Origin of the sequence: Halorussus sp. MSC15.2 (genome assembly GCF_010747475.1) — an archaeon.
GTDB lineage: Archaea > Halobacteriota > Halobacteria > Halobacteriales > Haladaptataceae > Halorussus.
Window position 1 is genome coordinate 993836 of sequence record NZ_VSLZ01000001.1, and the last position, 55211, is coordinate 1049046.

The 55211-nt window shown below is 66.6% G+C and carries 58 protein-coding genes, 1 tRNA gene and 1 pseudogene (2 of these 60 running past the window's edge); 38 read left to right on the forward strand and 22 right to left on the reverse strand.

Going from position 1 to position 55211, the window contains the following annotated elements; genetic code table 11:
* The 4 genes from FXF75_RS05215 to FXF75_RS05230 form a co-directional block, all read left to right on the forward strand.
* A protein-coding gene (locus FXF75_RS05215; RefSeq protein WP_309221771.1) for a PAS domain-containing protein crosses the window boundary here: on the forward strand, window positions 1-1440 show its 3' portion. The gene continues 1380 nt to the left of window position 1, outside the view; 1440 of the gene's 2820 nt are visible here — the last part of the coding sequence; its start codon lies off the left edge, out of view; it ends in the stop codon at window positions 1438-1440.
* 61 nt (window positions 1441-1501) lie between these two features.
* Window positions 1502-2650, forward strand: coding sequence for an acyl-CoA dehydrogenase family protein (locus FXF75_RS05220; protein WP_163520446.1), 1149 nt, complete (start codon window positions 1502-1504; stop codon window positions 2648-2650).
* 71 nt (window positions 2651-2721) lie between these two features.
* Window positions 2722-3129: a hypothetical protein gene (locus FXF75_RS05225; RefSeq protein ID WP_163520447.1), complete on the forward strand. Its 408-nt coding sequence runs from the start codon at window positions 2722-2724 to the stop codon at window positions 3127-3129.
* A 91-nt stretch (window positions 3130-3220) separates the two neighbouring features.
* Window positions 3221-3790: an HAD family hydrolase gene (locus tag FXF75_RS05230; RefSeq protein ID WP_309221754.1), complete on the forward strand. Its 570-nt coding sequence runs from the start codon at window positions 3221-3223 to the stop codon at window positions 3788-3790.
* On the opposite strand, the gene FXF75_RS05235 is transcribed toward FXF75_RS05230, so the two are convergent.
* Window positions 3787-4047, reverse strand: a complete 261-nt coding sequence (locus FXF75_RS05235) for a DUF5822 domain-containing protein (RefSeq protein WP_163520449.1) — start codon at window positions 4045-4047, stop codon at window positions 3787-3789. The genes FXF75_RS05230 and FXF75_RS05235 overlap by 4 nt on opposite strands.
* Window positions 4048-4098: 51 nt before the next feature.
* Window positions 4099-4425 (reverse strand): hypothetical protein, encoded by a 327-nt coding sequence (locus tag FXF75_RS05240; protein WP_163520450.1) that lies wholly within the window; start codon window positions 4423-4425, stop codon window positions 4099-4101.
* 125 nt (window positions 4426-4550) lie between these two features.
* Here FXF75_RS05240 and FXF75_RS05245 point away from each other — a divergent pair, with 125 nt between their 5' ends.
* Complete coding sequence (locus FXF75_RS05245) at window positions 4551-5570, forward strand: hypothetical protein (RefSeq protein WP_163520451.1); 1020 nt, start codon at window positions 4551-4553, stop codon at window positions 5568-5570.
* 42 nt (window positions 5571-5612) lie between these two features.
* On the opposite strand, the gene FXF75_RS05250 is transcribed toward FXF75_RS05245, so the two are convergent.
* Complete coding sequence (locus FXF75_RS05250) at window positions 5613-6962, reverse strand: hypothetical protein (RefSeq protein WP_163520452.1); 1350 nt, start codon at window positions 6960-6962, stop codon at window positions 5613-5615.
* A 192-nt stretch (window positions 6963-7154) separates the two neighbouring features.
* Here FXF75_RS05250 and panB point away from each other — a divergent pair, with 192 nt between their 5' ends.
* Window positions 7155-7967 (forward strand): 3-methyl-2-oxobutanoate hydroxymethyltransferase, encoded by an 813-nt coding sequence (panB, locus tag FXF75_RS05255; RefSeq protein ID WP_163520453.1) that lies wholly within the window; start codon window positions 7155-7157, stop codon window positions 7965-7967.
* Between the two features lie 144 nt (window positions 7968-8111).
* Entirely contained in the window at window positions 8112-8891 is a 780-nt protein-coding gene (locus FXF75_RS05260; protein WP_163520454.1) for a TFIIB-type zinc ribbon-containing protein, read from the forward strand.
* A 7-nt stretch (window positions 8892-8898) separates the two neighbouring features.
* Here FXF75_RS05260 and FXF75_RS05265 read toward each other — a convergent pair whose 3' ends face one another.
* The 3 genes from FXF75_RS05265 to glyA all read right to left on the reverse strand — a co-directional run bounded on the left by FXF75_RS05265 (window position 8899) and on the right by glyA (window position 12382).
* A complete protein-coding gene (locus FXF75_RS05265) occupies window positions 8899-9840 on the reverse strand; it encodes an alpha/beta hydrolase (RefSeq protein WP_163520455.1) in 942 nt (313 codons plus the stop codon).
* Between the two features lie 136 nt (window positions 9841-9976).
* On the reverse strand, window positions 9977-10870 hold the full coding sequence (folD, locus tag FXF75_RS05270; protein WP_163520456.1) for a bifunctional methylenetetrahydrofolate dehydrogenase/methenyltetrahydrofolate cyclohydrolase FolD: 894 nt from the start codon (window positions 10868-10870) through the stop codon (window positions 9977-9979).
* A 264-nt stretch (window positions 10871-11134) separates the two neighbouring features.
* Window positions 11135-12382 carry a serine hydroxymethyltransferase gene (glyA, locus tag FXF75_RS05275; protein ID WP_163520457.1) on the reverse strand — a complete coding sequence of 416 codons (1248 nt, stop codon included), beginning with the start codon at window positions 12380-12382 and terminating at the stop codon, window positions 11135-11137.
* A 104-nt stretch (window positions 12383-12486) separates the two neighbouring features.
* Here glyA and FXF75_RS05280 point away from each other — a divergent pair, with 104 nt between their 5' ends.
* Complete coding sequence (locus FXF75_RS05280) at window positions 12487-14589, forward strand: hypothetical protein (RefSeq protein ID WP_163520458.1); 2103 nt, start codon at window positions 12487-12489, stop codon at window positions 14587-14589.
* Here FXF75_RS05280 and FXF75_RS05285 read toward each other — a convergent pair.
* Complete coding sequence (locus tag FXF75_RS05285; protein ID WP_163520459.1) at window positions 14586-14723, reverse strand: hypothetical protein; 138 nt, start codon at window positions 14721-14723, stop codon at window positions 14586-14588. The genes FXF75_RS05280 and FXF75_RS05285 overlap by 4 nt on opposite strands.
* Window positions 14724-15043: 320 nt before the next feature.
* Between FXF75_RS05285 and tbsP the strand changes: the two genes are divergently transcribed.
* From tbsP to FXF75_RS05305, 4 genes are all read left to right on the forward strand, one after another.
* On the forward strand, window positions 15044-15868 hold the full coding sequence (gene tbsP, locus FXF75_RS05290; protein ID WP_163520460.1) for a transcriptional regulator TbsP: 825 nt from the start codon (window positions 15044-15046) through the stop codon (window positions 15866-15868).
* Between the two features lie 83 nt (window positions 15869-15951).
* Entirely contained in the window at window positions 15952-17721 is a 1770-nt protein-coding gene (locus FXF75_RS05295) for a YcaO-like family protein (RefSeq protein ID WP_163520461.1), read from the forward strand.
* 134 nt (window positions 17722-17855) lie between these two features.
* Complete coding sequence (locus FXF75_RS05300; RefSeq protein ID WP_163520462.1) at window positions 17856-18803, forward strand: hypothetical protein; 948 nt, start codon at window positions 17856-17858, stop codon at window positions 18801-18803.
* A gap of 107 nt (window positions 18804-18910) precedes the next feature.
* Complete coding sequence (locus FXF75_RS05305) at window positions 18911-19084, forward strand: zf-TFIIB domain-containing protein (RefSeq protein ID WP_163520463.1); 174 nt, start codon at window positions 18911-18913, stop codon at window positions 19082-19084.
* Window positions 19085-19136: 52 nt separating this feature from the next.
* On the opposite strand, the gene FXF75_RS05310 is transcribed toward FXF75_RS05305, so the two are convergent.
* From FXF75_RS05310 to FXF75_RS05325, 4 genes are all read right to left on the reverse strand, one after another.
* Window positions 19137-20264 carry a DUF63 family protein gene (locus tag FXF75_RS05310; protein WP_163520464.1) on the reverse strand — a complete coding sequence of 376 codons (1128 nt, stop codon included), beginning with the start codon at window positions 20262-20264 and terminating at the stop codon, window positions 19137-19139.
* Between the two features lie 84 nt (window positions 20265-20348).
* Window positions 20349-20813: an Lrp/AsnC family transcriptional regulator gene (locus tag FXF75_RS05315; protein ID WP_163520465.1), complete on the reverse strand. Its 465-nt coding sequence runs from the start codon at window positions 20811-20813 to the stop codon at window positions 20349-20351.
* A 92-nt stretch (window positions 20814-20905) separates the two neighbouring features.
* Window positions 20906-21700 (reverse strand): inositol monophosphatase, encoded by a 795-nt coding sequence (locus FXF75_RS05320; protein WP_163520466.1) that lies wholly within the window; start codon window positions 21698-21700, stop codon window positions 20906-20908.
* Between the two features lie 81 nt (window positions 21701-21781).
* Window positions 21782-23485, reverse strand: a complete 1704-nt coding sequence (locus FXF75_RS05325) for an MBL fold metallo-hydrolase (protein ID WP_163520467.1) — start codon at window positions 23483-23485, stop codon at window positions 21782-21784.
* A gap of 277 nt (window positions 23486-23762) precedes the next feature.
* Here FXF75_RS05325 and FXF75_RS05330 point away from each other — a divergent pair.
* Both FXF75_RS05330 and FXF75_RS05335 read left to right on the forward strand, forming a co-directional pair.
* Window positions 23763-23847, forward strand: a tRNA-Leu gene (locus FXF75_RS05330).
* Window positions 23848-24049: 202 nt separating this feature from the next.
* A complete protein-coding gene (locus FXF75_RS05335; protein WP_163520468.1) occupies window positions 24050-24301 on the forward strand; it encodes a hypothetical protein in 252 nt (83 codons plus the stop codon).
* 51 nt (window positions 24302-24352) lie between these two features.
* Here the strand turns inward: FXF75_RS05335 and FXF75_RS05340 are convergent, their stop codons facing one another.
* From FXF75_RS05340 to FXF75_RS05350, 3 genes are all read right to left on the reverse strand, one after another.
* Window positions 24353-25132 (reverse strand): PHP domain-containing protein, encoded by a 780-nt coding sequence (locus tag FXF75_RS05340; RefSeq protein WP_309221755.1) that lies wholly within the window; start codon window positions 25130-25132, stop codon window positions 24353-24355.
* A 91-nt stretch (window positions 25133-25223) separates the two neighbouring features.
* The gene (locus FXF75_RS05345; protein WP_163520469.1) at window positions 25224-25544 is read right to left on the reverse strand and encodes a HalOD1 output domain-containing protein; all 321 of its coding nucleotides are present in this window, start codon (window positions 25542-25544) and stop codon (window positions 25224-25226) included.
* Window positions 25545-25597: 53 nt separating this feature from the next.
* Complete coding sequence (locus FXF75_RS05350; RefSeq protein WP_163520470.1) at window positions 25598-26257, reverse strand: helix-turn-helix domain-containing protein; 660 nt, start codon at window positions 26255-26257, stop codon at window positions 25598-25600.
* 171 nt (window positions 26258-26428) lie between these two features.
* On the opposite strand from FXF75_RS05350, the gene FXF75_RS05355 reads away from it, so the two are divergent.
* The 3 genes from FXF75_RS05355 to FXF75_RS05365 all read left to right on the forward strand — a co-directional run bounded on the left by FXF75_RS05355 (window position 26429) and on the right by FXF75_RS05365 (window position 28655).
* The gene (locus FXF75_RS05355; protein WP_163520471.1) at window positions 26429-26914 is read left to right on the forward strand and encodes a DUF309 domain-containing protein; all 486 of its coding nucleotides are present in this window, start codon (window positions 26429-26431) and stop codon (window positions 26912-26914) included.
* Window positions 26915-27107: 193 nt separating this feature from the next.
* Complete coding sequence (locus FXF75_RS05360; protein ID WP_163520472.1) at window positions 27108-27815, forward strand: hypothetical protein; 708 nt, start codon at window positions 27108-27110, stop codon at window positions 27813-27815.
* 42 nt (window positions 27816-27857) lie between these two features.
* Window positions 27858-28655 (forward strand): succinylglutamate desuccinylase/aspartoacylase family protein, encoded by a 798-nt coding sequence (locus FXF75_RS05365; RefSeq protein WP_163520473.1) that lies wholly within the window; start codon window positions 27858-27860, stop codon window positions 28653-28655.
* A gap of 136 nt (window positions 28656-28791) precedes the next feature.
* Here the strand turns inward: FXF75_RS05365 and psmA are convergent, their stop codons facing one another.
* The 6 genes from psmA to FXF75_RS05395 all read right to left on the reverse strand — a co-directional run bounded on the left by psmA (window position 28792) and on the right by FXF75_RS05395 (window position 32628).
* Window positions 28792-29556, reverse strand: coding sequence for an archaeal proteasome endopeptidase complex subunit alpha (gene psmA / locus FXF75_RS05370; protein ID WP_163520474.1), 765 nt, complete (start codon window positions 29554-29556; stop codon window positions 28792-28794).
* Window positions 29557-29560: 4 nt separating this feature from the next.
* Window positions 29561-30040, reverse strand: coding sequence for an Rpp14/Pop5 family protein (locus tag FXF75_RS05375; RefSeq protein ID WP_163520475.1), 480 nt, complete (start codon window positions 30038-30040; stop codon window positions 29561-29563).
* Between the two features lie 160 nt (window positions 30041-30200).
* Complete coding sequence (locus FXF75_RS05380; protein ID WP_163520476.1) at window positions 30201-30704, reverse strand: hypothetical protein; 504 nt, start codon at window positions 30702-30704, stop codon at window positions 30201-30203.
* Window positions 30705-30863: 159 nt separating this feature from the next.
* Window positions 30864-31478, reverse strand: coding sequence for a class I SAM-dependent methyltransferase (locus tag FXF75_RS05385; protein WP_163520477.1), 615 nt, complete (start codon window positions 31476-31478; stop codon window positions 30864-30866).
* Complete coding sequence (locus FXF75_RS05390; RefSeq protein ID WP_163520478.1) at window positions 31462-32172, reverse strand: RNase P subunit p30 family protein; 711 nt, start codon at window positions 32170-32172, stop codon at window positions 31462-31464. The genes FXF75_RS05385 and FXF75_RS05390 overlap by 17 nt, the downstream gene beginning before the upstream one ends.
* A 126-nt stretch (window positions 32173-32298) precedes the next feature.
* The gene (locus FXF75_RS05395; RefSeq protein ID WP_163520479.1) at window positions 32299-32628 is read right to left on the reverse strand and encodes a hypothetical protein; all 330 of its coding nucleotides are present in this window, start codon (window positions 32626-32628) and stop codon (window positions 32299-32301) included.
* A 90-nt stretch (window positions 32629-32718) separates the two neighbouring features.
* On the opposite strand from FXF75_RS05395, the gene FXF75_RS05400 reads away from it, so the two are divergent.
* From FXF75_RS05400 to FXF75_RS05450, 11 genes are all read left to right on the forward strand, one after another.
* Complete coding sequence (locus tag FXF75_RS05400; RefSeq protein ID WP_163520480.1) at window positions 32719-32985, forward strand: DUF2892 domain-containing protein; 267 nt, start codon at window positions 32719-32721, stop codon at window positions 32983-32985.
* A gap of 56 nt (window positions 32986-33041) precedes the next feature.
* Entirely contained in the window at window positions 33042-33974 is a 933-nt protein-coding gene (locus FXF75_RS05405) for an A/G-specific adenine glycosylase (RefSeq protein WP_163520481.1), read from the forward strand.
* Between the two features lie 90 nt (window positions 33975-34064).
* On the forward strand, window positions 34065-35468 hold the full coding sequence (locus FXF75_RS05410; RefSeq protein WP_163520482.1) for a serpin family protein: 1404 nt from the start codon (window positions 34065-34067) through the stop codon (window positions 35466-35468).
* A gap of 106 nt (window positions 35469-35574) precedes the next feature.
* Window positions 35575-36159 (forward strand): NADPH-dependent FMN reductase, encoded by a 585-nt coding sequence (locus tag FXF75_RS05415; RefSeq protein WP_163520483.1) that lies wholly within the window; start codon window positions 35575-35577, stop codon window positions 36157-36159.
* A gap of 94 nt (window positions 36160-36253) precedes the next feature.
* Window positions 36254-37273, forward strand: a complete 1020-nt coding sequence (locus tag FXF75_RS05420; protein ID WP_163520484.1) for an NADP-dependent oxidoreductase — start codon at window positions 36254-36256, stop codon at window positions 37271-37273.
* A 142-nt stretch (window positions 37274-37415) separates the two neighbouring features.
* Entirely contained in the window at window positions 37416-37559 is a 144-nt protein-coding gene (locus tag FXF75_RS05425; protein WP_163520485.1) for a hypothetical protein, read from the forward strand.
* A gap of 97 nt (window positions 37560-37656) precedes the next feature.
* Entirely contained in the window at window positions 37657-38241 is a 585-nt protein-coding gene (locus FXF75_RS05430; RefSeq protein ID WP_163520486.1) for a thymidine kinase, read from the forward strand.
* 68 nt (window positions 38242-38309) lie between these two features.
* Window positions 38310-38963, forward strand: coding sequence for a YIP1 family protein (locus FXF75_RS05435; protein WP_163520487.1), 654 nt, complete (start codon window positions 38310-38312; stop codon window positions 38961-38963).
* Between the two features lie 124 nt (window positions 38964-39087).
* Window positions 39088-39978: an alpha/beta fold hydrolase gene (locus tag FXF75_RS05440; RefSeq protein WP_163520488.1), complete on the forward strand. Its 891-nt coding sequence runs from the start codon at window positions 39088-39090 to the stop codon at window positions 39976-39978.
* Window positions 39979-40092: 114 nt separating this feature from the next.
* A complete protein-coding gene (locus FXF75_RS05445) occupies window positions 40093-40737 on the forward strand; it encodes a helix-turn-helix domain-containing protein (RefSeq protein ID WP_163520489.1) in 645 nt (214 codons plus the stop codon).
* Between the two features lie 77 nt (window positions 40738-40814).
* Entirely contained in the window at window positions 40815-41078 is a 264-nt protein-coding gene (locus FXF75_RS05450; protein WP_163520490.1) for a hypothetical protein, read from the forward strand.
* A 64-nt stretch (window positions 41079-41142) separates the two neighbouring features.
* Here FXF75_RS05450 and FXF75_RS05455 read toward each other — a convergent pair whose 3' ends face one another.
* Window positions 41143-41538, reverse strand: a complete 396-nt coding sequence (locus FXF75_RS05455) for a hypothetical protein (protein WP_163520491.1) — start codon at window positions 41536-41538, stop codon at window positions 41143-41145.
* 124 nt (window positions 41539-41662) lie between these two features.
* Between FXF75_RS05455 and FXF75_RS05460 the strand changes: the two genes are divergently transcribed.
* Together FXF75_RS05460 and FXF75_RS05465 are read left to right on the forward strand one after the other, a co-directional pair.
* Window positions 41663-41914 carry a hypothetical protein gene (locus FXF75_RS05460; protein ID WP_163520492.1) on the forward strand — a complete coding sequence of 84 codons (252 nt, stop codon included), beginning with the start codon at window positions 41663-41665 and terminating at the stop codon, window positions 41912-41914.
* A 52-nt stretch (window positions 41915-41966) separates the two neighbouring features.
* Window positions 41967-44141 carry a DHH family phosphoesterase gene (locus FXF75_RS05465; RefSeq protein ID WP_163520493.1) on the forward strand — a complete coding sequence of 725 codons (2175 nt, stop codon included), beginning with the start codon at window positions 41967-41969 and terminating at the stop codon, window positions 44139-44141.
* A gap of 89 nt (window positions 44142-44230) precedes the next feature.
* Here the strand turns inward: FXF75_RS05465 and FXF75_RS05470 are convergent, their stop codons facing one another.
* The gene (locus tag FXF75_RS05470) at window positions 44231-45556 is read right to left on the reverse strand and encodes an MFS transporter (protein ID WP_163520494.1); all 1326 of its coding nucleotides are present in this window, start codon (window positions 45554-45556) and stop codon (window positions 44231-44233) included.
* A gap of 143 nt (window positions 45557-45699) precedes the next feature.
* On the opposite strand from FXF75_RS05470, the gene FXF75_RS05475 reads away from it, so the two are divergent.
* The 8 genes and pseudogenes from FXF75_RS05475 to rqcH all read left to right on the forward strand — a co-directional run.
* Window positions 45700-46338 carry a phosphoesterase gene (locus FXF75_RS05475; RefSeq protein WP_163520496.1) on the forward strand — a complete coding sequence of 213 codons (639 nt, stop codon included), beginning with the start codon at window positions 45700-45702 and terminating at the stop codon, window positions 46336-46338.
* A 272-nt stretch (window positions 46339-46610) separates the two neighbouring features.
* Window positions 46611-48266, forward strand: a complete 1656-nt coding sequence (locus FXF75_RS05480; protein ID WP_163520498.1) for a tRNA uridine(34) 5-carboxymethylaminomethyl modification radical SAM/GNAT enzyme Elp3 — start codon at window positions 46611-46613, stop codon at window positions 48264-48266.
* Between the two features lie 96 nt (window positions 48267-48362).
* Complete coding sequence (locus FXF75_RS05485) at window positions 48363-48983, forward strand: hypothetical protein (protein ID WP_163520500.1); 621 nt, start codon at window positions 48363-48365, stop codon at window positions 48981-48983.
* Window positions 48980-49609, forward strand: coding sequence for a hypothetical protein (locus tag FXF75_RS05490; protein ID WP_163520502.1), 630 nt, complete (start codon window positions 48980-48982; stop codon window positions 49607-49609). Before FXF75_RS05485 ends, FXF75_RS05490 begins: the two co-directional genes overlap by 4 nt.
* A gap of 78 nt (window positions 49610-49687) precedes the next feature.
* Window positions 49688-50557 (forward strand): MBL fold metallo-hydrolase, encoded by an 870-nt coding sequence (locus FXF75_RS05495; RefSeq protein ID WP_163520504.1) that lies wholly within the window; start codon window positions 49688-49690, stop codon window positions 50555-50557.
* A 323-nt stretch (window positions 50558-50880) separates the two neighbouring features.
* Window positions 50881-52577, forward strand: a pseudogene (locus FXF75_RS23260) (nitrite/sulfite reductase).
* The gene (locus tag FXF75_RS05505) at window positions 52570-54267 is read left to right on the forward strand and encodes a Coenzyme F420 hydrogenase/dehydrogenase, beta subunit C-terminal domain (RefSeq protein WP_240334497.1); all 1698 of its coding nucleotides are present in this window, start codon (window positions 52570-52572) and stop codon (window positions 54265-54267) included. Before FXF75_RS23260 ends, FXF75_RS05505 begins: the two are co-directional and overlap by 8 nt.
* Window positions 54268-54394: 127 nt before the next feature.
* A protein-coding gene (gene rqcH, locus FXF75_RS05510) for a ribosome rescue protein RqcH (protein WP_163520506.1) crosses the window boundary here: on the forward strand, window positions 54395-55211 show its start. Its footprint extends 1295 nt past the window's final position; only the first 817 of its 2112 coding nucleotides appear in the window; its start codon is at window positions 54395-54397; the stop codon falls past the right edge of the window.

Consider the following 55211-nt stretch of genomic DNA (forward strand, 5'->3'; position numbering starts at 1 on the left):
CGGGCCGAGCAGGCGCTCGACGAACACCGCAAACAACTCGAAACCCTCTTCGAGGTGCTCCCGGTCGGCGTGGTGGTCGCGGACGCGGACGGACGACTCGTCGAGGCGAACGACGCCGCGAAGGAACTCTGGGGCGGCGACGTGTTCGACGCGGAGTGCGTCACCGACTACGACCGCTACCGGGGATGGTGGGCCGACACCGGCGACCCCGTCGCCCCCGAGGAGTGGACGATGGCCCGCGTCCTCCGCGGCGAGGAGGTCACGGAACCCGACGTCTTCGAAATCGAGACGGACGACGGCGAGCGCAGAATCGTCATGATTCACGGGATGCCGGTCCGAGACGCGGACGGCGAGGTCGCTCGCGGCGTCGTCACGCAGACGGACATCACCGACCGCCGGGAGTACCAGCGCCAGTTAGAGGAGTCCGAGCGCCGTTACCGGACGCTCGCCGAACACTTCCCGAACGGCGCGGTCGGCATCTACGACCGCGACCTCCGGTACACGCTGACCCGAGGTGCCGTGCTGGGCGAGAAACTCCCCGGCCGGGACCGCCTCGAAGGCGCGAGGATGCCGGAGGTGTTCCCCGCTCACACCGCTGCGGACATCGAACCGCTGTTCCGGGCCGCGGTCGAGGACGGCGACGCCGGTAGTACGACGACCGAGTTCGGCGGTCGGAACTGGCGGGTCTGGGCCGCGCCCCTGCGCGACGCGGACGGCGACGTCTTTGCCGGACTGAGTTTCACGCAGGACATCACCGAACAGGTCGAACGCGAGCGGAAACTGGAGGAGACCGTCGAGAAACTCGAGGAGTCGAACGAGCGACTCGAATCGTTCGCCAGCATGCTCGCCCACGAACTCCGCAACCCCGTCACCATCGGTCAGATATACACCCGCCAGCTCCCGGACGGGACCGACGCGGAGGCCGTCGAGTACGTCAGGGAAGCGTTCGACCGCATCGAGGACATGATAGAGGTGATGCTGATTCTGACCCGGGGTCGGGACGCGGTCGGCGCGAGCAGTCCGCTGTCACTGGCGGACGCGGTTCGGGACGCGTGGGAGGGGGTAGACGCGGTCCACGCGACGCTCGACGTGGCTATCGACGAGGTGGTACGGGCCGACGAGACGTACGTCAGGCACCTGTTCCGGAACCTCTTCGAGAACGCCGTACAGCACGGCGGTGCGGACGCGACCGTCCGCGTCGGGAGGCTACCGGATGGATTCTACGTGGCCGACGACGGCGAGGGCATCCCGCCCGAGGACCGCGACGACGTCTTCGAAGTCGGGTTCACGACGGCGGCCAGCGAAGGCGGAACCGGACTGGGACTCGCGTTCGTCGAGGAGTTAGCCGAGGTGTACGGGTGGACGTGCGACGTGACCGAAAGCGAGGCGGGCGGCGCGCGCTTCGAGTTCAGGAACGTGGAGTTCGTCTCGGAAGAGTGAACAGTCGGCAGGAGAACCGAGAACAGGCAACTTTTTCCACGCCGTTCCCGACAGTTCGCGTATGAACCTCTCCGAGGAGCAACGGGCCATCCGCGACGTGGTACGGGAGTTCGCCGTCGAGGAGATACGCCCGACCGCGGCCGAGTGCGACGAGGAACAGACGTTTCCGGAGGACGTGTGGGACGGGCTGGCGGACCTCGACATGACCAGTCTCACGGTGCCAGAGGAGTACGGCGGTCTCGACGTGGACCGCCTGACCTACAGCGTCGTCAACGAGGAGGTCGCGTACGGGATGCTCTCGGTGGCGACCGCGCTGTCGGTCCACAGCCTCGCCACCTCCTGCATCGCTGAGTTCGGCGACGAGGACCAGAAGGAGCGGTGGCTCCCCGACATGGCCGAGGGCCGCCCCGTCGGTGCGTTCGCGCTCTCGGAGCCACAGGCCGGGTCGAACCCCGCCGAGATGACCACCGAGGCGAGGCGAGTCGAACGTGCCGACGGGCACGCCGGCGACGAGTACGTCATCAACGGGAAGAAGCAGTGGATAACCAACGGCGAGCGGTCGGGCGTTGTCGTCCTGTTCGCCAAGACCGACCGCGAGGACCCCCGGTCGGTCACGCAGTTCGTCGTCCCGAAGGACGCCGACGGACTGGAGGTCGGCAAGAAGGAGGACAAACTCGGCCTGCGGGCCAGCGACACCACCAGCCTGATTTTCGACGACGTGCGCATCCCGGCCGAGAACCGCCTGACGGAGGAGGGGAAGGGTCTCTCGGCGGCGTTCCACATCCTCACCGGCGGTCGCATCGGCATCGCCAGCCAGTCGGTCGGACTGGCCCAGTCCGCGCTCGACGAGGCCGTCGCGTACGCGCAGGACCGCGAGCAGTTCGACAAGCCCATCGCCGACATCCAGACCATCCGGCACAAACTCGCGGACATGAAGACCCAACTGGAGGCCGCGCGCCTGCTCACCCGCGACGCCGCCAGGCGCGAGGACGAGGGCGAGACCGTCGAGATGGCCGCCAGCATGGCGAAGTACTTCGCGAGCGAGGCCGCGGTGGACGTGACCAACGAGGCGGTCCAGATTCACGGCGGGTACGGCTACACCACCGACTTCGACGTGGAACGCCTCTACCGGGACTCGAAGATTACGACCATCTACGAGGGGACTTCCGAGATTCAGAAGAAAGTTATCGCCCGTAACCTCTTGGAATAAGCTCGAACGGCGTGAAACAGTCGGGATAGCCGCTAGACTTATAATTCCGGGTCGAAACGGGCGTAAACGAGATGGTCGTTTCCGAATCGTCTACGCTCGTGGACTTCGACGCGGAGGCCGCGCTCTCGGCGGCCCGTGAGGTCTCGGACGACGCAGTACACCTCTGCGTGGAGTACACGCCCGAGGAGTTCCACACGCTCTACGCCGACGAACTCACGATGTCGCTGTACGGCGGCGACCGCGACGAGATGGACGACCACTTCGAACAGGTCCACTCGTACGTCCACGTCGATTTCACCGAGCGAGACCTGTTCGGCGACGTGTTCCGCAGCGCGGGCGAGGTCCGGTCGTTCGTCACCTACATGGACTACGTGACGCTCGTCCGGATTCTAGTCGGTCAGCAGGGACTGTTCCTCACGACCGACCCCGACACGGACGTGACGGCGGTCGTCGATGCGGTCGAGACCCGACTGGACTGAGCGCCGTCCCCTTCCGGGCCGACTTCCGTCTCCCTGCGGACCGACCGAAACGACCGACACCCCTTTTTCGACGGTGGCCCTACCGACGAGCGTGACTCGACACGACGCTGGCGGTCGGACCGACGAGACGCCGAGCGACCGCGGGACGGACCTCGCGGCGGTCGTCTACGACCTTGACGGCACCTTGGTCCGCCTCGCCGTGGACTGGGCGGACGTGGAGCGCCGACTGGCCGACCTGCTGGAGCGCGAGGGGGTGGACGCCGACCCGCTGAGCGCGTGGGACCTGCTCTCGGCCGCCGAGGACGCCGGCGTCGGCGACGAGGCCGACGAACTCATCGCCGCGGCCGAGCGCGAGGGTGCCCGCGAGTCCGAGCGCCTCCCTCTCGCCGACGAACTGCTCGCGCGAGAGGTTCCGGTCGGCGTCTGCTCGCTCAACCACGAGTCGGCGGTCCGCATCGCGCTCGACCGCCACGACCTCGCCGACCGCGTCGCGACCGTGGTGGGCCGGGGGACCGTGCCCGAGCGTAAGCCCCATCCCCGCGCCCTGCTGGCCGCGGTCGAGGAGTTGGGCGTCGCTCCGGAGAACGTGCTGTTCGTCGGCGATTCGGCGAGCGACGAGGAGACGGCCGAGCGAGCGGGAACGCGGTTCGAGTGGGTTTAGCTCTCGGCGTCCGACGATTCTTCTTCCATCCGCCGTGCGTACAGAAAGACACAGACAGCGACGACGAACCAGACCAGCGCGCCGACCCGGATAGCGAACTCCGCCCGGGCGGCCCACGTGGGGAGCGAGACCCCGACCAGTAACGCGGCGAGCGCGACGACCGGCGCGCCCGCGACGATGGTGAGGACGAAGGTCGTCTGCATCACCCACCCGTAATCGACGCCGTCGGGGTCGTGGGTCTCGACTGGTTCGGGCACGTTTCGAGTGCGGGACGCTCGGGGCTTAAACGTTGCAGTTCCCGGCGTGGCTCATCGCTCGACTTCCTCGACCGAGACGGTCCGCATCTCCCCGTCCTCGCGTTCTCGCTCGACCCGCAGTCGGATTCCCTCCTCGCGGTCGCTGTCCTCGACGGCGTGGACCACCTCCCGCGTCGTCCCGGCGTCGAGCATCGCCATCCCCTCGCCCTCGTCCACGAGACTGTACCCGCTCTCGATGCAGTGGCCCATCAGCGCGCACTCTTTGCTGTGGGTCCGGGCGCGCTCGGGCAGGTCGTCGCGGGCGTTCTTGCGGACGCACCCGTTGTCGATGACGTAGCCCTCCAGCGTCTCCGAGTCGGTCTGCTCGTGGGTAGCCATAGCGTGCGTCCTACTCCTGACTCGAACTTGGGTTCTCTGGCCCCCGCGACGTCGAGCCGGACTACGACAAAATTCATCGGGAGAGTAACTGAAAGCATTTTACGACTCGGTCGGGAGTTGTCCGTATGGTCACTGAGGATAGCTCTCGACGCGCGGTACTATCGGGGGTCGCCGCGACGGGTCTCGCGGGACTCGCTGGCTGTCTCGGCGGTGGCGGCGTAGAGTACACGCTGAGTACGAACCCGGCCGGGGAGTCGCTACGCGAACTCGCGCGCCAGTACCTCCAGACCGACCCGACGGCGGAGCGGGCCAAGTTCGCGGTCGATTACCCCGACGAGTATAAGCACTCCGTGGTGCGAACGCTGCTGGAGGAGGGTTCCGTCGAAGTACTCCAGTGGCAACTCGCGTACGACCGCCAGTTCGGAACGACGACCCGGCCGCGGCCCTACTTTCTGCGAGACGACGGGACCTACTACTCGGTCGTCGCGGACGGGCAGTCGAAGCTGACGGCGACGCGGTGGGTCTTCTACCTCGACCCGGTCGAGTCCGAACCGAGCGACTCCGCGACGGTCGTCACTGAACCGCCGTCCTCGCTCTCGGAGACGGATACGACGGTCGTCCGCCGCGCCCTCGAAATCGTGACGTCGGACAGCGGGCCGAGAGACAGGAGCGACTACCCGCTGGGGAAGCGAGGCCCGATATTCCACGACCAGATGGACCCTTCTGCGAGCGACCTCGTCCCTTCGCCACCGTTCGATTACGTCGAGCGCGACGGCGACTACTACGCCGCCGTGGCACAGAAGGGAGCGGTCGAACTGACCCGCTACAGTTTCACCGCACGGGAAGTCGCCACGTCGATGGCCGAACTCGAACGATTCGTCGAGCGCGAGACCGTCGATGCGAGGTTCGACGGGACCGACCTCCCCTCGGGAGTCACCGAGATACTCCGAACCGCGACCGACGTCGGAAACGGACGATTGTATCGGGAAACCGGGCCGATGTCGGACGGACTACGGACGATACTCGAACGACTCGGGATGCTCGACCACATGCCCGAGAACGTCGAGTCAGAGTCGGTCCGGTTCGCGGGAGCGACGTTTCGGTACGACGGAACGTGGTACCACGGGTCGTTCTGGACTCGGTAGTCCCGGGTCGAGTGAACCGCTAAGAAAAATGAGCGCGAGCGTTCAGAAGTCTCGTTCGAACTCCTCGGCGAACCCGCGTCCGAGGTATCCGAGCGTGCTGAAACAGTTCGCGAGGTTCTCGTAGATGGTCCGCTTCGTGCTGTCGTCCCAGTTCCAGTACTTCTCGCTCTCGGACTGGTTGCTGTAAATCGTGTCGTAGATGTTGTAGCTGTACTGGCTGGAAACGCCCGCCATGTCCCGGATGGCCTGCGCCGCGCTGTAGATGCGCGGCGAAGACGACCCGCGCATGTGGTTCTGGAGGTTGTCGTCCGCGAAGCTAGCGTCCGACGACTTCCAGTTGTTGTTCACGATGTGTTCGAAGCCGTAGTGGAGCCACTTCTTGGGCGTGGTTACGAAGTCGATGTCGCCGTTCGTCAGGCCGCGCACGTCGAGACCCGCCTGTTCCATGCCCATCCCGGTGTGAAGCGGTTGCGCGCAGTCTTGGAGGTAGTGAAGGCTCCACCCGAGTTTCTTCTCGCCGTCGTAGCGCGAACTCTCGTTGATTGCCTGCGTGAAGAACTCGTCGCCCGTGCGGGGTGCCCGGCCGAGTCCGTTAGAGAACTCGGCTTCCCCGAGGGGACCGAAGTCCACCGCGGTGGCGTCCGGGTCGTAGTACTGCGCCCAGTTGGAGTGGTACACGTCGAGAGCGACTTTCAGAACCTCCGTGACGGCGTACTTGGTGACCTTCCCGGCGAGGGAAGTCATCGAAATCTGACTGCTGATGTCGTCCACCTCGCCCTTCGCCACGTCGCCGAACTCGTCCGGGTCGTCGGAGTGGGTCTCGATGGTGTAATCCGCTCCTATCGAGTCTTCGAGGAGGGAGTCGGTTATCTCGGTGTGGTGATTCTTGTCCCACTGCGTCTCGACGGTGTCCGGTCCGGACCCCGCGAACACGCCGATGGCGTTCTGACGGTCGGTCTTCTTCGCCTCGTTGGGCGTGAGTTTCTTGTTCTGTTTGGCCCCGTCGGCCAACGTGAGCGTGATTTCGTTGCCGTCTTCGACGCGCTCGACCGGGTACGCCTTTCGAAGCTTCGAGACGTACTTGCGAGCACCCCTGTAGTCGCGACCTTCGAGGTCCGACTGCTGGAAGTGACGCTCGATAGCGTCCTCGGACAGCGTGAGCAGTTCGGGGTGGTTGGTCACTCTCCGGACCGACGGGTGGAGTCTCTTCACCGTCACGTCCGGGTACGGGAGTTCGAGACCATCGTAGGAAATCTGTCCGTCGCCCGAACTCCGAGCGCTCCCGCTCGCGGCACCGGAGGCGGTCCCGATGGTGAGCGTCGCACCGAGCGCGGAGAGTCCCTTGAGAGCCGACCGGCGGCTAACGTCGTCTGAGCCGTTTGTATTTCTCACAACGTATAGTATTAAATATAACTTAGTTAAATATTTTTCTGAAAGTACACAACTAAAATGTGAAGTGTAGCTGAATAAAACACCTACGTCGTGCGCCGGCGGTACTTCCGTCTCGCCGATAGGAATCGAGAAACCAAAGATAGCGAACAGCAACCGAACACGTTTAACCACTGTGTCCGCGAGTGGCAATATATGCCAACCGTGCGGACGCTACAGGAGAAGGCGAGCGACGAGCAGATTACGATGCTGACCGCCTACGACGCGCCGACCGCCGAAATCGTGGACGAGTCGGGCGTGGACGTGATTCTGGTCGGCGACAGCATGGGCAACGCGGTACTCGGCTACGAATCGACGCTCCCCGTGACCGTCGAGGAGATGCAGAGTCGGACCGCGGCGGTCGCACGGGCCACGGACGACGCCATGGTGGTCGCGGACATGCCGTTTCTGAGCTACGGGGCCGACGAGAGCGAGACCATCGAGAACTGCGGCCGGATGCTCAAGGAGGCCGACGCCAACGCCGTGAAACTGGAGAGCGGTCCCCACACCGTGAGCGTCACCGAGCGACTCGTGGACCTCGGCATCCCCGTGATGGCCCACCTCGGACTGACGCCCCAGCGCGTCCACCAACTCGGGGGCTACTTCCGGCAGGGCACCGACGAGGAGAGCGCCGCGGAGATGCTGGAACTCGCGAAGGCCCACGAGGAGGCCGGGGCCTTCTCGCTCGTCCTCGAACACGTCCCCTCGAACGTGGCGGCACAGATTACCGAGGCGCTGGAGATTCCGACCATCGGCATCGGCGCGGGTCCCGACACCGACGGGCAGGTGCTCGTGCTAAACGACGTGTTCGGTCTGAGCGACCGGAGTCCGTACTTCTCCGAGCAGTTCGGCGACGTGAAGGCAGAGATGGAGCGCGCGGTCGCCGGGTTCCGCGACGCGGTGGAGTCCGGCGAGTTCCCGGCGGAGGAACACAGTTACAGCGAGGACGAGATAGACGATATCTACTGAGCGAACGCGGTGGGTAGCGAGGCATGTTCTGACTCAATCTGTCAGTCCGTGCTCGCCCGTCGCGGTGGACCACCGACACCGGCGGTCGGCGGGTGCGCGCGCGGAGTCCGGGACATTTTGTATCCCGCCCTCCAACGACCGGACATGAAAGTTCGCGGCCAGCGCGAGTGCAAGGACTGCGGCGCGCGGTGGTCCTACTACGAGACGGGAACCGTCGAGTGCCCGGAGTGCGGGAGTCTCCGGAGCGTCGGCGTCGAGGAGGAGCGCAACCTCCACACCGACAGTCCGGTCGAGTTCGACCTGACGGAACCGCGAGAAGCCGTGGACGCCCAACCGCTGCGAGAGGTCGCCGACCGCGCGGGCGAGATTGCCCGGGAGTACGTCCGCAAGCGCGGGTTCGTCCGGGGCGGCGACCTGCTGGCGCTGGACGAAACCTACCTCGCCGCGCAGGAACTCCGCCACGCCGCCGACGTGGTGGGCCGGGGTCTGGACCTGAGCGACGACGAGGAGTTGTACTTCCTCGCACTCCTCCGGTCCGCAGACGCCGAGGCGGCCGGGGCGGACGCCGACGGTCACGGGACCGAGACGGATTCCGACGCCGACTCGCGGCCCGCGCCGGACGAGGTTCCGACCTCGATGCATCCGATTCGCGGTCTGGCCTACGCCGAGGCGGTGGCGGAGTACCGCCGGGAGATGGCCGACTGGGCCGACGAGCGAGAGACTTCGGCCGTCGCCGATCGCGGCCGGGACGCGCTCGAAACGCTCGGCGACCACGTCAAGCGCGTGCAGGCGCTCGACGGCGACGTGGACGCCGACACCGCGGAACTGCTCGTGAACGCCGCCCGCGACGTCGGTCGATACCTCCGAGAGGGCGACGCCGACGCGCTGGCGAGCGCGCGCGACCGGTTTGACAGACTGGCCTGAACGGTCGTCACTCGAACGACTCGCGCAGGTCCTCGCCGATGGTCTCGATGGCCTCGCGGGCGCGGTCGAGTTCGACCGGGTCCTCCAGCATGTCCACGAAGCCGTGAATCATCCCCTCGTAGTTCCTGACCGTCACGTCCACGCCCGCGTCGGCGAGCGCGTCGGCGTATGCTTGGCCCTCGTCGCGTAGAGGGTCGAACCCCGCCGTGACCACCGTGGCGGGCGGGAGACCGCCGTGGTCGCACGCCTGTAGCGGGAAGGCGTAGGGGTTGCGGGCGTCGAGCGGACTCTCGAAGAACTGGTCGCCGAACCACTCCATCTCCGACCGGGTGAGGAGGTACCCCTCGTCGTTCTCCGCGACCGAGGGCCAGTCGTCGCGGGCGCTAGTCGCCGGATATATCAGCACCTGCCGGTCGATGTCGGGACCGCCGCGGTCCCGCGCGACGAGCGCCGCGACCGCCGCGAGGTTGCCGCCCGCGCTGTCGCCGCCGACCGCGAGTCGGTCGGCATCGACGCCTATCTCCGCGCCGTTCTCCGCGACCCACTCGACCGCGGCCACGGCGTCCTCCGTCGGGGCCGGGAAGGGGTGTTCGGGCGCGAGTCGGTAGTCAACCGAGACGACCGCACAGTCCGCGGCGTTGGTCAGGTGGCGACAGACCGAGTCGTGGGTATCGATGCTCCCGACGACCCACCCGCCGCCGTGGAAGTAGACCAGCACCGGATGGGGTCGCTCGCCGTCGGGCGAGTAGACTCGAATCGGGAGGTCGCCTCCGGGACCGGGTATCGTCCGGTCGGTCACGTCACCGACCGACTCCGAGGAGTCGCCCGACCTGAGTTCCTCGAAGAGGGTGCGGGCCTCCGCGGGGTCGAGAGTCGAGAGTTCGGGGGTCCCCATCTGGTCGAGTTGTTCGAGCAGTGCCTGCACTTGGGGGTGTGGTTCGGACGCCATACCGTCACGTTCCGCTTCAACCGACAAAAATTCGCATCAAGAAAACACGTCGCCGGTTTGGAACCGTTTCACCCGTCGGTCGCACCCGGGTCGGCCAGCAACTGCGTAGTTAAAATATTGCGGCTTCGTCCCGGAGTCAGGGCAGTTCGACGTCCACGTCCTGCTGCGCTCCGGCCGCCTTCACGGTGTTGTAGAGCAGCATCGCACGGGTCATCGGACCGACGCCGCCGGGGACGGGCGTGATAGCGCCCGCCGTCTCCTTCGCCGACTCGAAGTCCACGTCGCCGACGAGTTCGTACCCCTTCTCGTTGTCGGCGTCCACGCGGTTGATGCCCACGTCGATTACCGTCGCGCCCTCCTTCAGCATCTCGCCGTCTATCATCTCGGGGACGCCCGCGGCCGCGACGACGATGTCCGCCTCGCGGGTGTGCGCCGCGAGGTCCTCCGTCCGGGAGTGACAGACCGTCGTGGTGGCGTTACCGAGCGGTTCCTTCTGGACGAGCAGGTTGGCCATCGGCTTGCCGACGATGTCCGAGCGACCGACCACGACGGCCTCCGCGCCCTCTGTCTCGACGCCGTGGTGTTCGAGCAACTTCTGAATCCCGTGGGGGGTACACGGTTTGAACCGGGCGTTCCCGGCGACGAGTCGCCCGACGTTCTCGGGGTGGAAGCCGTCCACGTCCTTCTCGGGGTCCACGCTCCGGAGGACGCGGCGTTTGTCCACCTGCTCCACGACCGGCATCTGGACGAGGATGCCGTGGACCTCGGGGTCGGCGTTGAGGTCGTCGATGGTGTCGTACAGCTCTTGCGCGGGCGCGTCCTCGTCGATTTCGACGTGGATGCCCTCGATGCCGACCTCCTCGCAGTCGCGCTGTTTCATCGAGACGTACGTCTCGCTGGCGGGGTCGTCGCTCATCAGCACCGTGGCCAGACCCGGTCGGACGCCGGCGTCGGCCAGCGTCTCGATGCTGTCCTGCAAGTCGGTCCGAATCTGCTCGGCGACGGCGTTCCCGTCGATTAGCTCCGTCATTGCCCGAACGTCCGACGCCGAACCCCTTCAACCCTCGGATATGTGCGTATTTTCCCCCCCCTCTTCACTCGTTTAATGCACGTACATGCATTATATCGGGTTCGGGAGTCGCGTTTGCTTCTCGGGTATACGGTCGCGGGTCCGCTGTTCGACTCCCCGCGTCTGAAATCTCACCTTCTACGTCGGAAGTCTCAGCGGGAATCGTGATAAGAAAAGAGACAATACTCGAATTAATTTCTGATTACCGTAGCGGCGAAGGCCGGTTCACTCGTACAGGGGGTTCGCGTCGCAGAGTTCCTGCACGTCCTCGGCGACTTCGGCCTTCACGTCCTCGTCGTCCAGATTGTCGATGACGCGCGCGATGAGGTCGCCGACGTACCTGCAGTCCTCCTCGTCGAATCCGCGCGTCGTGAGCGCGGGCGTGCCAGCGCGGATGCCGCTGGGGTTGAACGCCGACCGTGTCTCGCCCGGGACGGTGTTGCCGTTGAGGACGATACCGACGTCTTCGAGGGCTTCCTCGGCGTCGCCGCCCGTGACGTCGGGGTGGGACTCCCGGAGGTCCACCAGCACGAGGTGGTTGTCGGTCCCGCCGGAGACGAGACTGAACCCGTGTTCGGAGAGGGACTCACCCAGCGCCTTCGCGTTCTCGACGGTCTGTTCGGCGTACTCCTCGAACTCGGGTTCGAGCGCCTCGCCGAACCCGACGGCCTTGCCCGCGATGTTGTGCATGAGGGGACCGCCCTGCGCGCCGGGGAAGACGGCCGAGTCGATGTCGTCGGCGTACTCCTCGTCGGCCATGATGATGCCGCCCCGTCCGGCACGAATCGTCTTGTGGGTCGAACCGGTGACGAAGTCGGCGATGCCGACGGGCGAGGAGTGGACCCCGGCGGCGACGAGTCCCGTGATGTGGGCGATGTCGGCCATGTGGTAGGCGTCCACGGCGTCGGCCGCCTCCTGAATCGTCTCCCACTCGACTTCGCGGGGGTACGCCGAGTACCCCGAGACGATGATGTCGGGGTCGAACTCCTCGGCCTGTTCGCGGAGGGCGTCGTAGTCGATGTACCCCGTCTCGGCGTCCACCTCGTACTGCTCGACCTCGTACACCTGTCCGGCGAAGTTGGCCGGGTGGCCGTGACTGAGGTGGCCGCCGTGAGTCAGGTCCAGCGAGAGTATCTTGTCGCCGGGTTCGAGCATAGCGAGGTAGACGCCCATGTTCGCCTGCGACCCGCTGTGGGGTTGGACGTTCACGTACTCGGCACCCCAGAGTTCCTTCGCGCGCTCGACGGCGAGCGATTCGATGGTGTCGGCGTGTTCACAGCCCGCGTAGTAGCGCGACCCCGGGTACCCCTCGGCGTACTTGTTGGTGAGGGCGCTCCCCTGCGCCTCCATCACGGCCTCGCTCACGTGGTTCTCGCTGGCTATCATCGCGAGCGTGTCGCGCTGGCGCTCTACCTCGGCTTCGAGGGCGTCTGCGACTTCGGGGTCAACTCCGCGGACGCGGTCGTACTTCATACAAAAAAATCGGTGCGTCCCGGAGTATAAGCTTACCTTTCGCGGGGAAGACTCCGGGCGACAAAAATATAAAGTCCCGGTGAGACACGTTGTACAACGCCGACATGATTGAGTGGGAGGAGACGAATTCTGGGTTACGAGTGTTCGACCGCACGAAGACGGAGGTGTCCATCGACACCGACACGTGGGAGGCGGTCGAGACCGGTTACGACATCCAGCGGCCGCTCGACGGCACCGTCTCTGGCCGCGTGTCGGAGCTTCGACTGCCGCCGGCGCTGGTGAAGGCGACGGAACTGGAGTCGGGCGAGGAGCACAAGCACGGCGGGGACGCCGAATCCCTCGACCTCCCGAGCGGCGAGTACCTGCTCAACGTCACGCTCAACATCAAGACCTACGTCCGGTTCTCCGGCCCCGCGACCGTCTGGAAGAGCGACGATTACACAGAGCTTCACGTTTCCTTCCCGGAACCGACGCTCGTGACGTTCGGATTCCGGAGTCATCACGAGGTGCCCGTGAACACGATTACGGTACCTCCGACCCCGGAAGGAGTCGCGACGGCAGTTACGTACTCGTCGTCGTCACAGAAGACGACGGGGCCGGACCGGTCGTATCCGACGCTCCGGGGCCACCCGCCGAAGGTCGAACTCGGGGGCAGAACCGAGATTCCCGACCCGGTGCGCGACGAACGACCAGACGTGGGTATCGAGTTGGTCGTCCCCGACGAGTTCGAGTGCGTCTTCGTCGCGGCTCCGCTCGCGTACTACTTGCAGGCCGAGATGACCGTGGCGAACCGACGCTCACCGCTTCTACGCGCCCCCGAGGCCGGGGTCGAGTACGAGTTCGCACAATTACCCGACTTCCAGCACGAAGTCGTGACCGTGCTCCGGCGCGTGTTCTTCCTCGACTGTCTCGTCCGAACCGCCGGCGAGTATAGTTGGGAGTTCGCCGAGATGTCACTCCTCGACGACATCGACATCGACGCCGAGGCCGCTTACGAATCGACGCCGGCCGAACAACTGGCGACGTACCTCGACGCGCCGTACGAGCGCATCGACGACGAGTTACCGGAGTGGCACCTCGCGATGCACGTCGAACCAACTCCGGACCACGCCATGTCCCTCCCGTACCTTCTCGACACCCTCAGCCTCGTTTATCTCCCCGAGTCGTCGGAGTTGGAGAAGGACGAACTACTGAACAAGTCCATCGACGACTTCTACCGGGCGGGCGACCCGCAGGCCCGGCCCCCGAAGGCGGCCGCGGGGATGTTCCGACAGGGTCCCGGCCCGGTCAAGTCAGTGGACAGGCGCGACCCCGTGCTACACGAGGGGCAGGTCAACGGCTGGTTAGCCGACGGCGTCCCGATAGACGTCTTCAAAGCGGTCCCGGAGGCGTACGAGAACAAGTTCGACTACCTCCACGAAAGCGGTGACGGCGACATCGACGTGACCGTCATCCTGAACGACGAGGAGATGGTGGACGAACACGAGGAGGTCGCCGAGATTTACGAGGAACGCGCCGAGGAACTTCCCATCGACGTGACCGTCCACGAACACCTCACGAAGGCCCAACTCGCGGAGGTGCTGGAATCGCCCCACGACTTCGTCCATTACATCGGTCACTGCGAGGAGGACGGTCTGCGCTGTACGAACGGTAACCTAGCCGTCTCCACTCTCCAGGAAAGCAACGTCCAGACGTTCTTCCTCAACGCCTGCGGGTCGTACTACGAGGGCCGAGATTTGGTCAAGAAGGGGAGCGTGGCCGGAGCAGTGACGTTCACCAAAGTCCTCAACAAGCAAGCGGCGAAGGTCGGCGTGGCGTTCGCTCGATTACTCATCAACGGTTTCAACATCGACCTCGCGCTCCGGTTCGCGCGTCGTCGCATCATGATGGGGAAAGACTACGCCGTGGTCGGTGATGGGACCCACGTTCTCACTCAGACCGAAAACCGGTACCCCATCTTCCTCAGCATCGAAGAGAACGACGATGGGACGTTCAACCTAATTCACGAACACAGACCTGCGGACACCAACGGGATTATTTTCCAGATTTATCACAAGGACCACAGCGAGTATCATCTCCAAGGAACGGAGGTCCAGCTGACTCTACACGAAGACGAACTCCTGATGTTCCTTGACCGTGCGGAAGCTCCGGTACTGTACGACGGCGAACTGTACTGGTCCGAAGAATTGAAGGGCGTTCTTACTTAGGGTCCGGCCGCCGACCCCGACGCCGCGTGCGTCGTCAGTTTGCCCGAAAGCACTACTCCTCCTAGCGCGAGGGTGTACGCGGCGTCCATCGTTCTCGGATTGTCAACGAGCCACTGTCGAATTTTGCCTTGCATGGCGTGTTTCTTGTTACTTAGGCACACTACTTGATTGTTTCGCATCTTTCACCTGTAAGTACCGCCCCAGTAACATGGGAAATCTGGCGTTAAAACTACTCTATCGTGTAAGGAATCCGTTGCGTCGGTGTGGAATCGCCGTTTCGTCGCGGATTTGACCACGATGGTCACGAACAATCTACCGAACAAGCCGAAAATCGAAACCTGTTCCTGCGTTCGATTAGAATTGTACGACTGACAACCAAATACCCTCGTATAATCCGTGATTTCCCCCCGTTATTAACGTTAAAATTAAGTAGGGGTAAAACGTTTGTCGGTACATGGAGACCGAATCGAATTTACTCGACCAAGAAATCGCCGAAATCCTTCGGACAGTTATCGACGAAGCGCCGGACACGCTGCTCGTGGTCAATCCGTCGCGAAACGCCATCGAGGAGCTAATCAACGTCGCCACCGAGTACGAGGGCGACCTGCCCGAACTGCGCATGCTCGCGCAGTCGGGGACCCTGAAAGACGTGATGGAAGACTTCATCGTCGCCAGTAACGCGGCCGACCTCATCGACGCCGGGTCGCTGTCGCTGCGCACGACCGACGAGGTCCCGAGCAACTCCCTGCTCGTCACCGACGAAGTCGTCATCGCGCTCGTGACCGCCGACGACCGCGTGGGCGGTCTGACCTCCGACGACGACGAGTTCGTCTCGGAGGCGTACGACTCCTACTCCGCGCAGTTCGAGTCGGCCGACGAGTTCTCGCTGCGCACGCCGCCGCTCTCGCGCGTCCGCGACACGCTCGGCGAGGAAATCAGTCCCGAGGCCCAGCAGGACTTCGACGAGGTGCTGTCCTCGATGGAGACCGCCCGTGGCGACGGCAACGGACTCGACGAAGTGACCATCAGCCTGCTCGTGGCCGCGAAGAACGAGGCCCTGCTGTACGACATCAGCAAGTGGGGCGAAGACGTCGGTATCGCCAGCAAGGCGACGTTCTCGCGCACGAAGACCAAGCTCGAAGACATGGGTCTCATCGGCACCGAGAAGGTCCCCATCGACGTGGGTCGTCCGCGCCTGCGCCTGAAACTGGCTAACGACGACCTCCGTAACGCCGAGACCGACCAGCTCGCGAGCGCGGCCCAGAGCCTGCTTCACTGACGACCCGAATCGACTTATTTTTCGCCCGATAGCCCCCGAGCGATAGCACCGCGTTTTTCCCGGCCGACTGCGACCGTCCCGGTATGAGTACACCGACCGTCGGACTCGTCGGCGCGGGTCCGGCAATCGACGCCGTGACGGCGGCGCTCGCCGACGTCCGGGCCGAAACCGTCGAGTGCGACCCGGAGCGCGTCGCGGCCGCCGACTTCGCCGTCGTGGTCGGCGAGACCGGTGGCGACGAGTTCGTCGCGGCGAACCGCGCGGCCCGCGACGCCGGAACGCCGTGGCTTGCGGTCGAACTCGGCGGCGTCGGCGGACACGCGATAGCGAACGTGGACGCCGCGGTCTCCGGATTCGCACCCGCAACCGCCTGCTGGCAGTGCCTGCGGACCCGAGTCGCGGCCAACCGCGGCGACGAGACCGGGCGTAGCGACGGAGACGGGAGCGGCGTCGAAATTACTGCGGCCAGCGCGCGCTACGCGGGCGCGCTCGCCGGACGCGAGACCGCGACGTTGCTCTCCGGCGGCGAGTCCGCCGCCCTCGGCGGCGTCGTGGAGGTGCCCCACGCCGAGCGAACTCTCCTCCCCGTGCCGGGGTGTGACGTCTGCGGCGAGACGTCGAGCGGTGACCCGGGGAGCGACTCCGACATCCACCGCGAGTACGCCGCGACCGAACTGGAGGACGCCCTCTCGCGGGCCGAGCAGGCCGTGGACGAGCGCGTCGGCGTCGTCTCCTCAATCGGCGAGGCGGAGTCGTTCCCGACGCCATACTACCTCGCGGAACTGGCCGACACGACGGGGTTCAGCGACGCGCAGGCCGCCGAGCGGGCCGCCGGCGTCTCCGACGACTGGAACGAGGCGCTGATGAAGGCGCTCGGCGAGGCGCTTGAACGCTACGCCGCGGGAGTTTACCGGACCGCGGCGTTCGAGACCGCTCGCCCGGCCGACCTCGACTCGGCGGTCGGTCCGGCGGCGTTCGTCGGTCCCGACGGGTGGTCGAATCCCACGGCCGACGACAGCATCGCGTGGGTCGAAGGCGAGAACCTCCGGACGGGCGAACCGACGCGCCTCCCGGCCGAGTTCGTCCACTTCCCGCCGCCGGAGGTCCGGTACAAGCCGTCCATCACGACCGGTCTGGGTCTGGGTAGTTCGACCGTCGAGGCCCTGCTCTCGGGTCTCTACGAGGTGCTGGAGCGCGACGCCACGATGTTGGCGTGGTACTCCACGTTCGAACCGCTGGAACTCGCGGTCGAGAGCGAGCAGTTCGAGACGCTGCGGTCGCGAGCACGCGCGGAGAATCTCGACGTGACGGCGCTGCTGGTCACGCAGGACGTGGACGTGCCGGTTGTCGCCGTCGCGGTGCATCGGGACGGCGAGTGGCCGCGGTTCGCGGTCGGGTCCGACGCCGACCTCGACCCGGACGCCGCGGCCGGCAGCGCGCTGGCCGAGGCGCTCCAGAACTGGATGGAACTCCGGTCGATGGGCGAGGACGACGCGGCCGACGCCGACGGCGCTATCGGCCGGTACGCCGACTTCCCGGAGGCGGCCCGCGAGTTCGTCGCGACCGACACCGCGATTCCCAGTGCGAGCGTCGGCCCGTCGGACCTCCCCGCGGGCGCGGCCGAACTCGACGCCGTTCTCGACCGCCTCGTCGACGCCGACCTGTCGGCCTACGCCGCGCGTCTGACCACCCGAGACGTCGAGCAGTTGGAGTTCGAGGCGGTCCGCGTGCTGGTCCCCGAGGCCCAACCGCTGTTCACCGGTGAGACCTTCTTCGGCGAGCGCGCCCGGAGGGTCCCCGCGGAGATGGGCTTCGAGTTCCGTCCCGACCGCGACCTCCATCCCTACCCCTGAGCGTCCGACCTTCGGCGAACTGCGTCTCTTTCTCTCTCTTCGCCGCTGCTCGCTTCTCTTTTCCCCTCTCCTCCTCGCGGCAATCGGACCCGAAACCGTAACCCACTACAGCGGTCGCCGGACTACGGGGACGCGTGTACTCGCCGACTCGTCTGGCAGGCTACGCCGTGCTGTTGCTCACGCCGGCCGCGTTGCTCGCTCGCGGACTGCTCACCACCGGTCTCTCGGCCCCCGTCGTCGGTCTCGAAGTCGGACTGGTGCTCGCCGGGGGCGTCGCGGTGGTCGCCGAGCGCGAACACGCGCTCGAAGCGCCCGGGGCGTACGAACCGGAACGGGGGGACTTGCTGGACGCGCTCGCGGTCCTCGTCGCGGCGGTGGTCACCTACGTCCTGAGCGTTCGCGCCGGACTCGGTCCGGTCGTCGCGTCCGCGCTCGTCGGCCTGCTCGCTGGTGTCTTCGCCACCGAAATCGCGGTTCCTGCCTACTGCGGGTCGTTCGTGGGCATGGCCTCGCCCACCCTGTTCCCGTCGGTCGGCCACCTCGCGCTGGCGGGCCTGCTCTCGGGAGCCGCGTTCGTCGCCGCCGAACGCGCGTTCGCCGGGTTCGGCGGGAAACTGGGCACGCTGGCGCTGTTCGGGTGCGCGACCACCGCGGTGGTGACCGACGCTACCTACGCCGCCGGCGGGACGTTCCGGTGGACCAGCGCCGCCCTCGTCGTTCCGGTCGCGGTCGTCGGCGCCGTCGGGGCCGTCGTCCTTAGCGTCCGCCTCGAACTGGGTGCGGTGGTCGGGTCCGCGCTCGTGGGGCTACTGGCCGGTCTTGTTCTCCCGATGGTCCCGTTCGGGCCGGGCGAGACGCTGGCCGCGGCCGCGTTCTGCGCGTCGTTCGTCGGGATGTCCTCGACGGACCGACTCGGCGGTGAGGGACGGGTCGCGCTCGCCGGGGCCGTCTGCGGACTCGTCTTCGTCGCGGTCGCGGCCGCCTTCGTCGGGGCGGGCGGCAAACTCGGAACCGTCGCGTTCGTCTCCTGCGTCACGACCTCCGGCGCGGAGACAGCGCTTTCGCGGACGCTGAGGGTCTGAGATTCGGAGTTTCGAATGGTTGCGCAGGCAAGGTTTTATACCGCGACTCGTCGTACGTGCTAACGTATGACGGCGTTCATACCGTTCGACTACTCGGGGGTGAGTCGATGACTTCTGAATACGAACTCGACTGTGCGAACTGCGGAACGTCGCTGACTCGTCGAGAGGTCCCCGCGGAGACGCTCGGGTTCGGCGCGCTGGATTCGCTGGAGGTTGCGGAGTGTCCCGACTGCGGCGGGCGATACTTCCCCGAGACCACGCTGGAACGACTGGAAACGTAGACGGTGGAAAATCGAACCGGAATCGGAGATAGAGCGGCGGACTGACCCGTTTTCAGATGCCGAACGTCGCCCGGAGCATGTCGCGCGTGCCCGGACCGAGACCGACCGCGACGATGGCGACGAGTAACAGGATGGCGTAGCGCGGACTCTCCTCGAATATCTGCTCGTCGAACACCCAGACCACGAACACCGCGGCCACGATTTTCACCACGAGGAAAGGCCACGCGGTGCCGACGAGTTGGATGACCGGTTCGGGGAACTGCTCGCCGACGCCGATGAGCGCGCGGTTCACGGGGTGTTTCGGCACGAGGTCGGCCGGGAGACCGAGTTCCCTCGCCCAATCGATGCCGACGACGTTGGCCACGCCGTCTACGGCGTGCGCCCAGATGACGACCAGACCCATCTGGCCCGTTCCGCGGTTGACCTCGGGCGCGTAGCGCTCGACGGTCTCCCACGTGAGCCACGTGACCAGCGTCGCACCGACGAGGACGACGGCCGTTATCTGCGGGTGGAAACTCACGTTGTCGGTGGTGAACGCGAGGACGCTCAGATAGCCGAGCGTCGCCGCGAGCAGGCCCGTGCCGACGCCCGCCAGCGGGTAGTAGTAGCTCTCGGTCGCGCCCGAGTCCCGGAGCCAGACGCTCGCGAGCAGGGCGGCCAGCGTGATGGCGAACATCGTGAAGTAGATGACCGGGCTGATGATGAGGGTGTTCCACGGGAACGAGATGGCGGCGTCGGCGGCCGACAGGCCGTCGAAGGCGTCTTCGAGGACGCGCAGCGCCCCGCCGAACAGCATGTAGGGGAACAGCGCGTAGAACAGGCCGCGGTCCCGTCCGACGTCGAGTCGCCGGAGCATGAAGACCACGCCCAGCAGCGCGAGCAGCATCGTGAGCGCGTAGCCGACCTCCGAGACCAGCGTGTACCCGGGGTAGGCGACCGGTTCGGCCGCGGCCCGACACGCCGCCGCGTCACTGAGGAACGACACCGAACCGTCGGCGTAGACCGCGCACTGGGCGCTCTTGGCGTCTGCGACGACCGGCCCCCAGAAGTAGTGCCAGACGAATCCGTAGTAGACGCGCTCCGGGAAGACGAGTGCGCCGCCGACCAGCGCGACGAACAGCGCCGCGACCGTCCCGCCCCAGAGGCGTTCCGTGTCCATACTCTCGGTTGCGGTGCCCATGTGTCCCACAGCGGAACCGGGCGGTTTTACGGTTCCGGTCTCGTGTCGACGAGGTTCACGGTCTCGCGGAGTCGGTCACTCCACTCAGACCTCGCTCCCGTCGATGGGAAGTTCCTCGGTCTCGTAGGGCGTGCCCAGAATGACCATGGTCTGGGACCGGGCGAACCCGTCCATCTGCGCGATGTTGTCGAACATGAGTTCGCGGAGCCGGTCGGCGTCCCGGGCGTACACCCGCATCAGCACGTCCCACGACCCGGTCGTGAGGTGGACCTCCTGCACGCCCGGGACGTCTTCGAGTCGGCCGAGAGTGTCCTGTTCTTGGCCCTGCTCGACCTGCAGACCGACGACCGCCGAGATGCCGTAGTCGAGCGCCTTTGGGTCCACCTTCGCGTGATACCCCTCGATGACGCCCGCGTCTTCCATCCGGTTCACGCGGTCGTGGACGGTCGCGCTCGACATGTCGATGCGGCGCGCGATTTCGCTGAACGGCGTTCTCGCGTCTTCCTGTAAGGCTTCTAAGATTTCGCGGTCGGTATCATCGAGTTCCATACTCTACATCAGATTCTTTCAGACTAAATATCCTTAGAATTCTTTCCGTCAGAATCTCGGGGTTTATGGTAATTAATAAAACACTTCTCGCCTCAGGCGACGTTCTCGAGCGCGCCGAGGAACTGCTCGTGCGCCTCGCCGTTCGAGGCGACGAGGCTCTCGGAGTCGTGTCGCCACGGGTCGCCGTGGCGGTCGGTCACGGTGCCGCCCGCCTGCCGGACCATGTGGACGCCGGCCACGGTGTCCCACGGGTTCGGGTCCACGTTCGTCACCGCGCCCTCCAGCGACCCGGCAGCGACCATACCTAGCGTGACCTGCGCCGACCCGAACCGCCGGATGTCGGCGAACCGTTCGACGAGTTCGCGGCAGACCTCGGCGTACTCGTCTCGGCGGTCGAAGTCCCACCAGAAGGTCGGCGAGACGGCGAACGTCTCGGGGTCGGTCCGCTCGCTGACCGACACCGCCTCGCCGTCGCGACGGACGCCGTCGGCCCCCGCGACGAACGTGTCGTCGAGCGCGGGACAGTCGTTGACCGCCGCCACGGGGTCGCCGTCACGGACCGCCGCGACGCTGGTCGTCCAGACCGGAATCGACCGGACGTAGTTGTTCGTCCCGTCGATGGGGTCGATGACCCACGCGTCGCCCTCGTCGGGCACCGCCTTCAACTCGTCCTCCTCCTCGCCGACGATGGCGTCGTCGGGGTACTCCTCGCGGATGACCTCGATGACCCGGCGCTGCGTCCGGCGGTCAGCCTCGGTCACCACGTCGGTCTTGCCGGACTTGGTCTCGACGTCGATGCCCTGACGGAAACTCTCGGCGGCGACTTCGCTCCCCTCGCGCGCGGCGCGCTTGGCCACGGCGAGGCGCTCTTCGGCGTCGTCGGTCATATCGGTTGGTCGGCCGTCCCGGGAAAAGTGTTGTCGGTTCGTCGCCTCTGCGCCGAGTCGCTGTTCGCGGACACGGACTCCCTACTCCGCCGCCTCGCGGTCACCGGCCGAGTCGCCTCCCCCCTCGCCGTCCGGCGCTACGTCGTCGTTGAGTTTCGCCACGCCGCAGTCGATGCAGAACACCACCGCACCGCCGTCGTTGGCGGTCCGGCCGTCGGCGTCCGACCGGGCGTGTCGAACGTGGCGGTCCGAGTCGGTGTCCAGCGACGCGCCGCAGTCGGCACAGGTCGCCGACTCCCCGTCGCTCGCGGCCGGGGTCGCATCGTCGGGCGTCGCGCCGGCCTGACTCCCACTGCCCCGCGCCGCGTCAGTCGTTTCCGTCCCGGACTCAGTTCCGTCGCGGACCCGAATGGAGTCGGTCGGTTCCACGTCGTAGCCGTGGGCGTGGAACGACCCGAGGCAGTTGTAGAGACCGCGCTCGTAGACGTCGGGTTCCTTGCTGATGCCGACGTGAGAGCCGATTTTGGCGTCGGCCCAGTAGGCGCTGTGGGGTCCCTCGAACAGGCGTTTCAGCAGGCGCGGGTCCACGTCGAGTTTCACCCACCCGTCGTAGTCGTCGGTGTCGGCGTCCGCGACGAAGCGATAGCCCGACCCGTCCATCGAGAGTTCGAGGAACACGTCCCCGACCAGCGGGAGGAGGACCGTGGTATCGCTGGTGAAGCCGATTTGCTCCCGCTTGTCCGCCAGATTCCGATAGGCGTAGGGGACGTACGACAGCAGTTCCCCGAGCGTCGGTATCGGGTCGGTCTCGTAGTCGAACTCGCGTTCGGCCAGCACCTCCTCGACGTACTCGCGCTTGGCCTGCTGGTCCACGGGTTCGAACTCGGCGGACTTCTCGCCGGACGCGAGGCTGACGTGTTCGCCCGAGTTGAGGAAGACGCACTCTGAGTCGTCGGGGGCGTGGGTCTCGAAGAACGCCTTGGCCTGCTCGCGCGGCGGGTTCGCGGTGTACTCGTTGAGGTGCGCGAGGTCGCCCGCCAGCACGTACTCGCCCGCGAAGGGCATGTAGTAGTCCGGTTCGAAGAGGTCGAGGAAGTCGAGCGCCAACTCGTGTTTCTCGCGAATCACTCGGTCGCGCTCGCGAATCTTCCGCTCGTGGTCGTAGTTGGTCACGGCCTGCGGATAGAACTGGGCCGCGCTGTACTGGTGACACAGCATGTCGATGTCGCCGTAGTCGCGCTTTATCTTCCGGCAACTCGACTCGGCGATGGGGTAGGGGCAGTCGTTGGTGTTGACCAGCGTGAACTCGCCGTTGTCGATGACCGCCATGGAATCGACCTGCGTGGACCCGGTCTCGTCGGCCTTCTCGTCGTACCACGAACAACCGAAGAAGTTGCCGCAGAGTTCCGGGTCGCAACCGTCGGCCGCGAGGACGTTGATGTGCATGCCGTCGCCGAGGTGAGTGCGCTCGCCGTGGGGGAGTTCGGTCACCTCGAAACCGAGGTCCTCGATGGCGTTCTTGAGGTAGTCCCACCGATAGTCGTGGACGAGGACCGGGATGTCCGAGTCCATTCGCTCCAGCGTCGCGGGGTCGAAGTGGTCCGGGTGGATGTGGGAGATGTAGATGTAGTCCACGTCGTCGAAGTCCTCGGGTTCGAAGTCGGGGTCGGGGTAGTGCGCCCACGACCCGTAGTAGGCCCCGTCCACGAGCCACGGGTCGCACAGGACTTTGGTGTGTTCGTCCTCGACGAGGATGGCGGCAGACTCGAGATACGTGACGTTCATGTGACCGATAGTAGACAGGTTCGCCTATCGTTATACGCTTCCTACGACCCGGTACCCGGTACATGCGCCCCGCTCAAACGGGGTCTGTGAGTCGCGCTGACGACCGGTGAAACGCGGTTAGGGTCCGCCTACCGTGGCTTCTCACCAGAATCCGGAGTCCGACCCGAAGCCGCCGTCCGACCGTCCGGGACGCCGAGTCCGACACCGTAGGAGGTTTATATACCTACCTCTTTAGGAGAAAACGCCAGGCCGAGACCCGAACGGAGACCGACCGCGTGCGAGGGTAGCCAAGCCTGGCCAACGGCGGCGGACTCAAGATCCGCTCCCGTAGGGGTCCAAGGGTTCGAATCCCTTCCCTCGCATCGCAAGCGCGGCGTCGCCGCGTCAAAGATGCAGGAAGACCGCTTCGGAGCGTTCTTCCCTCGCAAAACTGACGGCCCACGCGGGCCCTCGCAACACTTCTGACCGGACGCTGATTGGGAGTCGATAGTTCCTCCTATCGTCGCCGATTGAGCGTCCACCCACGTCAAGAGCTAACTGCGTGCGAACCGTGAGCGAGGTTCGATGCACTGGCAACGACGGCGCGACCTCGAAGGCGGCAAGGAACTCGGCGTCTGGCTACTGGTGGACGACGACAGCGTCGAGCGCGAACTCTACGTCGAGAGCCACGAGTACCGCGGCGGGAACTTCGACGTGTACACGACCGGCGGCGACGACGAGTGGAACCACGAGGGGGAGTTCGAAACGAGTCGAGCGGCGTTCGAGCGCGCTCTCGACGTTCTGGAAGCCAGTCCGCATCCGGTAGAAGACGGGTGACGGAATCACCGAACCTGCGAGTCGTCGAGCGACCGGCGGCCGAGTCCGAAGTCAGTCGAACAACTGCACGGGTTCTGCTTCGCGCTCGGCGAAGTGGTCCTCCAACGCCCGCTTCCGGTTCCGAATCTCGTCGGGTTCGTGCGAGTCCGACCCCGCGACGAACGCCACGCCGCGCTCCCGGAGCGCCGCCCGGAAGTCGGACGCGGGATGGTACTCGCCGTAGTCTCGGAGGACGCGCCCGGCGTTGAGTTCGGGCACCGTCCGCGACCCGCGGAAGGCGTCGGCGACGAGTTCGTGGTGGTCCGCGGTGGTGTACCCTCGGAGTTCGGGCGTTCGCTCGGGGAGGTCCACGTGGGCCGCGACGGCGAACAGTTCCGACTCGACGAGGTCGGCGAGTCGCTCGTAGTAGTCGTCGACGAACGCCCGGCGCTCGCGCTCGGACTGGTCGGCGAAGGGTGCGCTCCGTTGGACGTTGGTCCCCGCCACGCGGTGGACGCTCCCGACGGCGTAGTCGAAGTCGGCCTCGTCCAGAAACGACGCGATGTCGCCCTCGTCGCGGGGGTCGTAGTCGAGTTCTACCGCATCGAAGATTCGGAGGTCGTACTGCTCGCGGAGCGATTCGATGGCCTCCCGCCGGAGCGGATAGGTCCGGTCGAGGTTGATGCCGTACTCGCGCTTCTCGCGCTGGAGGCCCTCGCGTTCGGCGACGTTACAGTGGTCGGCGAACCCGACCCCACGCAGACCGGCGTCGGCGGCGGCGTCGAGCATCCGCGGCATCTGCGTACCGTCCGAGTAGTTCGAGTGGACGTGATAGTCGTGGACGACGGACACGACTGCTGGTTCGTTCGCTACCGGCGTATCTGTTGCGGTCGTCGCGAACTCGGGCCGGTCGCCGCGGACTCTGGGGCCGGTCAGCGCGGACTCAGTTCCGGTCGTCGCAATCTGTGACGACCACCAGTCCGGTGTCGTCGATGTGTACGCGGTAGCCCGCGTAGACGAACGTAATAGAGAGTTCGGCGTCCCCCTCGTTCCACGGCGGGTCGAACAGTTGGTTCATCGCGTCCGCGTCTACGGCGTCGTAGAGCGGCGGCAGGGAAGTCACGTCGTCGGTTCGCTCGAATTCGGTGTCCCGAACGACCGCCGTGATGGCCGAGACGACCGCTTCGCTCGCGGTCTCGCTGGGGTCGGCCCGATACCGGAGTTCGTCGGTCGAGACGCCAACCGAGTCCTCGCGCTCTCCCATACCGGCAGATGAACCACGACACGTGAATCCGCCCACGTTGAATGGCCAACGATTTAAGTGTCGTTCCGACCCCCGAGCGTACCTCTGACGAGACTCGTCTGCCCGCGCCGGAGTCGCGCCGACAGCGCTTGGTCGGAGATACCGAGGTCGTCGGCCAGTTCCGACAGCGTCGTCCGGCGCGGCACGTCGAAGTATCCGGCGTCCAGCGCGTGGACGAGCGCTTCCCGTTGGGAGGCAGTGACGCCGTACTGCCGTCCGTCGGCGGTCTCCCCCTCCCCGTCGTAGATGCCCACGAGCCGGAACGCGAGGTCCCGCTCCCGACAGGCGTCTCGAAAGGCGAACAGCGCGTCTCTGTCCGGAACGCGTGCACGAATTCGAGTCTCGTCGCTGTCGGCGGTCACGTCGAGGAACACGATGTCGTGTTTCGCGGCGACCGAGTGCGTCGTTCGCTCGCCGGCGGACTCCGAGAGGGTCACGCGGTAGAGTCGTCGCTCTCCGTGGTCCCCGAGTACGCTGTAGTCCGTGGCGGTCGTGTCCGTTTCGACGCCCGACTCGAACGCCTCGAAGTCGTCGCCGCTCGCCCAGAAGACGAACCGCTGGCCGCCGTCGGGCGTCGGTCGAACGTCCTCGGTCTCCAGTTCCATGTCTGGCACGCACGCTCTCGCCTCGCGCAGTATCGGGTAGCGGACCGAGAACTCCGCCACGAAACTCATTACCGGGGCGTAGAAATCGCACTTAAATATCACTTTCGTAAGTAAACTTTCAATTGTTCCGTCCCGCTTCGGTCTCGGGCTTCCTCGACCCGTGTCGTCGAGTCCCGCTATTCTCGACTCTGTTCCCCACTGTCCGACGACGTTACACGGCTACAGGTCCACGTAACCGACATGGACGAACACACCCGCGACGAGTCGGTCGGGCCGCCCAGAACGGGGAGTCCGACGGGGTGGCTTCCGGCGGAGGGTCACTGGCGACACGACACGCTCCGACGCGCGACGGCCCACGGCGTGCGCCTGTTCAACGCCGGGGAGTTCCACGAGTCTCACGACTGCTTCGAGGACGCGTGGTACAACTACGGCAGCGGCACCACCGAGTCGAAGTTCTGCCACGGGATGGTGCAGGTCGCGGCGGGCGCGTACAAGCACTTCGACTTCGAGGACGACGGCGGGATGCGGTCGCTGTTCGACACCGCGCTCCAGTACCTCCACGGCGTTCCCCGGGATTACTACGGCGTGAACGTACTGGACGTGCGCGAGACGATGACGCGAGCGCTCGACGACCCCTCGGTGCTGGAGGGGTGGCAGATAGAACTCGACGGGCGAACCCCGACCGCAGACGACTCGGACTTCGCCTACGCCGAGTCCTTGGAGTGAACGGTGCCCGGGTCTCAGGTCTCTCATCGGTCCCTTATTCCCGCCTTTGGCGCCTCTATCCCCCTAATTTCGCTCTCGTCCCCGGTTCCGATAGGCAGTCAATGCGAATCGACAACTTATATTGCTTCCCCGCCGATGGTGTAGTCAGAGTGGTCCCTGACCGCGCACACGATACCCAACCGGAGGTCACGACATGACTACGACCGACACCCACCCCGACGACACGGCCGACGCCGAACCGTGCGGTCCCGAGAGCGGCGTTTCACTCGACGCCACTTTCGCTGCGCTCGCGGACCGGGAGTGTCGGGACCTGCTCTGGCGACTCGCCGAGAGCGACGACGAAACGTTCCTCGTCACGGACCTCGCTGCGCGACTTACCGACGGGACCGAGAGCGACGACGCGACCGGCAACGCCGAGACGCGACTGACGGCCCGCCTGCACCACACCGTATTACCAAAACTCGACGACGCCGGACTGGTGGCGTACGAGACCGACCGCGGACTCGTCCGGAGTTGTCTCGACTCCCGGTACGCGGCGATGGTCGAGGGTATCGCCGGGTTCGAGTCGGCCGACCGACCGGTCCCGCTCGACACGCTGTTCGAGTTGCTGGCCGACTTCCGCCGCCGGACTGCCTATCTCACGCTCCTGCGACACGACGACCTCTCGTTGCCGGACCTCGCCGACGAGGTGGCGGTCGCCGAGCGCGGCGAACCCCTCTCGAAGGTGGACCCGGACGACGTGTTGCGGGTCTACCTCTCGCTGTACCACACGCACGTCCCGAAACTCGCGGACACGGGTCTGGTAGCGTACGACCAAGAGGACGACTACGTGGCGCTGACCGACGTCGGCCGGGCACTGGAATCCCCGACGCGCGCGCTGTGCGACCCGTCCGACGACTGAAAGTCGAAACCCTCAATACGTAGCGTTGCCCCTTTTTCCCCGATGCGAATCGAGCAGTTGGGCGAGGGTACGCCCGAGATTGCCGTGGTCGCCGGAATTCACGGCGACGAACCGTGTGGCGTCCGGGCCATCGAGCGAGTTCTCGCCGAATCCCCCGCGGTCGAGCGCCCCGTCAAGTTCGTCGTGGCGAACGAGGCGGCGCTGGAACGAGACGTCCGGTACGTCGAGGAGGACCTCAACCGTGCGTTCCCGGGCGACCCGGACGCGGACACCCACGAGCGACGGTTGGCAGACGCGCTGGCACGCGAGGTGAGAGACTGCACCACGCTGTCGCTGCACTCCACCCAGTCGTACGCCGACCCGTTCGCGCTGGTCGATACGGTCGATGCGGTCGCGCGCTCGGTCTGTCCGTACCTCCCGGTCTCCGTGGTCGTCGAGACCGGGGCCGAGAGCGACGGCAGACTCATCGAGTACCCCCACGTCGTCGAGGCCGAGTGCGGTCTGCAGGGGTCCGACGAGGCCGCCGACAACGCCGTGGAACTCGTTCACGGGTTCCTCGAAGCGACCGGCGCGCTGACAGACGCCGAACCCGTCGCGGGCGAGGACCGCGGCGAGGTCGAGGTGTTCAGCCTCGGCCACCCGGTGCCCAAGAACGCGGCCGACGAGTACGAGGTGTTCGCCGAGAACTTCGAACGCGTCTCGGCGGGCGAAGCGTTCGCCGCCGCCGACGGGCGGGAACTGGTCGCCGACGAACCGTTCCATCCGGTGCTGATGTCGCCGTACGGCTACGAGAACGTCTTCGGCTACCGCGGCGAACGCGTCGGCGTCCTCGACGTCTGAGGATTCCTGCGGGTGAGGCGTCCCTGCGAGCGAAAAATATCGGTTACTGAGAAGTCTCGACGATGTTTCCTCTGCGAACGCGTTCTGCGGAGCCGTAACTACCGAGTCGTCGAAAACCGCGGGAAAGAAGGGCCGATTACTCCTCTTCTTCTTCCGGTTCGCCGTCGTCCTCGCCGCCGAGCAGGCCGAGTTCGGCGAGGTACTCTTCGGTCTCGTCGTTCGAGAGTTCCATGAACTGCTCGGTTTCGGCGTCCACGGTGGCGATGCCGACGCCCTCCGGAGTGAGTTCGTCGTTGACGGACCCGAGCGCGCGGAGCGCGAGTTCGATGCCGCCGTCGAGGTCCATCGCTTCGGCGTAGTTGTCTTCGAGGTACTCCTGCAGTTCGCCGCGGTCCGCGCCGACCGCGAGCGCCTTCCACTCGTAGGGCGTCCCCGAGGGGTCGGTCTCGTAGAGGCGCGGTTCGCCGTCCTCGATACCGCCGATGATGAGCGCGACGCCGAACGGGCGCGCGCCACCAACCTGCGTGTACTGCTGGATGTGGTCGGTGACCTCTTTGGTCAGCGTCTCGACGCCGATGGGTTCGCCGTAGCGCAGGCGGTTGACCTGCGTCTGCTTCCGGGCGAAGTCGATGAGCTGGCGGGCGTCGGCGACGTGGCCCGCGGAGGCGATGCCGATGTGGTCGTCGGCCTTGTGAATCTTCTCGACACTGGTCCGCTCCATGAGTTCCGAACGGATGCGCTTGTCCACCGCGAGCACGATGCCGCCTTCCGTGCGGATACCGATACTCGCCGTGCCGCGCTTGACGGCCTCACGGGCGTATTCGACTTGGTAGAGCCGTCCGTCCGGGGAGAAGATGGTAATCCCACGGTCGTAGGCCTGCTGTTGGGCTTGTCCCTGCATAGTATCACTCGAAATCGAGTTCCGTCGCGCCCGCGAACGCGCCGTCGGTTCGCACGTCGAGGAGTCCGTCTCGCTCGACGGCCGACCGCTGGGCGTCCCCGAACACGACTTTTCTCTCGTCAGGAAATTGGCCGTCTGCTCCTAAATACTTTTCTTCACAGGCACGGACCGTACCGCTTATACCGCGGACGCGAACGCCGACGTGGTCGTTTTTCACTTCGTCGATGCAGGCAAGCGCGGCCCGTGCCTCGTCGGCGTGTCCGTGTCGGGCGCGAACGATAGCTTCCCCGGTGCCGTCCCCGAACTCGAACTGGAGGACCTGCAGGTCGGCGTCGGCGCTCCCGGCGTCGCCGAGCAGGTTCTGGGCCGCGAACCAGACGCTCCGCTGGAAGTCCCGGCGGTCGAAGTCGGCGTCCGGCCACGCTTCGAGTCCGACGGCGAGGTATCGCCATCTGGGTCGGAGGTGCTTCGGGAGGTGCTTCATCGGGTAGTTGGCGGTGATTGGTCGCGTGGTGGCTTGAAAGGTGGGTTTATCGGGCGTGATGGCGGATTCCAGCGGTGTTTCCCGCCGTGGCTATCTCTCCTTTCGGCGGCTAGCTACCGCGTCTACGGTGGTACCAATCTTCTCGGGCGGAGCCACCGAGTCAGTTCTCGTCCACGCGGTGGCGTCGAACGAGGGGTTCAATCTCCTCGGAGACGACCTCGGCATCGACTTCGGTCCAACCGCTGGTCGGCACGTCCTCGCTGAAGTTCACCTGTACGCCGGGAACGTGTTCGTCGTCCACCTCGCTCTTCCTGACGCGAGGGGCAATCTCTTGGAACACGACCTCCTTCGGAAGGGGGACCCACCCGCTTATCCGCGACCCCTCTCCGAGATAGACCTTCGAGACGTCGGGACCCGAGTCGTTCTCCGTCCCCGAGGGAACGCCGACCGTCTCCGCCTCCTCCGAGTTCCCGACCTCGCGAGCGTCAGCCATTCGCTCCGCTACCAACTCGTTCACACGCGCCGATTTGCGCTCGGCCTCGTCGAGGTCCTCGAACGTCGTCTCGACGGTGACCTCGTCTTGGTCGCGGGTCCCCGTCCCTCGCTTCGACCTGACCTTCACGAGTACGCTCCCGTTCTCTAGTTCGGTTACGTCCATGGACATCATTTTGACGTGTCGGCTGTTGCGACATTAACGTGCCGTTAGGAGAACGCCGCACGGAAACGAGGACGACCGCGTCGGCGCTACCGTGATGCGCGGCCGAGCAAGAGACCGTCTCCGAGCGGGAGGCACGTCACCGAGCGGTGGCGTCCGTCGCCGAGTTCACTCGCCGTTGCCGCGCTCGGCCACCAGCACGCCCACCTGCTCGTGGACGCGCTCGACCGCGGTCAGCGCGAACCCAGCGTCGGTCATTACGTCCGCCAGATGGCCCACCGTCGAGGGGTCGTCCACTTCCGGACTGTAGAACGGTTCGTCGGGGTTCGGTTCGCCGAAGAACATCACGTCGCCCAGCACGAACTTCCGCGGCCCCAGTTCCGCGATGGCTTCGATGGCCTCGCGCTTCTCCTCGTCGCTGAGGTGGTGCATCGCGAAGTTCGAGACGACGACGTCCGCGCTCTCCACGTTCGGTTCCCGGAAGCGCCCTTCGCCGAACTCGACGTTCTCGACGCCCTGCTCCGCCGCTTTTTCCCGCGCTCGCTCCATCATCCCCTCGCTGATGTCCCGGCCGATTACTTCCCCTGCGTCCTCGGCCAGCGCCAGCGCGATGGCCCCGGTGCCGGTGCCGAGGTCGGCCACGGTATCGCTCTCGTCGGGGTTCGCGTGGTCTACGACCAGCGAGACGGCGGCGCGGTACTCCTCGGTGTCGTTCTGGTTGTCGTCGTACTCGCCCGCTACCTCGTCGAAGCGCGAGGCGTGTTCCTCAAGGCTCTTCTTCATATCTGCCGCGTTTGACCCCCGGTGCAATGAACGCGTCGGACATGCGCTCGCGGTTCCGCTCGGCGAGGTCGGCCCACGCTCGGAGGCCCGCGCGAATCTGGTCGGCGGAGAAGCCGACGGTCTCGCCCACCGCGACCAACTCGCGGGGTGCCCGCAGCTGGAGGTGACTGGTCGGGTTCGCGCTGACGACGTAGGGCGTGTCGTACTTCTCGACTATCTCTCGGAGTTTCCGGAGGTCCTGCAGGGCCTGCACGCGCGGCCCGCCGTCCGACCGGAGGACCTGCGAGAGGTCGAACTCCACGTGCACGTGGTGTTCGACCGCGGCCTTCGCCAGCACGTGGTTGAAGTCGCCGCGGCCTCGCATCGGGTGGGCCAGCACGTCCACGCGGTCGGACTCCACCGCGAAGCGATTCAGCGCGTTGGTCCCGCCGTGGAGCGCCAGCACAGTGTGCTTGGGTCGGTAGTTGCCGACGTGGCCCGACGCGGTCTCGGGGTCGTCGGCCCGAATCTCGATGGCGTCCACCACGTCCACGCCGTACTCGTCGGCGATGCGTTCGGCGTCGTACTCGCCGGTCGCGTCGCTGTGGTTGCGAACGACGACGCCGTCGAAGTCGTACTCGGCGGCGGTGGCCGCGAAGCGCGCGACGGTGCTGTCGCCGTCGGGGTAGGCGTGGACGCCCTCGTAGCGTGGCATGGTGGACTGTACTCTCGTCGCGTGTGTTCTCCCGGCCGCGTTTTGGGTCTGTCCCTTCCGTTCCGGCGACCGTCACCGTCGCTCGCGGAGACTGACCGACAGAGAAAACGCCGACGGAGAGCGTCCTCAGAACTGGTATCGTCGGTCGTCCTTCTGCTGTTGCTGGGGGAACTGGTTCCCGCCGGTCATCTCGTCGTAGGTCATCCCCGAGAGGTACTCGTCGTACGTCACGTCGTACTCGCTCCGGAGGTGGAAGTCGAGGTTCCCCGTCTCGACCGCGCTCTGGAACAGCATGTGGACCGCCCGCCGGAGGAGTTCGTCGGTGTCGTCCGGGTCGAACGCCGCGTTCAGCATCGACAGTTCGTTGCGGGTCTCGCGGTCGAGCGACACGCCCACCTCGTCGCCGAGGTCGGTGTACTCGTCCTCGATGTCGGCCTGCAGGTCGTCCAGACTCATGTCGGGAGCCTCGCGCGTGAGGCGGAAACGCCTTTCGACCGACACCCACCTTCAAGTGTCGCGGCGTCGTCCCGTGGTTCGGGGTCACACATGCAGAAGAACGTCGGAGGACTCGACGAGGGGATTCGAATCACGCTCGGACCGCTGCTGGTGGTACTCTCGATAGCGTCGCTGCAGGGAACCGTCCGCCTCCGTCCCGCGGTCACTGCCGGCGCGCTCGCAGTCGGTGCGGTTCTGACCGTCACCGGCCTCACGCAGACGTGTCCCGGAAACGAGGCGATGGGTCGAGACACGTACCGTCCGAGCGAGAACCTCAGCGAACAGGCCCGAGCGGTCCGGGAGCGCGCGCTCCAGTAGCGCGGAGACGAACCGAACCGCCGTCCCTTTATCCGCGTCGTCCCTACCCCGCGCCAATGAGCGAATCGGACGACGCCGACTACTCGCTGCCCGACGACCTCCCGGCGGTCCGCAACGCACTCGTCTCGTGGTACGAGGCGGACCACCGGCAGTTCCCGTGGCGCGAGACTGACGACGCCTACGAGATTCTGGTCTCGGAGGTCATGAGCCAGCAGACCCAACTCGGCCGGGTCGTCGAGGCGTGGGAGGCGTTCCTCGACAGGTGGCCGACTCCGGCGGCCCTCGCGGACGCCGACCGCGCCGACGTGGTTGGGTTCTGGACCGACCACAGCCTCGGCTACAACAACCGCGCGAAGTACCTCCACGAGGCGGCAGCGCAGGTCGTGACCGAGTACGACGGCGAGTTCCCCGAGTCGCCCGGCGAACTCCAGAACCTGATGGGCGTCGGGCCGTACACCGCGAACGCGGTCGCCTCCTTCGCGTTCAACAACGGCGACGCCGTGGTGGACACCAACGTCAAGCGCGTCCTCCATCGGGCCTTCGACGTGCCCGACGACGACGCCGCGTTCGAGGCCGCCGCCAGCGAGGTGATGCCCGACGGCGAATCCCGAGTCTGGAACAACGCCATCATGGAACTGGGCGGCGTCGCCTGCGAGCAGACGCCGAAGTGCGACTCGGCGGGATGCCCGTGGCGCGAGTGGTGTCACGCCTACGAGACCGGCGACTTCACCGCGCCGGACGTGCCAACCCAACCGAGTTTCGAGGGAAGCAGGCGGCAGTTCCGCGGGAAAGTAATCTCGATTCTGGAGGAGTACGACGAACTCCCGCTCTCGAAACTCGGCCCGCGCGTCAGGGTCGATTACGCGCCGGAGGGAGAGTACGGCCGCGAGTGGCTGGAAGGCCTCCTGAACGACCTCTCGGACGACGGACTGGTGGACGTCGAGTGCGGTGACGCGAACGACGAACTCGTCGCCCGCCTCCGACGCTGAGTTCGAATCGACAGTCCGTCTCGACCTGTAACTGAAGCGCCCGCTTCACCCTACAGAAAGCGTTTATCCAGACCGGTGGAACGACCGGGCATGACCCTCCGCCGCCGCGAAACCCTCGCGCTCTCCGGTGCCCTCCTCGCCGGACTCGCCGGCTGTACGGGAAGCGACGACTCGCAGAACACCCCCGCGAACGAATCACCGACCGACGAGACGCCCGGAACGACCACCGGAGAATCCCCCGGTTTCGACGACCTCGACGCACCGCCCTTCCCCGAAATCGACCCCGTGACCGACCCCGAAATCCCCGAGGACCTGCTCGCCGACCAGATTCGCGGGAACACTGCGTTCGCGCTCGACCTGCTCGCGGTCCTGCGCGACCAGCAAGACGCCCCGAACCTGTTCCTCTCGCCCTACAGCGTCTCCGTCGCGCTGGCGATGACGTACGCCGGTGCCCGCGGGGGTACCGCCGCAGAGATGGCCGACGCGCTCCACTTCGTCCTCGACCAGGAGAACCTCCACGGGGCGTTCGCGTCGCTGGACGCCGAATTCGAGCGACGGAACGCCGACGGGACGGAGGCGAGCGGACGGGTGGTGACCGAACGCGAGACGGACGCGGGTCCGGCCTTCGAGTTCACGACGGCGAACGGCGTGTGGGGTCAAGAGGGGTTCCCCTTCCGCGAGGAGTTCCTCGACCTCCTCGACGCGTACTACGGCGCTGGCCTGCGACTCGCCGACTTCTCGGGCGACCCCGAGGCGGCCCGGAAGCGAATCAACTCGTGGGTCGCCGACAACACGGGCGACCGCATCGAGGACCTGCTTCCCCGGGGGTCCATCGACGAGGCGACTCGCCTCGTGCTGACCAACGCCGTCTACTTCTCGGCGCGGTGGCGCGTCCCGTTCTCTGAGGACGAGACCGAGGAGCGGGCGTTCACGTCGCTCGACGGTTCGACCGCGCAGGTACCGACCATGCACCAGTCCATCGAGACCCAGTACGCCCGAATCGACGGCCACCAACTGGTCGAACTGGCCTACGCCAACCGCCAGACGAGCATGGTCGTCGTCCTTCCCGCCGAGGGCGAGTTCGAGGCGTTCGAGGAGTCGCTGACGGTGGACCGACTCGCCACCGTGCTGGACCGGACTTCCGACGCGCTGGTTGACCTCGCGCTCCCCAAGTTCGAAGTCGAGTCGTCGTTCAGTCTCGTGGAGGCGATGCAGTCGCTCGGCGTGACGGAGGCGTTCACGCCGTCCGCGGACCTGACGGGGATGAGCGAGGCGGCGGGCGAGGACCTGTTCGTCGGCGACGTCGTCCACCAGAGTTTCGTGTCGGTGGACGAGCGCGGCACCGAGGCGGCGGCCGCGACCGCCGCGATAATTCAGGAGGACGCCCCGCCCAAGCAGGTCGAGATGACGGTGGACCGGCCGTTCCTCTTCTACGTCCGGGACCGCCCGACCGAGACGCCGCTGTTCCTCGGGCGTGTGACGAGTCTCGATTGACCCCCGAAGGCGCGACCCGCTTACCGCATCACGTTCCGCTCGCGTGACGTTCGCGCTCCGTCGGTCGGCACACAGCTATTTGACGCTCGCCTCCGACGACCATCCTATGCCGGACACACCACACATCGTTGCCGTCTGCGGGAGTCTTCGGGACGAAAGCGTCACCAGAGTCGCACTGAAAGAGGCCCTAGAAGGCGTCGAGGAGAAGGGGGGAGAGGGCGAACTGCTCGACCTTCGCGACTACGACCTGCCCGCGTACGACCCGGACGTGGACGACGAGGCGGAGGACGCCGCCGAACTCACCCGCGAACTGCGCGAGGCCGACGCTATCCTCTTGGGGTCGCCGATGTACCACGGGTCGTACTCGTCGGTGCTGAAGACGGCCCTCGACTACAGCGGGTTCGACGAGTTCGAGCACAAGACGGTCGGCCTGCTCGCGGTGTCCGGCGGGAGTTTCCCCATCACCGCGCTCGAACACCTCCGGTCGGTCTGCCGGGCGCTCGACGCGTGGGTCCTCCCGCATCAGGCCGCCGTCCCGCGCTCGCACTCGGCGGTCCGGGACGGGACGTTCACCGACGAGGACGTCGCCGAGCGCGTCCGGGAACTCGGCCGCGAAGTCGTCAACTACGCCAACATCGAACCGAGTCCGCCGACGATGGAGAGCGAGGAGAACGTCGGGGCGGTGGAGTAGCCGCCTCAGCCGCGGTGCGGAAGCGACTGTCAATCTTCCGACCGTATCTGCCCCTTCCGCAGGTCCCTTCCCGGTAGCCACCCTCTATCCGAGCATGCCGGATACGAATCGGAAGTACCTACTGGCGAAGCGCCCCGAGGGCAGACCCGACCGAGACACCTTCGAACTGGTCGAGGAAGACGTGCCGGAACCGGGACCGGGCGAGGTGCTGGTCCGTACGCTCTACCTCTCGGTGGACCCCTACATGCGCGGCCGGATGGACGCCGGGGAGTCGTACGCCGAACCGTGGGAGGTCGGCGACCCGCTTCGGGCCGGAGTCGTCGGCGAAGTCGTCGAGTCCAACGGCACGAACTTCGAGGCGGGCGACGTGGTGACGGGCAACCTCGACTGGGCCGACTACGCGACCGCGCGCGGGAGCGAACTCCAGTCGGTGAACCCCGACCTCGGACCGGTTTCGACCGCGCTCGGCGTCCTCGGGATGCCGGGCCGGACCGCCTACTTCGGTACCCGCGATGTCGCGGAACCGAAGGCCGGAGACACGTTCGTCGTCACGGGTGCGGCGGGCGCTGTCGGGTCGGTCGCGGGCCAGATAGCCAAGCTCTCGGGCGCTCGCGTGGTCGGTTTCGCGGGGTCCGACGAGAAGGTCGAGTTCCTCGAAGACGAACTCGGGTTCGACGCCGGTATCAACTACAAGGAGACCGACGACTACCGCGCGGCGCTCGACGAGGCCGCCCCGGACGGCGTGGACAGCTACTTCGACAACGTCGGCGGACCGATTACCGACGCCGTCTTCTCGAAACTGAACGTGGACGCTCGCGTCGCAGTGTGCGGCCAGATTTCGCTGTACAACGCCGAGGAGATGCCGACTGGACCGCGGAAGCTCGGAAAACTCATCGAGACCCGAGCGCGCGTCGAGGGTCTCCTCGTCGGCGACTTCGCGCCCCGGTTCGAGGAGGCGACCCGCCAACTCGCGGAGTGGGTCGCCGAGGACGAGATTCGGTACCGCGAGACGGTCACGGAGGGACTGGAGAACGCCCCGGACGCCTTCCTCGGCCTGTTCGAGGGCGAGAACATCGGCAAACAGCTCGTGAAAGTCGGCGAGCGCGACGCGTAGCGCTCCGCGGCGACGAGTTCTACCGCCACGCTGTTCGCCCGGCGAATCGCTTTCCATACGTTAGCCGTGCGCTCGAGTTGAAAGAGACAGTAACTAATTTTTCGACGGAACCGACTAGTGGGCAACGAGGAGGTGGCCGACCGTGACAGTGGTACCGCACTACCCGTCAGACGAACCGCGAGACGACCGCGAAGCGCCCGACTTCGGCGAGATAGTCGACGAGATTCTGGACCGCGGCGACCCGACGCCGTCGGTCCCCGCGGCCCGACGCCCGGTCGCGCGGTGAGACGGTCGCCCCGCGGTCGACCGTCGGGCGAACCGGAGGCCGCGCGGGCGACCCGAATCGGCAACCCTTTTCTCCCTCGATTGAGCGCAGAACGGACATGCACAAGATAACGAACAGCGGGTGGGTCGAGGTCGTCACCGGCTGTATGTTCTCCGGAAAGACCGAGGAGCTACTCCGGCGACTCCGCAGAGCCGAAATCGCCGGTCAGGAGGTCGCGGCCTTCAAGCCGTCGCTCGACGACCGCTACGGCGAGGGGACCGTGGGGTCCCACAACGGTCGCCAGTGGGACGCGACGGTGGTGGACCCCGACGACGGGGTCTGGGACATCCCGGAGGAACTCAACGGCGAGGAGGTCGTCGCCATCGACGAGGCCAACTTCTTCTCCGAGGACCTCGTCGAGGTCTGCGAGTTCCTCGCGGACGACGACCGCCGGGTCGTCGTCTCGGGCACCGACCAGACGTTCCGCGGCGAACCCTTCGAACCCCTGCCGCGACTCGTCGCGCTGGCCGAGTACGTGGACAAGTATCAGGCCATCTGCGCCCAGTGCGGCGAACCCGCGACCCGGAACCAGCGACTCGTCGGCGGCGAACCCGCTCACGTCGACGACCCGACCATCGTGGTCGGGGCCGACGAGTCCTACGAGGCCCGATGTCGGAACTGTCATACTCTCCGGACCGACTAGTCCGACTGTGTACTGCGTGGTGAACCGACCGTGATGTACTCCGAGACCGACTGCGAGGTGGGCGTGTCGTGACTCAGTGGGTCGAGAACCCCTCGGGCGGGCGCGACCGCGGACCCGCGGCGCTCGCTCGGGCGTGGGTCGAAGTACTCGTCAGCCCTCGGCGGTTCTTCCGGCACGGAATCGCGCCGGGCGACCAAGCACCGGGCCTCGTCTTCGCCGTGGTCGTCGTCCTCGCGGAGGAGGCGACCCGGTTCGCGCTGGTCCCCGGCGCGGCCCCGACGCTCGGCGGGCGACCCGCGCTGTCGGCGCTGTTCGGCCTCGCGCTGGTGGCGCTGTTCGTCGCGCCCGCCGTCCTGCACCTGACCGCCGCGCTCCAGACCGTCCTCCTGATGGCTACGGTGCCCGACCGCGCCGGTACCAGCGAGACGGTGCAGGTCATCGCGTACGCGACCGCGCCGTGCGTCTTCGCGGGCGTCCCGAGTCCCACGCTCCGCGCGGCCTGCGCGACGTACGGCGCGGCGCTGTTCGTCGTCGGTCTCCGCGAGGTCCACGACACTTCCGCAGTCCGGGCGCTGGTCGCGGGCGCGGTTCCGGCCGCGCTGGTCTTCGGCTACGCCTTCCGCGGGTTCGCCGCGCTCGACGAACTGGTCGTTCGGCACGCTGGCGAGGTCTGTCTCCGCCTCGCGGAACTCGGCGCGGAGGTCTGTGCACCGCTCGGTTGATGCGTCGCCTCTCTTCTGTCGCCCGACCATCACGCCCGTTCGACCGACCCGTCCCCCATATCGTATAAACCACCGCATCTATCCGGCACCACGCACACGTCTCCGACGTGAATATCTACGACCGATGGAAACGCGGGCCTCCGAATCGTCGCGTCCCGAGTCGGAACCGGACGGTGAACAGTTAGCGACGGTCGCACTGGACGACGACCGACGACTCGCGTACGCCGAATACGGCCGTTCCGACGGCGCTCCGGTCGTCTTCCTCCACGGGACGCCCGGGTCGCGCCGACTGGGCGAACTGCTCGACGCGGCCGCCCGAGAGCGCGGACTCCGAGTCCTCGCGCCGGACAGGCCCGGCTACGGTCGCTCCTCGCCGTGGCCGACTCGCTCGGTGAACGACGCCGGGGAGTTCGTCGGTGCCGTCCTCGACGACGCCGACATACAGGAGGCCGGACTGGTCGCGTTCTCCGGTGGCGGTCCGTACGCGCTGGCGACTGCGGCGACCCACCCGGAGCGAATCAGTCGGGTGGACGTCGTCGCCGGAGCCACGCCGCCGGACGTCGGCGAGGTGACGCCCGCGGTTCAGCGACTCCTCTCGGGACTGGCGGCGACGACGCCGCTCGTCCTTGGGGGACTCCTCCGGGGGCAGGCGTGGCTCGCCAGTCGCCTCGGCCCGTCGTTCGTGGTCGCGCAGTACACGACGGGCGACGCCGAGTCCGTCTCCGACGACGCCGCGGCGGTCGTCAGGGCCGACTTCGTCGAGGCGTTCGCGCGGCACCGGCGCGGTGCCGTAACCGAGTTCCGCCACGCGGCCACCGACTGGGGAGTTCGCTTCGACGACATCGAGGCGGAGGTCTGCCTCTGGCACGGCGAGAACGACGCGAACGTCCCCATCGACGGCGTCCGACGCCTCGAAGAGAGGATACCGACCGCCGAACTCCGCGCGTTCGAGGACGCCGACCACCTCGGGACGCTTCTCCGAGCAGTCCCGGACGTGCTGGCGGAACACCGATGACGCGGCCGATTTCACCGACGCGTCCGGGCGAACGCCACCTGCTGGCGCGGGCCGTAACCGAGCGAGACCACGCCGATTGATATGCGGAGGGCGCGAACAGGGCTGGAGAGCGACATGAAACGCGTCCAGTTGTCGGTCAGCTATCCGGACAGGTTCGTCCACCCCATTCAGCGCCGAATCGTGTCGGACCTGCCGATTACGCGCGCCGAGTTACTGATGTGGAGTCCGACCGAGGACGCGACGACGCTGCTCTGGTGCGACGGCGACCGGGACGCCACCGCGCAGGCCGTCGCCGACGTGGAGTCGCTGGTCGCGAGCAACTTCGTCGAGGACGCCGACGGCACCTACGCGTTCCTGCGGCAGGACGACTACGAGTTCCCGGCGGTGCTGCTCGAACTCGTCGCCGACGCGCGGGTCATCTTCCTCCCGCCGGTCACGTTCCTCGAAACGGGCGACGTGCAGTTCGAAGCCGTCGGCGAATCGGAGGCGCTCGGTGCGTTCCACGAGGAACTCTCGGCGCTCGGCGACCTCACCGTCGAACGGGTCCGCGAGTTCGAGCGGCGCGACTCGCCGTCGCGCCTCACCGACCGCCAGCGGGCGGCGCTCGACGCCGCGGTCTCGGTCGGCTACTACGACGTGCCGCGAAACGGCACGGTCGCGGACGTCGCAGACGCTCTCGACTGTTCGTCCAGTACGGCGGGGGAACTGCTGCGCAAGGCGGAGGCGGCCGTCATCTCGGACTACACCGAGACGCGCTGACGCGAATCGAGAGCAGGTGTCAGTTCCGCCGACCTCGACTCTCCCACCTATAAGACGCCCCGTATCGAACGGCCGGTATGCTCAACCTCATCCTCGACGACTTCATGGTCGAACTCAAGGACGGAGCCATCCGGAACGTCGGTCCCTCGAACAAGTCCGGCACCGCGAAACTGTTCGACGTGGAGTCGGCCGAAGCGCGGGAGTTCGGCGACAAGCGCGTGAAGATAGTCTGCGAGGACGACGACGGAAACGAGGTGCAGGTCGCGCTGTTCCCCGAGCAGGTCCGTGACATCGCCGACGACATCGAGGCGATGGAGGACGACAGTCCGGTCTTCGAGTAGCGATTCGATTCCGGACGCGGACGGGTCGAGTTTCGGGCAAGTGAACCGCCGGGACGCGTCGCGGTCACCGCCGAGTCACCGTTCCTTCCGAACCGATGTCGAACGCCAGACTGTCGCCGTCTGCATCGTCTTCGGGATAGTAATGGACGTGGTCCTCGTCGGTCATTCTCCGGTTGTTCTCGTACACGTTGTACCGGACGACGTACGGTCGAGTCTCGGCGACGTTCTCGCGCTGCGCTCGCCCCTGCGGTTCGACGTCGATGCGTTCGTCGGACGCTCGCGCCTCGGCGCGGGTCGCGTCACCGCCGCCGCGGAACAGCCCCATCTCGACCGTGTAGGGGCTATCGGTGTGGTTGAACACGACCAAATCGAGCATCGGCGACCGGGACGACTGCACCGAACAACCGGCCAGCGCGGTCGCCACGGTCGTCGCTCCGAGGAGGACTCTCCGACGTCTCACGCTCGAACCACTTCGCGCAGTCGATAAATATCTTCTCTGCGTCGTTCGTGTGACGAACGTCGTTCGTCTGGCCTCTCTGCGCTCGCCGGTCACTTTCAAGGGTCTCCGCGTTGGCGTTCAACCGATGGCACCCGACGAGGCGGACGACTCTCAGGAACGCACCGACCCGGAGAAGGCCGACCACTACCGCCACGACGACGGGACCGACGAAATCGTCTTCGCGGTCGAGGAGGGGCGCGTGCTCGCGATTCGGGAGTATCGGAGCGTCGAGGCGTTCGAGCGAGCGGTCGGGGACGCCGAGTACGTCGGCGTCCACGAGGGGGTCGCGGACCTGCCGGGAGTCGAGGCGTTCGCGAACGACGGAAGCGACGAGTAGCCCGGCCAGTTTCGACAACAGTTTTAGGCCGGGGCTATTTTGCTCGCGTATAATGGGTTCGTGTATCATCTGCGGGGCTCCTGCCGACGGCGCTATTTGCCAGAGCCACGAGCAGGACGTCCTCTTCGAGTTCACCGGCAACCACCCGAATCAACTGACGTCGGGTCGGTACTACAAAGGAACCGTCGACGGCTTCGCCGAGTTCGGCGTCTTCGTCAACGTCGGCGACCGAGTCACTGGTCTGCTCCACAAGAGCGAACTCGACCAGCGACTCGAATCGCTCGACTGGGACGAGGGCGACGAGGTGTTCGTACAGGTCACCGGCGTGCGAGACAACGGAAACGTGGACCTCGGTTGGTCCATCCGCCAGTCCGAACGCGAGTTCCGAGGGAAGCTCATCGACGACCCCGAACAGGGTGCGGTTCTCCCCGAGGACGCCGAGGCGAGCGACGACAACGACGACCAGCAAGCGACGACCGACGGCGCGGGGACGGTAGACCCTGCGACCGAGCGAGACGCAGAGTCCGACACCCGGTCGCAGACGGACTCCGCGTCCGAGTCGGAGGCGGACTCCGAGTCGGAGATAGAATCCGAATCTGAGTCCGAATCCGAATCTGAGTCCGAATCCGACGCGGAAACGACGTCCGAGCCTGAACCGGTCACCGAAGACGAATCGGAGTCCGACGAGGAGTCCCCCGCAGACTCCGGGCCGTCCCGCGTCGAAATCGATAGTCTCAGCGACCGCGTGAACGACGAGGTTCGCATCGAGGGCGAAATCGTCGGCGCGCGCCAGACCAGCGGTCCGACCGTCTTCGAGGTCCGCGACGAGACCGCGACGGTCGATTGCGCCGCGTTCGTCGAGGCGGGCGTCCGTGCCTACCCCGAAGTCGAGACGGGCGACCTCGTCCGACTCGACGGCGTCGTCGAACTCCGGAACAACGAGTTGCAGGTCGAGACCGACGACCTCGTGAAACTGGAGGGCGACGAGCGCGAGACCGTCGAGACTCGCCTCGAAGACGCGCTGCGCGCCGAGGCCCGACCCGACGACGTGGACCTGCTGGCCGACCACGAGTCGGTCACCGCGGTCCGCGACCGCATCCGCGACGCGGCCGAGGAGATTCGCCGCGCGGTCATGGAGTCCCGCCCGGTCATCGTCCGGCACAACGCCACCGCCGACGGCTACGTCGCCGGTGCGGCCATCGAGCGCGCGGTCCTGCCGCTGGTCCGCGACGAACACGCCAAGAGCGACGCCGAGTACCACTTCTTCGACCGGCGACCGCTCGAAGACGGCGACTACGACATGGCCGACGCGACCAAGGACGTGACGACGATGCTCGACAACCGGGAGCGCCACGACGAGAAACTCCCGCTGTTCGTCGTCGTCTCGGCCGGAAGCACCGAGGAGTCCGGCGACGGATTCGAACTCCTCGACATCTACGACGCTCCCCGAATCGTCGTGGACGCGACGTACCCCGACGAGGACGTGGCCGACCTCGCCGACGTGGCGGTCAACCCGTACCTCGAAGGGAGCGAGGCGGACGACCTCACCGTCGGCGTCCTCGGCGCGAACGTCGCCGCCCACGTCAACGCCGACGTGCGCGACGACATCTCGCACCTCCCGGCAGTCAGCTACTGGGAGGACACTCCCGAGGCGTACACCGACCTCGCGACCGAGGCGGGCTACGATGAGGACCACACCACCGCGCTCCGCGAGGCGGTCGCGCTGGAGGCGTACTACCAGTCCTACGAGGACAAGCGCGAACTCATCACCGACCTCCTCTTCGAGCACGAGAAGCGCGACCTCGCCGAACACGTCGGCGAGCAGTTCCGCGAGAAGCTCCAGACCGAACTCGACACCGTGGAACCGAACCTCTCGGTCCGCGGCGAGAACGGCGTCTCGTTCACCGTCCTCGACACCGAGGCGTTCACCCACCGGTTCGACTTCCCGCCGACGGCGCTCCTGCTGGACGCCATCCACCGGCAGGAACTCGGCGCGGAGGGCGCGCCCGGCGACGACCACGTCACCCTCGGCGTGGACGAAGACGAGATTCACGTCCGGAGCGACGGCCGGGTCAACGCCCGCGACATCGCCGCGGCGGCCAGCGAGACGGCCGAGAACGCGGGCATCTCGGCGAAGGGCACCCGCGACGGCGCAATCGAGTTCCTCTCGGGTGAGCGCGACGACGCGCTCGACGCCGTGGTCGGGGCCATCAGCGAGCAGTTGTAGAACGGCCGTAATCGATTCTTCTTTCGTCGGTGTTATCGCTCCGTAGCGGCGCCTCCGGTTCGGGAATCGGTCGTCGCTATCCCTCCGTCCTACCGCTCTTCCTCGGGGGCGGACGCTCCGACCGACTCCATTTCCGGCAGGTCTGCCAGCGGCACTCCCCACGCCGCGACCGCTCCGCCGCCGACTAGCACGAGCGCACCGAGCGCCGCCAGCATCGCCGGGAGCGCCGACACCGCCAGCGCGCCGGCGACGATTTTGAGCGGTGCGACCGCGACCGAACGGAGCATCGAGACGGTGCTCAGGACCGACGCCCGACCGCGCGACCGGATTTCGTCGTTGATGTGGCCGTCGGCGAGCGGTCGGGAGGTGGCCGACAGCGCCCGAAGGAGGAAGAACAGCGGGAGCGCGAGCCACGGTTCTGCAAGGACCGCGAGCAGGCCGCCCGCCGCGAGGACGGGGACGACCCGGAACCACGTCGAGACGCCGACAACCGCCTCCAGTCGGCCGGTCTGGCTCGCGGCGGCGGCCGAGACCAGCGTCAGACCCGCGTATACAGCGCCGAGTCGGGCGGGGTCGATGCCCAACACGTCCACGCTCACGGGCTGGACGAACAGGAGCGCCGACGAGACGACACCGAGGAACAGCGCGGTGTAGGCGACGAACGACCGGAGTCCCGGCCGCGCGAACTCCGTCCGGGTGACGGTGACGGCCTCCGAGACGGTGAGGTAATCGGCCGTGTCGCTCGCAGAGCGGTTCCGGCTTTCTTCGGAGACCGCTTCTCTTCTCCCGGACCTCGCCTCGTTCCCCCGCGCCCGCCGCGACGGCACGGCGGCGAGTAGCAGGACGACGCCCGCGAGTAGCGCGGCGGCGTCGAGCGCCCACGGCAGGAGGCGGCTGACGGCGTACGCTCGACTCCCGACGAGCGCCGCGCCCGCCTGCCCCGCGAGACCGAGCGCGCGGGCGTGGCCGGAGACCCGCGCGAACTCGGTCTCGGCGTCCTCGTCGGCCAGCACCTCGTAGAGCCACGCGTCCGACGCGCCCGACGAGAACGTCGCGCCGACCGCCCGGACGACCACGGCCGCGAGGAACGCCGGGAACGAGTGGGCGAGCGCGTACCCCACAGCACCGAGCGCTCCCAACGCGTTGGCGACGGCGAGACCGTTCCGGCGGCCGACGCGGTCGGCGAGGTAGCCCGTCGGAAACTCGAATCCGAGGACCGCCACGGTGTAGGTGGCCTCCAGCAGGCCGAACTGCGCCAGCGAGAGACCCCGCGACTGATAGAAGACGACGTAGATGGGCACCGTGAACGCCAGCGACCGCGAGAGGACATAACAGTAGAAGACGAGGACGGGACGCGACGGGAGGCGCTCTTCGACGGACTCGCGGATTCCTCGTCCCCGGGTACGTCTCGACATGTGGTGTGACAATTGTCACACAACGATATGAGAGTTGTTCGAGACGTGATACCATCACATTCGGTGCTTCGCGGTGGCCCTTCCACGGTCGCAGTCGCCGACTGCCACCGCGGTTTTCCCACGCGACGGCGTAGGGTCGCGGTATGAGCGCGCTCGATACGGCGATGCGGTTCTACCCCTACGTCTTCCACCCGGGCGTGATGGTCGGCGCGGGGGCGCTCGTGGTGATTCATCACGAGTGGGCGCGCAAAGACGCCGATTGGTCGGCGCTCTGGCGGCGTTTCGGCGCGTTCCTCGCCGCGGGCGTCCTCTCGCTCGCGCCGACGCTGGCGTACGTCCTCGTCACGGGTCAGGGTCTCTACGAGGTGACGAAGGGCAACGTCTGGCAGGTGGACGCGCTGGTCGGGGTCGGCGTCTTCGTCACGGCGGGCGCGACGTGGTTCGTCTGGCACCGCTACGACTGGGGGTCGCTGGTTCCGGGGTATCTGGAGGCGCTCGTCCTCGTGACGATTCCCTACGTCGCGCTCTCTCCGTTCTGGAACCTCTCTGGTCACGTCACCATGGCGCTGATGCCGACGCTCTACCTGACGCTGGTGGACCGCACGTTCTGGCCGACGCTGGCGATTCCGGTGGTCATGGTGCCGAACCGACTGTACCTGAACGCTCACACGCCGGTCCAGACGGTCGGCGCGTTTCTGCTGACCGCGGTGCTGGTCGTCGGTGCGTTCTGGATGCAGACCGGCGGGAGGTTGCGCACGGAACCCGAGTCGGCGGCGTCGTGACGCCTCCGGAAACTCCTTCGGGAGGACAAAGGGGCCGGTCGCTCGCGTTTACGTGGTCGTCTGGGCGGGCGACTATTCGGGTGAGCCGTCAGGCGAACCCGAATATCCCGGCCAGCGACCGCGAGCGACCGGGGGCTTTCTAACCTCACCCCTCCGCAAAGCCGGTGACTCTTCGAGAATTACCCTTCCCGAGATACAGCGTAGTTACACGTCGTTAGTCGCGTAGTCGTAGACGACACCCTTATCCCGCCCAACCGACCAAATACCACGTAATGAGTACCGAGACGCCGGACGCCACCGAGACCGAGGCGTTCGAGCGAGTCTGCGAGGACCTCGTCGAGCGTATCCTCGACGGTGACGTGGAGCGCGACGACCTCGAGAGCGTGAAGCTGGAAGTCTGTTCGGAGCACTCCTCGCCGAAGGTCCCCAAGAACTCGGAACTGCTCGACTACGCGCCGGACGAGCGCCGCGAGGACCTGCAGGAGGTCCTCCAGAACAAGCCCGTCCGGACCGCCTCGGGCGTCTCGCCGGTCGCCATCATGACCAGCCCGCACCAGTGCCCCCACGGCAAGTGCCTCTACTGTCCGGGCGGTCCCGGGTCGGAGTTCTCCTCCTCGCAGAGCTACACCGGCCACGAACCCGCCGCCGCGCGCGGCGTGCAGAACGATTACGACCCCTACGGGCAGGTCACGCTCCGCCTCGAACAACTGCGCGAAATCGGCCACCCCGTGGACAAGGTCGAACTCATCCTGATGGGCGGGACGATGACCGCGCGTTCCCACGACTATCAGGAGTGGTTCGTCAAGCGCGCGCTGGAGGCGATGAACGACTACGACACCGGCAAGGAACCCGACCCCGCCGAGGGTGAGAGCTTCGCGCAGGACCCCGAAGACGTGGACTTCCGCTACCTCGAAGACGTCATCGCCGAGAACGAGACGAACGACATCCGGAACATCGGGACCACCTTCGAGACCAAGCCCGACTGGTGTGACCCCGAGCAGATAGACCGGATGCTCGACCTCGGCGGCACGAAGGTCGAGGTGGGCGTCCAGACCACCTACGAGCGCATCAACCGCGAGATGCACCGCGGCCACGGCGTACAGGCCTCCATCGACGCCAATCGCCGCCTGCGCGACGCCGCGTTCAAGGTCGGCTTCCACATGATGCCCGGCCAACCCGGGATGAGCCAAGAGATGTGTCTGGAGGACTTCCGCCGCCTGTTCGAGGACGAGAAGTGGAAGCCCGACTACCTCAAAATCTACCCGACGCTCGTGGTCCGGGGCACCGCGACCTACGACTGGTGGCACCGCGACGAGTACGAACCGCTCCAGAACGAGGAGGCCGCCGAACTCGTCGCCGAAATCAAGTCGATGATTCCGAAGTACACCCGCCTCCAGCGCGTCCAACGGGACATCCCCGCGGACTTCATCGACGCCGGGGTGTGGAAGTCGAACCTCCGCCAACTCGCCCGCCAGAAGATGGAGGACCACGGCTGGACCTGCGACTGCATCCGGTGTCGCGAGGTGGGGATGAACGACGAGGACCCCGAGAACGTCGAGTTGGACGTGATGACCTACGAGGCCGCCGGGGGAACCGAACACTTCATCAGCTACGAGGACCCCGACAAGGACCTCCTGATAGGATTCTGTCGCCTCCGCGAACCCGGAAACCCGGTCCGGCGCGAACTCGAAAACGCCGCGCTCGTCCGCGAACTCCACGTCTACGGCCCGATGGTCGAAGTCGGCGACCAGAGCCACGACTGGCAGCACAAGGGGTACGGGAAGAGGCTCCTCCGCAAGGCCGAGGAGATGGCCGGAGACGCGGGCTACGACAAGGTCAGCGTCATCTCGGGCATCGGCGCGCGGGAGTACTACCGCGAGAAACTCGGCTACCATCAGGACGGCCCGTACGTCAGCAAGCGACTGTGAACGCCGAGGCGGACGACTCTACCGGTTCCACCACCGGGAGTACCGGCGATTTTATACGTCTGCTGTCTCGTTATCGGTCATACCCGTGAGTAAGAGATGAGCAACGCACCCCCCGCGGAGGAGTCGCAGGATATCCTCGAACGACTGTTCCGTAGCGGTCGCACGAACGCCCTCCTCGCGTGGTTTCTGGTCGGCGTGCTCGCGCTGGTGTTCGTCGAGAGCGTACTGGACTTCGACCTCCTGTGGATGGCGTTCGTCGCTGCGGCGGGCCTCCTCGTCCTCGTTCCGCCGCTCGCGTACCGCGACTGGCGCGTGATGCTGCCGTGGGAGTTGCTCGCGCTGGCGCTCCTGCCGATTCTCGTCCGCGGACTGTTCGGGGGCGAACTCAGCCTGTTCGCGTACTACCTCTCTGTCGCCGGACTCGCGCTGGTCGTGACCGTGGAACTCCACATGTTCACGACGCTGAACGTGACCCACTGGTTCGCGGTCGTGTTCGTCGTCATGACCACGATGGGGTCGGTCGCGGCGTGGGCCATCGTCCGGTGGAACCTCGACCGGACGTTCGGCACGTCGTACCTCTCGTCGAACGACGCGCTGATGACCGAGTTCGTCTGGGTGACGGCGGCCGGGTTCGCGGCGGGCGTCCTGTTCGACGCGTACTTCAGGCGACGCGACCGTCAACTCTGGCGGGCCATCAACTGGGTGATTCGCCGATGATGCTCCTCCCCCGCCCCTCGACGGTGAACCAGCGACGAATCACGCGAGCCATGCAGGCCGTGTTGCTCGCCGTCGTCGTCTACGGCGTCGCCGCCGGCCAACCGAAGGCCATCGTCAACGGGAGCATCGCGCTCCTGATAACGACGCTGCCCGCGGTCCTCGAACGCAACTACGAGATTCCGCTGGACCCGTGGCTCGGGTTGTGGATAACGACCGCCGTCTTCCTCCACACGCTCGGGTCGGCCGGACTGTACGCACAGATAGGCTGGTGGGACCACCTCACCCACGCCTTCTCGGCGTCGCTGGCCGCGGCGGCCGGGTACATCACCGCCCGGTCGCTCGACCTCCACAGCGACGACATCAGCATCCCGGCCCGGTTCGCGTTCGTCTACATCCTCGTGGTCGTGCTCTCGTTCGGCGTCGTCTGGGAACTGTTCGAGTTCGCGCTGGACGTGGCGGCCGACGAGACCGGTCTCACGATGCCGCTGGCCCAGCACGGACTCGACGACACCATCCGGGACCTGATGTTCAACTCGCTGGGTGCGCTGATGGTCGCGTTCTTCGGACAGGTCCACCTCACCGGCGTCGCCGAGACGATACGAGAGGAGTTGTTCGCGCCGGAGTAACCCTCCCGCGGAACGGAGCGGGTGACGGCGCGCCCTCCCCGCCACTGTTCATTTACTCGCGGACGCGGTAGCGAACGCATGGAACTCACGCTGCTCGGGTCGGGCGGCGACTCCCAGACGCCGATGCCGACCTGCGACTGCCGGGTCTGCGAACCCGCCCGCGAGGAGGGCCTGCCCCACGCCAGATACGGGAACTCCACGCTCGTTCGCGACGCCGACGCCCTCGTGGACGCGCCCGAGTCCATCTGGGCGATGCTCAACCGCGAGCGAGTGATGGACCTCGACTACATCTTCGTCTCGCACCACCACGTGGACCACGTCGGCGGCCTGCGCGTCGTGCAGGCCATCGGGCGACCCGACTTCCCCCTCGAAGACTGGGACAACGAGGACCCCGTGACCGTGGTGATGAGCGAGACGACGTACGACCGCGTCGCCGAGTCGCTCGACATCGAGTCCCAGTACGACGACCGGGGCTACGCCGACTTCGAACTCGTGAGCGACGGCGAGCGGATGGCGCTCGGCGGCGGCGTCGAGGTGACGGGAATCGGCGCACCCCTCGACCCCGACGGACCGGCGGACGCCGCGATGAGCTACTGCTTCGAGAGGGACGGCGAGCGCGTCCTGATTTCGCCGGACGAGACGACGTTCCTCGACCTCTCGAAGGTCCCCGACGACCTCGACCTGTGGGTCAAGGAGTGTGGCATGTTCCGGGAGACGGGCGACGGCGAACCCATCATGACCGAGGAGTTGTGGGCCGAGGAGCGCGAGAGCCAGACTACCTTCGAACAGACGCTCGAACAGGTCCGGACCGTCGAACCCGACCGAACCGTCCTGACCGAAATCGAGGAGATATACCGCCGCCGCCCCGACGAGTACGCCGAACTCGCCGCACAGTACGATGACCTCGGCGTCGAGTTCGGTCGCGACGGCATGGCGATAGCGGTTTGACTCACCAGTCGGTCCGTCGCGGCGACTCGGCAGTCGTCTTCGTTCCGTTCCACCGCATCGACTCGGCAGTCCTCCGTCACGCGGGCGACTTCGGTCGAGGCGATTCTCTCTGGAACCTCCGACGAGCGACTGCGTCCCCCGGTATCGTCGGTGGGTCGCTCGGCGGCGTGAGATAGGAACCAGCAAATACGGCCGGTAGTCCGTGGCCGCGCTAGTACTCGCCGAAACGCGACCTTAGTAACCCGTGGCGAGCGTTCCGTTCGACGAACGCCCTCGATATACGTTAGCACCCCACGGTGCGACGCGAGGGACGGAGACCATCCATGAACACGGTCGAACAACTGAAACAGCGCAAGCATCCGCTGGACGTTCTCGACGACGTGGAGACGTACGCCGCGGAGGGGTTGTCGTTCGACGAAATCGAGGACCGGGAGGGCGAAGGCGAGTGGGAACGGCTGAAGTGGGCCGGACTGTACACCCACGGGACCCACCGGGGGTACTTCATGCTCCGGACGAAGGTCCCCGGCGGCCGACTCACGCCCGAACAGGCCGAGGTCGTGGGCGAAGTCGCCGACGAGTACGCCACGGCACCCGAGGAACACGGCGGCGCGGCGCAGAACGACCTCTGGGGCGACGCGTTCCTCGACCTCACCACCCGGCAGGACGTCCAGATGCACTGGATAGAGATAGCGGACGTCCCGGAGATATGGGACCGCTACGACGAGGTCGGACTGACCACCGTACAGGGGTGTGGCGATTCGGCCCGGAACGTGCTGGGCTGTCCGGTCGCCGGCGTGAGCGACCACGAGTGCTTCGACGCTCAGCCGGTGGTAGACGCCGTCTCGGAGTTCTTCACGGGCAACCGCGAGTACGCCAACCTCCCCCGGAAGTTCAAGCTGACCGTCACCGGCTGTCGGGCGACTGCGCGCAGTCCCAGATAAACGACGTGGGGCTGACCCCGGCGCGACGCACTGTCGATGGCACCGACTGCTACGGCTTTCACGTCCGGGTCGGCGGCGGCCTCTCGGACGGGCCGCGCATGGCCTCGCCGCTCGACGTGTTCGTTCCGCCAGCGGACGCCGTGGAGTTCTGCCGGGCGGTCGCCCAGACGTTCAAGGAGTTGGGCGACCGGCACAACCGCGGCGTCTGCCGGATGCGGTACCTCGTCGAGCAACTGGGTGCCGAGACGTTCGAGCGCGCCGTCCGCGAGCGATGCACGGTGGACCTCCCGACCCGCGGCGAGGACCTGACCGAGGGGTACACCGGCGACCACGTCGGCGTCCACGACCAGACGCAGGAGGGCCTGCAGTACGTCGGATTCAACGTCGTCGGCGGGCGGATGGGCGGCGACGAGTTCGCCGAGATGGCGCGGGCCGCCCGCGAGTTCGGAACGGAGGACACGACGGTCAGGCTCGCGACCGACCAGAACTTCCTCGTCACCCACGTCCCCGAGGAGAACGTGGACGACCTGCTCGCCGAACCGTTCGCCGCGGACTACCAGCCCGACCCCGGCCCGTTCTCGCGGGGCGCGGTCGGCTGTACCGGCAGCGAGTTCTGCAACTACGGTATCATCGAGACCAAGAAGCGCGTCAAACGCTGGGCGCGGGAACTCGACGAGCGAATCGACACTCCCGACGGTCTCGACGTGGTCCGGATGCACATGTCGGGCTGTTCGGCCTCGTGCGCCCAGCCCCAGATTGCGGACGTCGGCTTTCGGGGCGAGACGGTCCAACTCGACGCGGACGGCGACGGCGACGCCGACGACATCGTCGAGGGGATGGACTTCGGCCTCGGCGGCAGCCTCGGGGCAGACAACGAGTTCCTCGACTGGGTCGAGACCGCGGTCCCGGCCGACGCGGTGATTCCGGCGCTCGAAGAGCTGTTCGCGGCCTACGACGAGGAGCGGACGGGCGGCGAGCGATTCTACGAGTGGACCCGGCGAGTCGAGAACGACCGCCTCCGGTCCATCATGCGGGGAGCCGACGCCGACGTCGCCGGAGGTGTCGCCGCCGATGACTGACGACCGCGAGACGCGCCGGGACTCCACCGACGGCGACGAGGAACCAGTCCCGGGCGTCCCCGACGTCGATACGGAGACCGACGCCGACCGGACAGTCCCTCGCGCGGAGGGCGTCCGGACTCACCGGCCGGCGACCGAACACGGGACGATTCCGGGCGACCGAATCGGCCCCGCAGACGAGTCCCGACCGTACGCCTCTCGCGGTGATGACGGCGGGGGTGGGCCGGTCGCCGATGGTGGCTCCGTGAGGAGTTCGAGCGAAGACCCGTCAGAACTCGCCTCCGACGGCGTTGCCGGGAGCACAACGACCGGCGGCTCGTCGGAGCTTTGCTCCGACGGCGGAACGACGCCCGCGAACGTGGACGCCGACGGCAACCTCGGCGACGTGGAGTTCACGCCGCCCGCCGAGGGAGCGAGTCAGGACGTCGAGAACGGCGACCCGACCGAGCGCGTGGGCGTCCCCGACGACGCGGACCTCGACACGCCGGGGTACGGCATCCGCGCGGAGATGAACGACATCGAGACGCCCGACGACAAGACGTGGTTCATGGAACTCGACGAGGCGGTCGTCGAGGAGGACCGGTGCATCCAGTGTGGCACCTGCGTGGCCGCCTGTCCCTCGGACTCCATCGGCATCGGCGACGACGACCTCCCGGAACTCGTGAAGATGTGTACCGGCTGTTCGCTCTGCTGGGACTTCTGCCCGCGGGGCGGTCTCCGGTACGAGCGCCAGTGGAAGATAACCGGCGGCGAGGACAACGTGTCGGGCGCGGGCGACCCCATCACCGAGTTCTCCGCGCGCGTCGAGGACGACTGGCGCGAGGGCGCACAGGACGGCGGCGTGGTCACGTCGGTCCTGAGCCACCTGCTCGACGCCGGTGAGATAGACGGCGCGCTGATAGCGACCGAGTCAGACGACGAGTCGTGGAAGGCCGAGAGCTTCCTCGCCACGACTCGCGAGGAACTGGTCGCCAACGCCGGGAGCTTCTACAACCAGACGATGGCGCTGGGGAACCTCGACCTCGCGCAGTGGGAACACAAACTCCCGGACGAGGACCCCGAGGACCTGAGTCTCGCGCTCGTGGGGACGCCCTGCGAAATCGAAGGCGTCCGCGCGCTGTCGGACTTCGAGTGGGATTACCAGTCCCAGAACGCCATGGTCCGGGCGGTCGAGTACACCGTCGCGCTGATGTGTACGAAGAACTTCAACCACCGGCGTCTCGTCGGCGAGCAGTTGGAGACCAAACGCGGTATCTCGCCGGACGACATCGGCAAACTCGACGTGATAGCGGGCGAGATGCGAGTCTACGACCGCGACGGCGAGCAGGTGCTGGCCGAGGACATCGAGAACTTCCACGACGCCGCGCTGAAGGGCTGTGACGAGTGCGCCGACTTCACGGGCTACTGCGCCGACCTCACGGTCGGGTCGGTGGGTAGCTCCGACGAGTACTCGTCGGTCATCGTCCGGACAGAGGCGGGCCTGACGGCGTGGGAACTGACCGAACCCGACCTCGACTACCACGACCTCGAAGACCGCAGCGCGGTCGGCGGACTACAGAATTGGGACAAGAAGAAGGCCTTCGAGTCGCTGGAGCGGCCCTTCGACCCGGACGCGCCGCGGTTCATCGATTACGAGGACCACGCCGAGAACTACGGGACCGAACGCAATCCTCACGAGGCCGACCACTGAGCGACACCCGGCGAGACCGACCGTCGAACGACTTCGGAAACGACGCCGACCGGTTCGGTGGCTGGGACCGCGCTGGCCGAAGTATCGTAACGATACGCCTTTCCCCGCCGATAGAGAACACGTATCCATGGACCAGAAGCGGGAACTGTCGAGCATCGACCTCGCCGCCGTCGTCGCGGAACTCGGCGCGTACGAGGGCGCGAAGCTCGACAAGGCGTATCTCTACGACGACGACCTCTTGCGGCTCAAGATGCGGGACTTCGACCGCGGTCGGGTCGAACTCCTCGTGGAAGTCGGCGACCTGAAGCGCGCCCACGTCTCCGCGCCGGAGAACGTCCCCGACGCGCCCGGCCGACCGCCGAACTTCGCCATGATGCTCCGGAACCGACTGTCGGGCGCGGACTTCGCCGGCGTCGAACAGTACGGCTTCGACCGCATCCTCCAGTTCCACTTCGAGCGCGGCGACGAGGACACCACTATCGTCGCCGAACTGTTCGGGCAGGGCAACCTCGCGGTGCTGGACGAGAACAACGAGGTCGTGGACAGCCTCGACACCGTGCGTCTCAAGTCTCGGACGGTCGCGCCGGGGAGCCAGTACGAGTTCCCCGACGAGCGCGTCAACCCCCTCGAAGTCGATTACGAGACGCTGGCGGCCCACATGGAGGAGTCCGACACCGACCTCGTGCGCACGCTCGCCACCCAACTCAACTTCGGCGGTCTCTACGCCGAGGAGGTCTGCACCCGCGCGGGCGTCGAGAAGTCCACCGACATCGACGAGGCCGACGAGGACGACTACGAGGCCATCTACGACGCCATCCAGCGCCTCGCCGACCCGGTCCGGACCGGGGAGTTCGAACCCCGCGTCTACCGCGAGGACGACCGCCTCGTGGACGTGACGCCGTTCGCGCTCGAAGAGTACGCCGACCTCGACTCGGAGGCCTTCG

Excerpts from the sequence above, each read along its gene's own strand:
- FXF75_RS05315 (WP_163520465.1), bottom strand. The coding sequence starts at position 20,813 with ATGGAACTCGATGATACCGACCGCGAAATCTTAGAAGCCTTACAGGAA.
- FXF75_RS05265 (WP_163520455.1), bottom strand. The coding sequence starts at position 9,840 with ATGGCGTCCGAACCACACCCCCAAGTGCAGGCACTGCTCGAACAACTC.
- FXF75_RS05285 (WP_163520459.1), bottom strand. The coding sequence starts at position 14,723 with ATGCAAGGCAAAATTCGACAGTGGCTCGTTGACAATCCGAGAACGATG.
- FXF75_RS05460 (WP_163520492.1), top strand. The coding sequence starts at position 41,663 with ATGGCACCCGACGAGGCGGACGACTCTCAGGAACGCACCGACCCGGAG.
- FXF75_RS05385 (WP_163520477.1), bottom strand. The coding sequence starts at position 31,478 with ATGAAGAAGAGCCTTGAGGAACACGCCTCGCGCTTCGACGAGGTAGCG.
- FXF75_RS05310 (WP_163520464.1), bottom strand. The coding sequence starts at position 20,264 with ATGGGCACCGCAACCGAGAGTATGGACACGGAACGCCTCTGGGGCGGG.
- FXF75_RS05395 (WP_163520479.1), bottom strand. The coding sequence starts at position 32,628 with ATGAGTCTGGACGACCTGCAGGCCGACATCGAGGACGAGTACACCGAC.
- FXF75_RS05375 (WP_163520475.1), bottom strand. The coding sequence starts at position 30,040 with ATGAAGCACCTCCCGAAGCACCTCCGACCCAGATGGCGATACCTCGCC.
- FXF75_RS05505 (WP_240334497.1), top strand. The coding sequence starts at position 52,570 with ATGACTGACGACCGCGAGACGCGCCGGGACTCCACCGACGGCGACGAG.
- FXF75_RS05470 (WP_163520494.1), bottom strand. The coding sequence starts at position 45,556 with ATGTCGAGACGTACCCGGGGACGAGGAATCCGCGAGTCCGTCGAAGAG.
- FXF75_RS05280 (WP_163520458.1), top strand. The coding sequence starts at position 12,487 with ATGATTGAGTGGGAGGAGACGAATTCTGGGTTACGAGTGTTCGACCGC.
- FXF75_RS05445 (WP_163520489.1), top strand. The coding sequence starts at position 40,093 with ATGAAACGCGTCCAGTTGTCGGTCAGCTATCCGGACAGGTTCGTCCAC.
- FXF75_RS05475 (WP_163520496.1), top strand. The coding sequence starts at position 45,700 with ATGAGCGCGCTCGATACGGCGATGCGGTTCTACCCCTACGTCTTCCAC.
- panB (WP_163520453.1), top strand. The coding sequence starts at position 7,155 with ATGCCAACCGTGCGGACGCTACAGGAGAAGGCGAGCGACGAGCAGATT.
- FXF75_RS05490 (WP_163520502.1), top strand. The coding sequence starts at position 48,980 with ATGATGCTCCTCCCCCGCCCCTCGACGGTGAACCAGCGACGAATCACG.
- FXF75_RS05260 (WP_163520454.1), top strand. The coding sequence starts at position 8,112 with ATGAAAGTTCGCGGCCAGCGCGAGTGCAAGGACTGCGGCGCGCGGTGG.
- FXF75_RS05345 (WP_163520469.1), bottom strand. The coding sequence starts at position 25,544 with ATGGGAGAGCGCGAGGACTCGGTTGGCGTCTCGACCGACGAACTCCGG.
- FXF75_RS05350 (WP_163520470.1), bottom strand. The coding sequence starts at position 26,257 with ATGAGTTTCGTGGCGGAGTTCTCGGTCCGCTACCCGATACTGCGCGAG.
- FXF75_RS05355 (WP_163520471.1), top strand. The coding sequence starts at position 26,429 with ATGGACGAACACACCCGCGACGAGTCGGTCGGGCCGCCCAGAACGGGG.
- FXF75_RS05405 (WP_163520481.1), top strand. The coding sequence starts at position 33,042 with ATGAGCGAATCGGACGACGCCGACTACTCGCTGCCCGACGACCTCCCG.
- FXF75_RS05465 (WP_163520493.1), top strand. The coding sequence starts at position 41,967 with ATGGGTTCGTGTATCATCTGCGGGGCTCCTGCCGACGGCGCTATTTGC.
- folD (WP_163520456.1), bottom strand. The coding sequence starts at position 10,870 with ATGACGGAGCTAATCGACGGGAACGCCGTCGCCGAGCAGATTCGGACC.
- tbsP (WP_163520460.1), top strand. The coding sequence starts at position 15,044 with ATGGAGACCGAATCGAATTTACTCGACCAAGAAATCGCCGAAATCCTT.
- FXF75_RS05335 (WP_163520468.1), top strand. The coding sequence starts at position 24,050 with ATGCACTGGCAACGACGGCGCGACCTCGAAGGCGGCAAGGAACTCGGC.
- FXF75_RS05245 (WP_163520451.1), top strand. The coding sequence starts at position 4,551 with ATGGTCACTGAGGATAGCTCTCGACGCGCGGTACTATCGGGGGTCGCC.
- FXF75_RS05410 (WP_163520482.1), top strand. The coding sequence starts at position 34,065 with ATGACCCTCCGCCGCCGCGAAACCCTCGCGCTCTCCGGTGCCCTCCTC.
- FXF75_RS05420 (WP_163520484.1), top strand. The coding sequence starts at position 36,254 with ATGCCGGATACGAATCGGAAGTACCTACTGGCGAAGCGCCCCGAGGGC.
- FXF75_RS05450 (WP_163520490.1), top strand. The coding sequence starts at position 40,815 with ATGCTCAACCTCATCCTCGACGACTTCATGGTCGAACTCAAGGACGGA.
- FXF75_RS05365 (WP_163520473.1), top strand. The coding sequence starts at position 27,858 with ATGCGAATCGAGCAGTTGGGCGAGGGTACGCCCGAGATTGCCGTGGTC.
- FXF75_RS05400 (WP_163520480.1), top strand. The coding sequence starts at position 32,719 with ATGCAGAAGAACGTCGGAGGACTCGACGAGGGGATTCGAATCACGCTC.
- FXF75_RS05430 (WP_163520486.1), top strand. The coding sequence starts at position 37,657 with ATGCACAAGATAACGAACAGCGGGTGGGTCGAGGTCGTCACCGGCTGT.
- FXF75_RS05380 (WP_163520476.1), bottom strand. The coding sequence starts at position 30,704 with ATGTCCATGGACGTAACCGAACTAGAGAACGGGAGCGTACTCGTGAAG.
- FXF75_RS05440 (WP_163520488.1), top strand. The coding sequence starts at position 39,088 with ATGGAAACGCGGGCCTCCGAATCGTCGCGTCCCGAGTCGGAACCGGAC.
- FXF75_RS05305 (WP_163520463.1), top strand. The coding sequence starts at position 18,911 with ATGACTTCTGAATACGAACTCGACTGTGCGAACTGCGGAACGTCGCTG.
- FXF75_RS05485 (WP_163520500.1), top strand. The coding sequence starts at position 48,363 with ATGAGCAACGCACCCCCCGCGGAGGAGTCGCAGGATATCCTCGAACGA.
- FXF75_RS05360 (WP_163520472.1), top strand. The coding sequence starts at position 27,108 with ATGACTACGACCGACACCCACCCCGACGACACGGCCGACGCCGAACCG.
- FXF75_RS05325 (WP_163520467.1), bottom strand. The coding sequence starts at position 23,485 with ATGAACGTCACGTATCTCGAGTCTGCCGCCATCCTCGTCGAGGACGAA.
- glyA (WP_163520457.1), bottom strand. The coding sequence starts at position 12,382 with ATGAAGTACGACCGCGTCCGCGGAGTTGACCCCGAAGTCGCAGACGCC.
- FXF75_RS05390 (WP_163520478.1), bottom strand. The coding sequence starts at position 32,172 with ATGCCACGCTACGAGGGCGTCCACGCCTACCCCGACGGCGACAGCACC.
- FXF75_RS05495 (WP_163520504.1), top strand. The coding sequence starts at position 49,688 with ATGGAACTCACGCTGCTCGGGTCGGGCGGCGACTCCCAGACGCCGATG.
- FXF75_RS05225 (WP_163520447.1), top strand. The coding sequence starts at position 2,722 with ATGGTCGTTTCCGAATCGTCTACGCTCGTGGACTTCGACGCGGAGGCC.
- psmA (WP_163520474.1), bottom strand. The coding sequence starts at position 29,556 with ATGCAGGGACAAGCCCAACAGCAGGCCTACGACCGTGGGATTACCATC.
- FXF75_RS05295 (WP_163520461.1), top strand. The coding sequence starts at position 15,952 with ATGAGTACACCGACCGTCGGACTCGTCGGCGCGGGTCCGGCAATCGAC.
- FXF75_RS05240 (WP_163520450.1), bottom strand. The coding sequence starts at position 4,425 with ATGGCTACCCACGAGCAGACCGACTCGGAGACGCTGGAGGGCTACGTC.
- FXF75_RS05480 (WP_163520498.1), top strand. The coding sequence starts at position 46,611 with ATGAGTACCGAGACGCCGGACGCCACCGAGACCGAGGCGTTCGAGCGA.
- FXF75_RS05320 (WP_163520466.1), bottom strand. The coding sequence starts at position 21,700 with ATGACCGACGACGCCGAAGAGCGCCTCGCCGTGGCCAAGCGCGCCGCG.
- FXF75_RS05415 (WP_163520483.1), top strand. The coding sequence starts at position 35,575 with ATGCCGGACACACCACACATCGTTGCCGTCTGCGGGAGTCTTCGGGAC.
- FXF75_RS05220 (WP_163520446.1), top strand. The coding sequence starts at position 1,502 with ATGAACCTCTCCGAGGAGCAACGGGCCATCCGCGACGTGGTACGGGAG.